This is a genomic window from Pseudoflavonifractor sp. 60, assembly GCF_009911645.1.
Taxonomy (GTDB): Bacteria; Bacillota; Clostridia; order Oscillospirales; family Oscillospiraceae; genus Lawsonibacter.
In genome coordinates, this window is sequence record NZ_QWKI01000033.1 from 1 (window position 1) to 57671 (window position 57671).

60 protein-coding genes, 1 tRNA gene and 1 pseudogene (1 of these 62 running past the window's edge) are annotated in these 57671 nt (G+C 58.5%); 56 read left to right on the forward strand and 6 right to left on the reverse strand.

Annotated elements, in window-relative coordinates; genetic code table 11:
* Window positions 1–135 precede the first annotated feature (135 nt).
* Together D1646_RS03760 and D1646_RS03765 are read left to right on the forward strand one after the other, a co-directional pair.
* On the forward strand, window positions 136–276 hold the full coding sequence (locus D1646_RS03760; RefSeq protein ID WP_160635165.1) for a hypothetical protein: 141 nt from the start codon (window positions 136–138) through the stop codon (window positions 274–276).
* A 66-nt stretch (window positions 277–342) separates the two neighbouring features.
* The gene (locus D1646_RS03765; RefSeq protein WP_160635166.1) at window positions 343–1680 is read left to right on the forward strand and encodes a butyryl-CoA:acetate CoA-transferase; all 1338 of its coding nucleotides are present in this window, start codon (window positions 343–345) and stop codon (window positions 1678–1680) included.
* Between the two features lie 99 nt (window positions 1681–1779).
* Here D1646_RS03765 and D1646_RS03770 read toward each other — a convergent pair whose 3' ends face one another.
* The gene (locus tag D1646_RS03770) at window positions 1780–2841 is read right to left on the reverse strand and encodes a branched-chain amino acid aminotransferase (RefSeq protein WP_160635167.1); all 1062 of its coding nucleotides are present in this window, start codon (window positions 2839–2841) and stop codon (window positions 1780–1782) included.
* A gap of 236 nt (window positions 2842–3077) precedes the next feature.
* Between D1646_RS03770 and D1646_RS03775 the strand changes: the two genes are divergently transcribed.
* The 37 genes and pseudogenes from D1646_RS03775 to D1646_RS22990 all read left to right on the forward strand — a co-directional run.
* Window positions 3078–5063: a DHH family phosphoesterase gene (locus tag D1646_RS03775; protein WP_160635168.1), complete on the forward strand. Its 1986-nt coding sequence runs from the start codon at window positions 3078–3080 to the stop codon at window positions 5061–5063.
* A gap of 54 nt (window positions 5064–5117) precedes the next feature.
* Entirely contained in the window at window positions 5118–5564 is a 447-nt protein-coding gene (gene rplI, locus D1646_RS03780) for a 50S ribosomal protein L9 (RefSeq protein WP_160635169.1), read from the forward strand.
* Window positions 5565–5567: 3 nt separating this feature from the next.
* Window positions 5568–6926, forward strand: coding sequence for a replicative DNA helicase (dnaB, locus tag D1646_RS03785; protein WP_160635170.1), 1359 nt, complete (start codon window positions 5568–5570; stop codon window positions 6924–6926).
* A complete protein-coding gene (locus D1646_RS03790) occupies window positions 6926–7675 on the forward strand; it encodes a hypothetical protein (RefSeq protein WP_160635171.1) in 750 nt (249 codons plus the stop codon). Before dnaB ends, D1646_RS03790 begins: the two co-directional genes overlap by 1 nt.
* A 16-nt stretch (window positions 7676–7691) precedes the next feature.
* The gene (locus tag D1646_RS03795) at window positions 7692–7919 is read left to right on the forward strand and encodes a hypothetical protein (RefSeq protein ID WP_160635172.1); all 228 of its coding nucleotides are present in this window, start codon (window positions 7692–7694) and stop codon (window positions 7917–7919) included.
* Window positions 7920–8392: 473 nt separating this feature from the next.
* On the forward strand, window positions 8393–9001 hold the full coding sequence (locus D1646_RS23640) for a cysteine peptidase family C39 domain-containing protein (protein ID WP_160635173.1): 609 nt from the start codon (window positions 8393–8395) through the stop codon (window positions 8999–9001).
* A 59-nt stretch (window positions 9002–9060) separates the two neighbouring features.
* Window positions 9061–9726, forward strand: coding sequence for a hypothetical protein (locus D1646_RS03805; RefSeq protein WP_160635174.1), 666 nt, complete (start codon window positions 9061–9063; stop codon window positions 9724–9726).
* A 50-nt stretch (window positions 9727–9776) separates the two neighbouring features.
* The gene (gene tilS / locus D1646_RS03810; RefSeq protein ID WP_160635175.1) at window positions 9777–11168 is read left to right on the forward strand and encodes a tRNA lysidine(34) synthetase TilS; all 1392 of its coding nucleotides are present in this window, start codon (window positions 9777–9779) and stop codon (window positions 11166–11168) included.
* 59 nt (window positions 11169–11227) lie between these two features.
* Window positions 11228–11770: a hypoxanthine phosphoribosyltransferase gene (gene hpt / locus D1646_RS03815; RefSeq protein WP_160635176.1), complete on the forward strand. Its 543-nt coding sequence runs from the start codon at window positions 11228–11230 to the stop codon at window positions 11768–11770.
* Between the two features lie 38 nt (window positions 11771–11808).
* On the forward strand, window positions 11809–13683 hold the full coding sequence (gene ftsH, locus D1646_RS03820; RefSeq protein WP_160635177.1) for an ATP-dependent zinc metalloprotease FtsH: 1875 nt from the start codon (window positions 11809–11811) through the stop codon (window positions 13681–13683).
* Window positions 13684–13773: 90 nt separating this feature from the next.
* Window positions 13774–13850: transfer RNA gene (locus D1646_RS03825), tRNA-Arg, on the forward strand.
* Between the two features lie 529 nt (window positions 13851–14379).
* Window positions 14380–15090, forward strand: coding sequence for a hypothetical protein (locus D1646_RS03830; RefSeq protein WP_201754540.1), 711 nt, complete (start codon window positions 14380–14382; stop codon window positions 15088–15090).
* A 110-nt stretch (window positions 15091–15200) separates the two neighbouring features.
* Window positions 15201–15383, forward strand: coding sequence for a hypothetical protein (locus D1646_RS03835; RefSeq protein ID WP_160635178.1), 183 nt, complete (start codon window positions 15201–15203; stop codon window positions 15381–15383).
* The gene (locus D1646_RS03840) at window positions 15380–16597 is read left to right on the forward strand and encodes a hypothetical protein (RefSeq protein ID WP_160635179.1); all 1218 of its coding nucleotides are present in this window, start codon (window positions 15380–15382) and stop codon (window positions 16595–16597) included. Before D1646_RS03835 ends, D1646_RS03840 begins: the two co-directional genes overlap by 4 nt.
* Window positions 16597–17703: a DUF6329 domain-containing protein gene (locus D1646_RS03845; RefSeq protein WP_160635180.1), complete on the forward strand. Its 1107-nt coding sequence runs from the start codon at window positions 16597–16599 to the stop codon at window positions 17701–17703. The genes D1646_RS03840 and D1646_RS03845 overlap by 1 nt, the downstream gene beginning before the upstream one ends.
* 75 nt (window positions 17704–17778) lie before the next feature.
* Entirely contained in the window at window positions 17779–18588 is an 810-nt protein-coding gene (locus D1646_RS03850; RefSeq protein WP_160635181.1) for an LPD28 domain-containing protein, read from the forward strand.
* Window positions 18588–19604 carry a hypothetical protein gene (locus D1646_RS03855; protein ID WP_160635182.1) on the forward strand — a complete coding sequence of 339 codons (1017 nt, stop codon included), beginning with the start codon at window positions 18588–18590 and terminating at the stop codon, window positions 19602–19604. Before D1646_RS03850 ends, D1646_RS03855 begins: the two co-directional genes overlap by 1 nt.
* Window positions 19597–20145: a hypothetical protein gene (locus D1646_RS03860; RefSeq protein WP_160635183.1), complete on the forward strand. Its 549-nt coding sequence runs from the start codon at window positions 19597–19599 to the stop codon at window positions 20143–20145. The genes D1646_RS03855 and D1646_RS03860 overlap by 8 nt, the downstream gene beginning before the upstream one ends.
* Before the next feature lie 3 nt (window positions 20146–20148).
* Entirely contained in the window at window positions 20149–21135 is a 987-nt protein-coding gene (locus D1646_RS03865) for a DUF4314 domain-containing protein (RefSeq protein WP_160635184.1), read from the forward strand.
* Entirely contained in the window at window positions 21128–21559 is a 432-nt protein-coding gene (locus tag D1646_RS03870) for a resolvase (RefSeq protein WP_160635185.1), read from the forward strand. The genes D1646_RS03865 and D1646_RS03870 overlap by 8 nt, the downstream gene beginning before the upstream one ends.
* A 74-nt stretch (window positions 21560–21633) precedes the next feature.
* A complete protein-coding gene (locus D1646_RS22615; RefSeq protein ID WP_201754541.1) occupies window positions 21634–22662 on the forward strand; it encodes a hypothetical protein in 1029 nt (342 codons plus the stop codon).
* Between the two features lies 1 nt (window position 22663).
* Complete coding sequence (locus tag D1646_RS03880; RefSeq protein ID WP_160635186.1) at window positions 22664–23680, forward strand: hypothetical protein; 1017 nt, start codon at window positions 22664–22666, stop codon at window positions 23678–23680.
* A 175-nt stretch (window positions 23681–23855) separates the two neighbouring features.
* Window positions 23856–24155 carry an HTH domain-containing protein gene (locus tag D1646_RS03885; protein WP_160635187.1) on the forward strand — a complete coding sequence of 100 codons (300 nt, stop codon included), beginning with the start codon at window positions 23856–23858 and terminating at the stop codon, window positions 24153–24155.
* Window positions 24152–25144, forward strand: a complete 993-nt coding sequence (locus D1646_RS03890; RefSeq protein ID WP_160635188.1) for a DNA adenine methylase — start codon at window positions 24152–24154, stop codon at window positions 25142–25144. Before D1646_RS03885 ends, D1646_RS03890 begins: the two co-directional genes overlap by 4 nt.
* Entirely contained in the window at window positions 25141–25542 is a 402-nt protein-coding gene (locus D1646_RS03895; protein ID WP_160635189.1) for a hypothetical protein, read from the forward strand. The genes D1646_RS03890 and D1646_RS03895 overlap by 4 nt, the downstream gene beginning before the upstream one ends.
* Window positions 25532–26290 carry a DUF3849 domain-containing protein gene (locus D1646_RS03900; protein WP_160635190.1) on the forward strand — a complete coding sequence of 253 codons (759 nt, stop codon included), beginning with the start codon at window positions 25532–25534 and terminating at the stop codon, window positions 26288–26290. The genes D1646_RS03895 and D1646_RS03900 overlap by 11 nt, the downstream gene beginning before the upstream one ends.
* Window positions 26291–26299: 9 nt before the next feature.
* Window positions 26300–26941, forward strand: a complete 642-nt coding sequence (locus tag D1646_RS03905) for a hypothetical protein (protein WP_160635191.1) — start codon at window positions 26300–26302, stop codon at window positions 26939–26941.
* Between the two features lie 16 nt (window positions 26942–26957).
* The gene (locus tag D1646_RS03910; RefSeq protein ID WP_160635192.1) at window positions 26958–27614 is read left to right on the forward strand and encodes a hypothetical protein; all 657 of its coding nucleotides are present in this window, start codon (window positions 26958–26960) and stop codon (window positions 27612–27614) included.
* Between the two features lie 3 nt (window positions 27615–27617).
* Window positions 27618–28016: a SpoVG family protein gene (locus D1646_RS03915; protein WP_160635193.1), complete on the forward strand. Its 399-nt coding sequence runs from the start codon at window positions 27618–27620 to the stop codon at window positions 28014–28016.
* A 23-nt stretch (window positions 28017–28039) separates the two neighbouring features.
* Window positions 28040–29041 carry a cell wall anchor protein gene (locus D1646_RS03920; protein WP_160635226.1) on the forward strand — a complete coding sequence of 334 codons (1002 nt, stop codon included), beginning with the start codon at window positions 28040–28042 and terminating at the stop codon, window positions 29039–29041.
* Complete coding sequence (locus D1646_RS03925) at window positions 29038–29886, forward strand: class D sortase (protein ID WP_160635194.1); 849 nt, start codon at window positions 29038–29040, stop codon at window positions 29884–29886. Before D1646_RS03920 ends, D1646_RS03925 begins: the two co-directional genes overlap by 4 nt.
* A gap of 124 nt (window positions 29887–30010) precedes the next feature.
* Entirely contained in the window at window positions 30011–30790 is a 780-nt protein-coding gene (locus tag D1646_RS03930; RefSeq protein WP_160635195.1) for a hypothetical protein, read from the forward strand.
* A gap of 93 nt (window positions 30791–30883) precedes the next feature.
* A complete protein-coding gene (locus D1646_RS03935) occupies window positions 30884–36970 on the forward strand; it encodes a SpaA isopeptide-forming pilin-related protein (protein ID WP_160635196.1) in 6087 nt (2028 codons plus the stop codon).
* A 68-nt stretch (window positions 36971–37038) separates the two neighbouring features.
* Window positions 37039–37377: a DUF3852 domain-containing protein gene (locus D1646_RS03940; RefSeq protein ID WP_160635197.1), complete on the forward strand. Its 339-nt coding sequence runs from the start codon at window positions 37039–37041 to the stop codon at window positions 37375–37377.
* A gap of 113 nt (window positions 37378–37490) precedes the next feature.
* Window positions 37491–37868 carry a hypothetical protein gene (locus D1646_RS03945; RefSeq protein ID WP_160635198.1) on the forward strand — a complete coding sequence of 126 codons (378 nt, stop codon included), beginning with the start codon at window positions 37491–37493 and terminating at the stop codon, window positions 37866–37868.
* A gap of 65 nt (window positions 37869–37933) precedes the next feature.
* A complete protein-coding gene (locus D1646_RS03950; RefSeq protein ID WP_160635227.1) occupies window positions 37934–38833 on the forward strand; it encodes a conjugal transfer protein TrbL family protein in 900 nt (299 codons plus the stop codon).
* 12 nt (window positions 38834–38845) lie between these two features.
* Window positions 38846–40337, forward strand: a pseudogene (locus D1646_RS22990) (DNA cytosine methyltransferase); the annotation flags it as partial.
* 11 nt (window positions 40338–40348) lie between these two features.
* Here the strand turns inward: D1646_RS22990 and D1646_RS03965 are convergent.
* Together D1646_RS03965 and D1646_RS03970 are read right to left on the reverse strand one after the other, a co-directional pair.
* Entirely contained in the window at window positions 40349–40903 is a 555-nt protein-coding gene (locus D1646_RS03965) for a DNA-3-methyladenine glycosylase I (RefSeq protein WP_160635199.1), read from the reverse strand.
* 30 nt (window positions 40904–40933) lie between these two features.
* Window positions 40934–41467, reverse strand: a complete 534-nt coding sequence (locus D1646_RS03970) for a hypothetical protein (RefSeq protein ID WP_160635200.1) — start codon at window positions 41465–41467, stop codon at window positions 40934–40936.
* A 175-nt stretch (window positions 41468–41642) separates the two neighbouring features.
* On the opposite strand from D1646_RS03970, the gene D1646_RS03975 reads away from it, so the two are divergent.
* Together D1646_RS03975 and D1646_RS03980 are read left to right on the forward strand one after the other, a co-directional pair.
* Window positions 41643–41969: a hypothetical protein gene (locus D1646_RS03975; protein ID WP_160635201.1), complete on the forward strand. Its 327-nt coding sequence runs from the start codon at window positions 41643–41645 to the stop codon at window positions 41967–41969.
* A complete protein-coding gene (locus tag D1646_RS03980) occupies window positions 41953–42243 on the forward strand; it encodes a hypothetical protein (protein WP_160635202.1) in 291 nt (96 codons plus the stop codon). Before D1646_RS03975 ends, D1646_RS03980 begins: the two co-directional genes overlap by 17 nt.
* A 35-nt stretch (window positions 42244–42278) precedes the next feature.
* On the opposite strand, the gene D1646_RS03985 is transcribed toward D1646_RS03980, so the two are convergent.
* On the reverse strand, window positions 42279–42482 hold the full coding sequence (locus D1646_RS03985) for an Arc family DNA-binding protein (protein WP_160635203.1): 204 nt from the start codon (window positions 42480–42482) through the stop codon (window positions 42279–42281).
* Window positions 42483–42589: 107 nt separating this feature from the next.
* Between D1646_RS03985 and D1646_RS03990 the strand changes: the two genes are divergently transcribed.
* Genes D1646_RS03990 through D1646_RS04005 form a run of 4 tightly spaced genes read left to right on the forward strand, consistent with a single transcriptional unit; the run spans window position 42590 to window position 45588 of the window.
* Window positions 42590–42919: an SLOG family protein gene (locus tag D1646_RS03990; RefSeq protein ID WP_160635204.1), complete on the forward strand. Its 330-nt coding sequence runs from the start codon at window positions 42590–42592 to the stop codon at window positions 42917–42919.
* Window positions 42919–43185 (forward strand): hypothetical protein, encoded by a 267-nt coding sequence (locus D1646_RS03995; RefSeq protein ID WP_160635205.1) that lies wholly within the window; start codon window positions 42919–42921, stop codon window positions 43183–43185. The genes D1646_RS03990 and D1646_RS03995 overlap by 1 nt, the downstream gene beginning before the upstream one ends.
* The gene (locus D1646_RS04000) at window positions 43182–43760 is read left to right on the forward strand and encodes a hypothetical protein (protein ID WP_160635206.1); all 579 of its coding nucleotides are present in this window, start codon (window positions 43182–43184) and stop codon (window positions 43758–43760) included. Before D1646_RS03995 ends, D1646_RS04000 begins: the two co-directional genes overlap by 4 nt.
* Window positions 43753–45588, forward strand: a complete 1836-nt coding sequence (locus D1646_RS04005) for a type VI secretion protein (RefSeq protein WP_160635207.1) — start codon at window positions 43753–43755, stop codon at window positions 45586–45588. The genes D1646_RS04000 and D1646_RS04005 overlap by 8 nt, the downstream gene beginning before the upstream one ends.
* 3 nt (window positions 45589–45591) lie before the next feature.
* Here the strand turns inward: D1646_RS04005 and D1646_RS04010 are convergent, their stop codons facing one another.
* Window positions 45592–45729, reverse strand: a complete 138-nt coding sequence (locus D1646_RS04010; RefSeq protein ID WP_201754543.1) for a hypothetical protein — start codon at window positions 45727–45729, stop codon at window positions 45592–45594.
* A gap of 52 nt (window positions 45730–45781) precedes the next feature.
* Window positions 45782–47290 carry a DNA methylase gene (locus tag D1646_RS04015; protein WP_160635209.1) on the reverse strand — a complete coding sequence of 503 codons (1509 nt, stop codon included), beginning with the start codon at window positions 47288–47290 and terminating at the stop codon, window positions 45782–45784.
* A gap of 102 nt (window positions 47291–47392) precedes the next feature.
* Between D1646_RS04015 and D1646_RS04020 the strand changes: the two genes are divergently transcribed.
* The 11 genes from D1646_RS04020 to D1646_RS04070 all read left to right on the forward strand — a co-directional run.
* Entirely contained in the window at window positions 47393–48796 is a 1404-nt protein-coding gene (locus D1646_RS04020; RefSeq protein WP_160635210.1) for an ankyrin repeat domain-containing protein, read from the forward strand.
* Complete coding sequence (locus tag D1646_RS04025) at window positions 48789–49811, forward strand: M23 family metallopeptidase (RefSeq protein WP_160635211.1); 1023 nt, start codon at window positions 48789–48791, stop codon at window positions 49809–49811. The genes D1646_RS04020 and D1646_RS04025 overlap by 8 nt, the downstream gene beginning before the upstream one ends.
* Before the next feature lie 67 nt (window positions 49812–49878).
* Window positions 49879–50676 carry a DUF6329 domain-containing protein gene (locus D1646_RS04030; protein ID WP_243154010.1) on the forward strand — a complete coding sequence of 266 codons (798 nt, stop codon included), beginning with the start codon at window positions 49879–49881 and terminating at the stop codon, window positions 50674–50676.
* 13 nt (window positions 50677–50689) lie between these two features.
* Window positions 50690–50968, forward strand: a complete 279-nt coding sequence (locus D1646_RS04035; protein WP_160635213.1) for a DUF6103 family protein — start codon at window positions 50690–50692, stop codon at window positions 50966–50968.
* The gene (locus tag D1646_RS04040; protein ID WP_160635214.1) at window positions 50965–51993 is read left to right on the forward strand and encodes a hypothetical protein; all 1029 of its coding nucleotides are present in this window, start codon (window positions 50965–50967) and stop codon (window positions 51991–51993) included. The genes D1646_RS04035 and D1646_RS04040 overlap by 4 nt, the downstream gene beginning before the upstream one ends.
* A gap of 14 nt (window positions 51994–52007) precedes the next feature.
* Window positions 52008–52742: a hypothetical protein gene (locus D1646_RS04045; RefSeq protein ID WP_160635215.1), complete on the forward strand. Its 735-nt coding sequence runs from the start codon at window positions 52008–52010 to the stop codon at window positions 52740–52742.
* 385 nt (window positions 52743–53127) lie between these two features.
* A complete protein-coding gene (locus D1646_RS04050) occupies window positions 53128–53535 on the forward strand; it encodes a hypothetical protein (protein ID WP_160635216.1) in 408 nt (135 codons plus the stop codon).
* A 20-nt stretch (window positions 53536–53555) separates the two neighbouring features.
* A complete protein-coding gene (gene mobP3 / locus D1646_RS04055) occupies window positions 53556–54956 on the forward strand; it encodes a MobP3 family relaxase (RefSeq protein WP_160635217.1) in 1401 nt (466 codons plus the stop codon).
* A 57-nt stretch (window positions 54957–55013) separates the two neighbouring features.
* Window positions 55014–55736, forward strand: a complete 723-nt coding sequence (locus D1646_RS04060; RefSeq protein WP_160635218.1) for a hypothetical protein — start codon at window positions 55014–55016, stop codon at window positions 55734–55736.
* 58 nt (window positions 55737–55794) lie between these two features.
* Window positions 55795–57231, forward strand: a complete 1437-nt coding sequence (locus tag D1646_RS04065) for a DUF3991 and toprim domain-containing protein (RefSeq protein ID WP_160635219.1) — start codon at window positions 55795–55797, stop codon at window positions 57229–57231.
* Between the two features lie 41 nt (window positions 57232–57272).
* Window positions 57273–57671, forward strand: the 5' end (the start) of a protein-coding gene (locus D1646_RS04070; RefSeq protein WP_160635230.1) for a type IV secretory system conjugative DNA transfer family protein. 1371 nt of this gene lie beyond the right edge of the window; 399 of the gene's 1770 nt are visible here — the first part of the coding sequence; its start codon is at window positions 57273–57275; its stop codon lies off the right edge, out of view.

Here is a 57671-nt window from a genome sequence, read left to right on the forward strand (position 1 = left end):
AGCCCAAGGACTCCACCGAGCAGGAGAGCCTGATGAAGCCCTACTATTTGGATATTGGACGGTAAGACTTTTCCTTTTGCAGGGGCGGCCTGCGGCCGCTCCTTGCACAATCATCAGGAAAGGAGGGCTAAGGCAATGACAGAAACTGAGAGACAGGACGCCAAGAAGTCAATGGCATATGATTTGAAACTTCTTTTTAAGGAGAAGCAGGACGAAGAAACCTACAAGGTAACCGAAGCAATTATTGACGCTTATATCGCAGGTATCCAGCAGTAAAGGAAACCGGCACCGCTCTCGAAAAGAGGGAAGTATCATAATACACATCAACAGGAGGAAACGATTATGGATTATCAGGCGCTTTACCAGCAGAAGCTGACCACTGCGGAACAGGCGGTACAGGCGGTGAAATCCGGCGACTGGGTTGACTACGGCTGGTGTACCAACCACCCCGTCGCCCTGGACCGGGCTCTGGCCGCCCGGAAGGACGAGCTCACCGACGTGAAGGTGCGGGGGGGCGTCACCATGTGGATGCCCGAGATCGCCAAGGCCGACGACGCCGGCGACCACTTCACCTGGAACTCCTGGCACTGCTCCGGCATTGACCGGAAGATCATCGGCAAGGGGATGGGCTTCTTCGCCCCCATGCGCTACTCCGAGCTGCCCCGCTTCTACCGGGAGAATGTGACAGTGGACGTGGCCATGATCCAGGTGACCCCCATGGACAGCCACGGCAATTTCAGCTATGCCCTGGCCGCCTCCCACCTGGCCGATATGCTGGACAAGGCCAAGACCATTATTGTAGAGGTCAACCAGAACCTGCCCTGGGTCTACGGCCTCACCGGCTGTGAAATCAACATCGCCGACGTGGATTACGTGGTGGAGGGAGACAACCCCGCCGTGGCTCAGCTGGGCAGCGGCGGCGAGCCCACCGACGTGGACCGGGCGGTGGCCAAGCTGATTGTGGAGCAGATCCCCAACGGGGCCTGCCTCCAGCTGGGGATCGGCGGGATGCCCAATACCGTGGGCTCTATGATCGCCCAGTCCGACCTGAAGGACCTGGGCGTCCACACCGAGATGTACGTGGACGGCTTTGTGGATATGGCGCTGGCGGGCAAGCTCACCGGACGGAACAAGGGGCTGGACAAGGGCCGGCAGGTGTACGCCTTTGCCGCCGGTACCCAGAAGCTGTACGACTACGTGGACCGCAATCCCGACGTAATGGCCGCCCCGGTGGACTACACCAACGACGTGCGGGTACTGGCCCAGCTGGACAACTTCATCTCCATCAACAACGCCATTGACATGGACCTGTTCGGCCAGGTCAACGCCGAGTCTGCCGGCCTCAAGCACATCTCGGGCACCGGCGGCCAGCTGGACTTTGTGATGGGGGCCTACCTGTCCAAAGGGGGCAAGAGCTTTATCTGTATGTCCTCCACCGTCACCGGCAAGGACGGCACAGTGAAGAGCCGGATCGTTCCCACCCTGACCCCCGGCTCCATCGCCACCGACCCCCGGTCCTGTGTGCAGTACATTGTCACCGAGCACGGCATGATTAACCTGAAGGGCCTGTCCACCTGGGAGCGGGCGGAGGCCATCATCTCCATTGCGGCCCCCCAGTTCCGGGAGCAGCTGATTCAGGACGCCGAGAAGATGCACATTTGGCGCCGCTCCAACAAGTAAATATCCAAAATCCCAGCCTTGCGGCTGGGATTTTTATGGAGTGGCGGAATATTCCTATCAAAAACACCTCAGAGGCTGACCCCTCTGAGGTGTTGGGTATTACAGCTTCATGATCCAGTTGTGGGGGTCGGCCACGTGGCCCCACTGGATGCCGGTGAGCTCATCGTAGAGCTTTTGGGTGATCTCGCCGATCTGGTTGTGAGAGACGGTGACCTTCTTCTCCCCCATAGCCAGCTCCCCGATGGGGGAGACCACGGCGGCGGTGCCGGTGCCCCAGGCCTCCTCCAGTTCCCCGCTCTCGGCGGCGGCGAAGAGCTCCTCGGCAGAGATGCGGCGCTCCTCCACCTGGTAGCCCCAGTCCTTCAGCAGCTGGATGCAGGAGCGGCGGGTGATGCCGTCCAGCACGGAGCCGTTCAGGTCGGGGGTGAGGATCTTGCCGTTTACCTTGAACATCACGTTCATGGCGCCCACCTCCTCAATATACTTGCGGTGGACGCCGTCCAGCCACAGCACCTGGCTGTAGCCCCGCTCCTCGGCCCGGTTGCCGGCGCGGAGGGAGGCGGCGTAGTTGCCTCCGGTCTTGGCCATACCCATGCCGCCCTTGACGGCGCGCACGTCCTCCTCCTCGATATAGATCTTCACCGGATTCAGCCCCTCGGGGTAGTAGGCGCCCACCGGGCACACCACCACAATATACTGCACATGGTGGGAGGAGTGGACCCCCAGGGCGGCGTCCAGGCCGATCATAAAGGGACGGATATACAGGGAGGTGCCCTCCTCGCTGGGGACCCAGTCCTGCTCCAGCTTCACCAGCTCAGTGATGCCGGCCAGAGCCAGCTCCTCGGGGATCTGGGGCAGGCACAGCCGGTCGGCGGACTTGTTCAGCCGGTCGATGTTGTCCCGGGGCCGGAAGAGCTGGATAGAGCCGTCGGCGGTGCGGTAGGCCTTCAGTCCCTCGAAGATCTCCTCACCGTAGTGGAGGACCTTGGCGGCGGGGTCGATCTGCAGGGGGCCGTAGGGGATGATGCGGGCATCGTGCCAGCCTTGGCCGGCATCGTAGTCCACAATAAACATATGGTCGGTCATGGCCTTGCCAAAGACCAGGGTGGAGGAGTCGGGCTTGTCCTTCAGCGCGGAGGCGCGGGTAATTTTGATATCCATTTGTTCATTCCCTCCTGATTTATTCAAGGGCCTGCATTCACAGCCTTGAAAGGCTTGATTTCACTGCTGTGGACGCAGGCCGTTTGGGTATTCTCTATTATAGCAGTATTTTTGTCCCGGTCAAGGGGAGATACGCTGTATTTTGTGCTTGTGCTTCCCTGTAAAATTTGATATAATGAACTACCTTTTGTTCCTTAGAACAGGGATTGAAGATTTACTGAGAGGGGGACTCCTCCTTGAACCGAAAACTGAACAAGCTGCTTCAGCCCAGCTTCCGCCTCTATTTCAGCTGCCTGCTCCTATTTGCTCTGCTGTCCGCCATCTTCTCCCTGCCTCTGGCCTGTCTGGAGCTGGCGGCGGTGGCCTGCCTGGGCCTGTACAGCCGGGAGGACGCCCGCCGGAGGCGCAGGGAGATCAACAAATATCTGGACAGCTACGCCGGCAACGTGGACTCGGCCACCAAGGACACCATGATTAATTCGCCGCTGCCCATGGTCCTCTTCCGGCCTGAGAGCGACGACATTATCTGGACCAACGACCGATTCCTCCGCCTCACCGAGGAGCGGGAGCACCTGTATGACAGCAAGCTGTCCGCGCTGATCCCCGACTTCGACACCCGGTGGCTGATGGAGGGCAAGAACCAGTGCCCCGGCGAGGTGAGCTACGGCGGGCGGCGCTTCCAGGTCTACGGCCATCTGGTGCGCTCCGGCGGGCGCAGCGGCGGATTTCTGGCCACCACCTACTGGGTCGACGTTACCGAGCTGGTGCAGGTTCGGGACCAGTATCAGGCCAGCCGTCCGGTGGCGGCGGTGCTGCTCATCGACAACTACGAGGACCTGCTGAAAAACGTCTCGGAAAACGAGCGGTCCATCATTATGGCGGACATTGACGGGCGCATTGAGAACTGGGTCGCTGAGACGGGGGGCATCCTGCGCCGCTACCAGCGGGAGCGCTACCTCTTTGTCTTTGAGGAGCGCCATCTGGCCAAGTTTGTGGAGGGTAAATTTGACATTCTGGACTCCATCCATCAGGTGGTCAATCCCAGCGGTATGAACGCCTCACTGTCTATCGGGGTGGGCACCGGCGGGGACAGCTACCGGGAGCTGCTGGACTTCGCCAACCTGTCGGTGGACATGGCCCTGTCCCGGGGAGGCGACCAGGCGGTCATCCGCAATAAGTTCACCTTCGAGTTTTACGGCGGCCGCTCCAAGGAGACCGAGAAGCGCACCAAGGTAAAGAGCCGGGTCATGGCCAACGCCCTGTCCTCCCTCATCTCCGACTCCTCCCAGGTGTTCATCATGGGCCACAAGGCCGCCGACAACGACGCGGTGGGGGCCGCGGCCGGGGTGTGCGCCCTGTGCCGGAAGAACGGCATTCCCGCCCACATTATTAAGGAGGCGGGCAATCCCCCCTCCCAGGAGCTCATTGACCGGCTGATTCAGCTGCCTGAGTACCACGACTGCTTCCTCTCCGCCCAGGAGGCCCTGGTCATTGCCGACGCCCGCTCTCTGGTGGTGGTGGTGGACACCAACCGCCCTGAGCAGGTCCAGGCCCTGGAGGTCCTCCAGAGCTGCAACAAGGTAGCTGTCATCGACCACCACCGCCGGGCGGCCACCTACATCGAGGGGGCGGCCCTGAACTACCACGAGCCCTACGCCTCCTCCGCCTCCGAACTGGTCACCGAGCTGCTCCAGTACATCATCGAGCCCAACCACCTCCTCCGGGCGGAGGCCGAGGCCCTTCTGGCCGGCATTGTGCTGGACACCAAGAACTTTACCATGCGCACCGGCGGGCGCACCTTCGAGGCCGCCGCTTTCCTGCGCCGCTCCGGAGCCGACACCGCCGAGGTGAAAAAGCTCTTCCAGAACGACCTGGAGGGCACCATCGCCAAGTACTCCATCATCCAGAACGCCAAGCTCTACCGGGACGGCATCGCGGTAGCTGTCTCCGAAAAGCCGGTGAACCGGGTCACCGCGGCCCAGGCGGCGGACGAGCTGCTGAATATTATCGGCATCGACGCCTCCTTCGTCATCTCCCCCGACGGGGAGCGGGTCAACATCTCGGGCCGGTCCATGGGCCAGACCAACGTGCAGCTCATTCTGGAAAAGCTGGGCGGTGGCGGCAACGCGGCGGCGGCGGGGTGCCAGCTCTCCGACAAATCGGTGGACCAGGTGGCCCAGGAGCTGGCCCAGGCTATCGACCAGTACCTGGCGGAGGAGTAGGAGCAGAGGTCTCCGCCATCCATATGTAATAACATCAGAAAGGACTTGATTTTTATGAAGGTAATTTTGCAGCAGGACGTAAAGGGCCAGGGCAAGAAGGGCCAGCTGGTGGAGGTCTCCGACGGGTACGCCCGCAACTTCCTCCTGCCCCGGAAGCTGGCGGTCATCGCCACCGCCGAGAATCTGAACACCATGAAGCAGCAGGAGAAGGCCAAGAAGGCCCAGGAGGCCGCCGAGAAGGCCGAGGCTGAGGCCACCGCCAAGAGGCTGGAGGGGCTGATGGTAAAGGTGGCCGCCAAGGCCGGAGAGGGCGGACGTCTGTTTGGCGCGGTCACCGGCAAGGAGATCTCCGACGCCCTGGCCGCCCAGCACGCCATTACCATCCCCAAGACCAAGCTGGTGCTGGACGAGCCCATCAAGTCCTGCGGCAGCTACCAGATCAAGGCGAAGCTGGGCTACGAGGTCAGCGGAACGGTGAACGTGCTGGTCACGGAGGGCTGACGTATGCCCACTGAAACGGACGAACTGCTGCTGCGCCAGATGCCCTACGCCATGGACGCGGAGCACGCGGTACTGGGCTCTATGCTGATCGACCCCCGGTGTGTACCGGAGGTGATCGAGAAGCTGCGCCCGGAGGACTTCTATCTGCGCCAGAATCAGGAGATTTTCGAGACCATTTACTCCATGTTCAACTACTCCCTCACCATCGACCCGGTCACCATACTGGAGCAGATGCGCCATAATGGGTACTACCATGAGGGCCAGTCCTGGGAGTATCTGTACCAGCTGATGGATACCACCCCCACCGCCGCCAACGTGGGGGACTACATTGAAATTCTCCAGGACAAGGCTCTGCTGCGCCGGGTTGCGGAGGTAGCGGGGGAGCTGCTGGTCAGCATCCAGCAGGGCACCGTCTCCGGCCAGGACATTTTGACAGTGGCGGAACAGCGCATTTACGCTCTGCGCCAGGGGCGGGCCTCCCGGGGACTGATCCCTATCTCCCAGGTCATCATCGACGTATACAGCCGCCTGGAGGAGCTGTCCGCCCAGGACAGTGCCATCCCCGGCCTGTCCACCGGTCTGCGGGACCTGGACCGGGCCATTTCCGGGCTGAACAACTCCGACCTGATCCTGCTGGCCGCCCGTCCCGGCATGGGCAAGACCTCTATGGCCCTGAATATTTTGTTGGACGCGGGCAAGAGGTCGGGCAAGAAGGTGGCCTTTTTCTCCCTGGAGATGAGCCGGGAGCAGCTGGCCCTCCGGCTGATCTCCAGCGAGTGCTATATTGACAACAAGAAGCTGGTGACAGGCAAGCTGTCCGACGACGACTGGGAGAGCGTGGCCGCCGCCGCCGACTCCCTCAACCGCTCCACCATTCTGGTGGACGACGACTCCTCCGTCACCGTGGCCGATATCAACGCCAAGTGCCGCCGGGTTGACAACCTGGGACTTGTGGTCATCGACTATCTCCAGCTGATGCAGTCCGCCGGGGGCAAGTCCGGCAGCCGGGGCGAAAACCGGCAGCAGATTGTATCGGACATCTCCCGCTCCCTGAAAATCATGGCCAAGGAGCTGAACGTGCCCGTGCTGTGTCTGAGCCAGCTCTCCCGGGCCAACGAGTCCCGCCAGGACAAGCGGCCCATGCTGTCCGACCTGCGGGAGTCGGGGGCCATCGAGCAGGATGCGGATATCGTCCTCTTCCTCTACCGGGAGGGCTACTACAACCGAGAGTCGGACAATCCCAACCTGGCCGAGTGCATCATCGCCAAGAACCGTCACGGGGAGACGGGCACCGTGGAGCTGCAATGGACCCCCGAGTTCACCACCTTCACCGATATGGAGCGGCGGCGGGAGGAGTACTGATGCCAGTCCACCCCTATATCGACCCGGACAAACTGAGCCCGGAGGTCCTGCCCCAGGAGTCGCTGCTGCTGATTATCGTGGCCCCCTTCGTCTCTTGCTTTGGGATTCTGGGCGCCTTTGTGTTCTCCAGCGGCCTGCCCAGCCTGTTTCTGCTGGCCATGTCCCAGGAAAACCCCGCCTTGGCGCTGCTGCGGGTCTACCGGGCCGGGTATATGATCTCCTGCGTCCTGGCGACAGCGGCTCCCTTTGTCTATGGGGCCCTGGTCCTCTGGCTGTTCCGCGTCTGGGGGCGGAAGATGGACCCCAAAACCGTCCTGCTGAGTCTCCCCGCCTTCATCGTACTGGCCGGGCTCCTCCTGATTGTGGTGACGGTCGGCGGCTGGGGGGTCATGTTGTGGCGGGCGGAGCTGCCCCAGCTCTGCGTCCAGTACAGCGCGGAGATCCGGCAGCTGGAGGCCGGCGAACTGGAGCATATGACGCTGCTGCTGGACGAGGGCTCCAGCCCGAAACCTATGCCCGGCGCACCCTCGGACGACCTGACCCTCCACTGCCGGGGGGCGCTGGGGCGAGACACCGGCTATGAGTGGATTACCCTCCATATTCCCGACGCACTGGAGTTCACACCCGTCCCGGACAGCTTTGTCACGCCCGGCCAGACCTACGGCTGGAACTGGGAGAACCAGCAAAAATATGAGGTGTACTACACCTCGGAATTTCATCTGGTGGAGACCATAACCCCTGTATCCTAGGAGGGGAGGGAGCGCCATGGGATTGTTCCTTTCTCCCGGAGAGCGGGAGTACGTCAGACAGGTCAACCGGACCCCCGGCATCCGAAGGGCCAACCGGCATATGCTGGCGATGTTTTTGTACATATTTGGCGTCCTGTCTCTGATGATCGCCTTTCACTCGCCCTCGTTCACCGGCTGGATTTGGCAGTCCGCCGCCGGGGAGGCCTCCCCCGCCCACGACCTGCTCACCGGCTATCTGCGGTGAGATGTAATGTATAAAGGGTGGTTTCACCAGACCACTACATTACATTGACTGCGGTTCATTTGTGGCAAAATGACACAGGCCGGAAAGGCGGTGATCAACCAGCAGGAGGGAACCAAAGGGGGAGCGTCCGGGGATGACCTGGGCGCTCCGTTCTCTTTGTCGGCCCTCTGCGAAGAGCGCACTTACTCACCACCCGCAAGCTGGTGGTGGTATGGCCTTCGGCCATCGTGCGCCCTACGGGGTTTGGCTCCGCCATCAGCTTTCCCCTGCCAATATATACAGCAGACGCCAACGGCGGCTTGTGCATCGGACGCAGCCGCGCCGATCACCGGGGGCTTGGGGGCCTTTGGCCACCAACAAGCGGCACAGGGTATATACCTGCGCATTGCTTGCTACTACTATCAGCGCCTATAAAAGAGGGTTGAAAGTCGTTTGCTGTCATGGTATACTCTATTTTAAGGACAGTGATGAAGGTGCGCGAAAAAAAGAGAAAAAATGTAGTCAATATTTTGACCTGTGTTCTCTCGGTGTTAGGGGCAATCGGGCTGCTCCTTTTCTATGGTAGTCTTCCATCAAAAGATAACATACAGATCGGGAATCTTCCGAAGGAATTTAACATTGATGTGGGCAATAATCACATTGATTTTCAGGTGGAAAATGAGTGTTCAGCATATGCGTCCGCCTACGTTATGCGGCACTTAGGTAGGCAGGTTGCAGGTTCTGAATTGTATAATGATATTCACCGTGTATTCGGCTTCGTTTCTGTCAATTCTGTTGTTAGCCTGTTGCAAAGTTATGGATATGCAGCAAAAGCCTATCATGGAGATCATAACACTCTAAAGCAACGTTTAATTTCAGGAGTGCCTATTATCGCATTTATACGCACGCCTGATGATACGCACTATGTTGTAGTTGTTGGATATGATGAGAATTTCATATATCTGGTAGATTCAATCTCTGATAACGTCAATGCAAATGGCGGCTGGTATAACAGAAAACTCAGCACAGAGGAATTTGATGAGATTTGGAGAACGAATATGTACCCTGTTGAGAATATCTATATTGTCATATCAGGATTATAAAAATATAATTTCCGGTTTATGGGGGGATTTCATCTTTTGGGTAAAATCCCCCTTGACAAATGTTCTCTTGGTACTGGCTGCTGCTGATCTTCAGCGGCGGCAGCTTCGGGCTGAGCGCCGTGCTGCTGGTTTTCTATCTGTGCCGGGCCATCCGGAATTGGGTTAAGGCCTGCGGTGTCTGGAGAGATGAGGTCCTGCCCAAGCTGGCGGAGATCGACAACTGGGACAGGGCGGGCCAGAAGGAAGAGGAATACAGCCGCGGCCGGGTTATGGCATATGGAAGCAGATACCATTCCGCCGCCCTGAGCTATTTCGTCTGCGGTTTTCTGTGTTTTCTCATCGTCCTGGGCAGCGGCGGGATGCTGGCACAGGAGGACCTGGCCAAGCTCCCCTTCCAGGCCCGGGAGGACCTGTCTCAGATCGAGGCCGGCTTTTTGCAGACTGCAGAGGTGTGGATCAGCCCCAACTGCCGTCCGGCCCGCCTGCCCGGTCCCTACGGGGAGGGCCAGCCGGAGCTGACGACCCTCTATGGGGTCATCAGCGAGGACACCGAGTTTCAGTGGGTCCGGATCTATGTCCCCCATGCGCTGGGCTTCTCTGTGGACCAGGGCCGCCTTTTCGACGAGGAGAAGACCCTTGGCTGGAACTGGGAACACGCCCGTCGCTACCAGGTGCGCTATACCTCCGGCCTCCACGTGGCCGTGGAGCTTGCGCCCATCCCCTGAATCCAACCCCACCAAATACCCCCATGTTTACTCTAAACGGAGGTCCTGCTATGCTGAACATTGTGGAAACCTTCATCCGGGCGCAGGACATGATCCCCACCGGGTCCACTGTACTGTGCGCAGTGTCGGGCGGGGCGGACTCCATCGCCATGCTCCATGTGCTGTACCGCCTGCGTCCCAAGCTGAATTTTAATCTGGCCGCCGCCCACTACAATCACCGGCTGCGGGGGCTGGAGTCGGACCGTGACGCCGTCTTTACCGCTCAGTTTGTCCAGCTCTGCTGCGGTCCACAGCGGCTGTCCCAGGGGGAGGTTCTGCCCGCCGTCCAGCTGTACAGCGGCTCAGGTGACGTGGCGGCCCAGGCGAAGCTCCGGAGGACCGGCATTGAGGAGACCGCCCGGGATATGCGCTATGCTTTCCTGCGTCAGGCTGCCCGGGAGGCGGGGGCCGATCTCATTGCCACCGCCCACACCGCCAACGACAATGTGGAGACCATCCTCTTTCATCTGGCCCGGGGCAGCGGCCTGCGGGGACTGGGAGGGATCCCACCCAAGCGGGACGGCGTGATCCGGCCTCTGCTTACTATAAGCCGCCAGCAGGTGGAGGAGTATCTGTTCCGCCTCTGCCTGCCCTACATGGAGGACAGCTCCAACCAGAACGACGACTATACCCGCAACCGCATCCGCCACCAGGTGCTGCCTGTGCTGGAGGATGTGGCCCCCGGATTTGCAGGCCGGCTGGTGGACACCGCCGCCCGGCTTCGGGAGGACGAGAATTGCCTTACGGAGCTGGCCCGGGCTCTGGCAGACCAGGCGGTCCCCTGGCGGGAGGGGCTGGCGGTGAATGTCCAGGCCATTGCCGCCGCCCCCGACCCCATTGCTGTCCGGGCACTGCGGCTGCTGCTGGGACAGCTGTGGGGGGGAGATCAGAACTGTTCCGCCGTCCATCTCAATTCTCTGCTCCGCCTGTGCCGGGGGACGGACCCCTCAGCGGAGCTCAGCTTACCCCACCGGACCAACGCCCGCCGCTGCTATGAAAAGCTGCTGCTGGTCCCCCGGCTGGGATACATACCGCTGAAGGAGTGCCTGGCGCCTCTGGCCGGTGAACTGGACTGCGGCCCCTGGCGCATCGCCTGCCAGGAGGAGCGTTATAACGGTCAGCTCCACTCCCCCTGGGAGTTCTGGCTGAGCAGGCAGGATGCCCCAGAGCTGGCAATCCGTCCCCGCCGTAGCGGAGACCGGCTGACGCCGCCGGGACGGCTGGGCAAAACGGTGAAAAAATGGATGATCGAGGAAAAGGTCCCCCGATTCCAGAGGGAGGTCCTTCCGGTCTTCACCTGCGGGGGACAGGTGGCCGCTGTGGCCGGACTGGGCCCTGACCGCCGATTTGCCGCACAAAACGGCCAGCCCGCCTGGCATATGACCATTGTGCCGGTTGAGTGAGCCGCCTGACGGGCTGTCTCAAAGTTTCACAGAAAAAGTTGGAAAGGAAGAAAATTTCTATGCTAGAGCAGGATATTCAGGAGATATTATTTAGTGAGGAGCAGCTCAAAGAGCGGGTACAGGCTATTGCCCGGCAGATTGAGGCGGACTATGAGGGCAGAGAGGTTATGCTGATTAGCGTACTGCGCGGGTCCTTTGTCTTTATGGCTGACCTGTGCCGGGCGCTGAAGCTTCCCTGCACTATGGATTTTATGTCGGTGTCCTCCTACGGCAGCGGCACCAGCTCCAGCGGCCAGGTCCAGATCACCAAGGACCTGTCCGAGGACATTACCGGTCGCCACGTCATTGTACTGGAGGATATTCTGGATTCGGGCAACACCCTGAGCTATCTGCTGAACATTTTGGAGCACCGCCATCCCGCCTCCGTCCGCCTGTGCGCCCTGCTGGACAAGCCGGACCGCCGGGTCAAGCCGGTGGAGCTGCACTACTGCGGCTTTACCATTCCCGACGCCTTTGTGGTGGGCTACGGTCTGGACTACGACCAGCACTACCGCAATCTCCCCTACATCGGCATTTTGAAGCCTGAGGTCTACGGCGGGTAACGCCCACAAGTCTGCGTTTTTTGGAAAGGATCATGCCTATGAGACGCTTTGGCCCACGGGATATCACCCTCTATTTTCTGCTGGCGCTGCTGCTTTGTGTGGCCGTTGTAACCCTCCAGGACGTAAATCGGGGTGAGACGCCCACCTACAGTCAGATCCGCACCTATTTTCTCCAGGAGCAGGTGGAGTTCTTTACCCTGGAGGACAACACTCTGACCCTGACCCTCCGGGGACAGGGCGGGGATGAGCCGGTCCGCATTACCTACCATGTGGCCAGCCCAACAGTGTTCTATGACGATATGCGGGAGCTGATTAACCAGCAGCTGGAGTCAGGGATTTTAAAGGGCTACGACTATCCGCCGGGAGTTGAGAGCTCCTGGTGGTTCAACCTGATCCCCTATCTGATTGCGGCGGCGGTGCTGTGCCTGTTCTGGTACCTGATGAATCGCCAGCGCAGTGCGGGAGCCGGCGGGGGAGCTGCTGGAGCCGCCCGGTTCAGCCACGCCCGCACCCGCACGCTGACCGATCAGGGGAAGAAAGTCACCTTTTTGGACGTGGCCGGCGCAGACGAGGAGAAGGAGGAGCTCCAGGAGATTGTAGAGTTCCTCCGAGACCCCCAGAAATTTACCAACCTGGGGGCCCGCATCCCCAAGGGCGTACTGCTGGTGGGCCCTCCGGGGACGGGTAAGACCCTCATCGCCAAGGCGGTGGCTGGGGAGGCCGGGGTGAAGTTCCTGTCCATCTCGGGGTCCGACTTTGTGGAGCTCTATGTGGGCGTGGGCGCCAGCCGGGTTCGGGACCTGTTCGACCAGGCCCAGCGAGAGGCCCCCGCCATTGTCTTCATCGACGAGATCGACGCGGTGGGCCGCCAGCGGGGCACCGGACTGGGGGGCGGCCACGACGAGCGGGAGCAGACCCTGAACCAGCTGCTGGTGGAGATGGACGGCTTTACCTCCAACGAAGGGGTCATTGTGTTGGCCGCCACAAACCGTCAGGACATTCTGGATCCCGCCCTCCTGCGGCCCGGTCGCTTTGACCGGCAAATTTACGTGGGTCTGCCCGATATCAAGGGGCGGGAGGAAATTTTGCAGGTCCACGCCCGGCAGAAGCCCCTGGCGGAGGACGTCTCCCTGCGGAATATCGCCCGGGCCACTGCCGGTTTCACCGGAGCCGACCTGGAAAATCTGCTGAACGAGGGGGCACTGCTGGCCGCCCGGGCGGACCGGCGGTTTATCCTGATGAGCGACCTCCACGACGCCATGCTCAAGGTGATTGCAGGGCCGGAAAAACGCAGCCGGGTTGTCACCGAGCGGGCCCGGAAGCTCACCGCCTACCACGAGGCAGGCCACGCTGTGGTCATCCATGAGCTGTCCACCGCCGACCCCGTCCATCAGATCACCATTATCCCCCGAGGCCAGGCCGGCGGTATGACTATCTCCCTGCCCCGGGAGGATGTGGCCTACCAGTCCAGGACCGAGTTGGAAGAGCAGATTGCCCGCTGCCTGGGAGGCCGGGCGGCAGAACAGCTGGTGCTGGGGGATATCTCCACCGGCGCAGGCAGCGATATCCAGCGGGCCTCCGCCATCGCCCGAAATATGGTGATGCGTTACGGTATGAGTGAAAAACTGGGCAGCGTCACCTTTGAAAGCGGCCACGACGAGGTGTTCATTGGCCGGTCCATGGCCCAGGCCAAAAGCTACTCCGAAGAGGTGGCTGCTGTCATCGACGGCGAGGTCCGCAGCCTCATCGACCAGGCCTACGCGAGGTGTGAGGAGATCCTGACCCGCCGCCGCAGAGAGCTGGAGATCACCGCCCGGTATCTGCTGGACCATGAGACCATGGACGCTGAGACCTTTGCCAGGGTGTTCGATGACCCTAAGGCGGAGGAGTTCGCTCCCTATCAAAACGCATAAAGTTTTTCGGATTTTTCTCCCCCAATTTCCATTTTTCCTCTTTACAAGGGCGCGCAAATCTGCTATAATAACTGAGTCCCCTGGAGATGTGCGTCCGTAGTTCAATTGGATAGAGCGTCAGATTCCGGTTCTGAATGTTGGGGGTTCGAGTCCCTTCGGGCGTGCCAAAAATGCAGAACGCTTTCGATGCCGTAGGCTGAACACCTACGGCATCAAGCGTTTCCGGACTTTTTGACCCCCGAATTTTCACAGGTCAAACAACAGATGCCAAAAGGCGATTTTGAGCAACTGGGGGGACTCGAACCCTCACGCTGCGTTCATTGGAATATAGTACAGCTGGAACAGCGTTTGGTTCACAACCGTGAGATGCGAGAGTTCAAATCTCTCTGCCTCCACCATCTATCCCGCCCACTTTGGATGCCGTAGGCTGAACGCCTACGGCATCAGGGCTTTCAGGGGTTTTTGAGCCCTGATTTTTTACCAGTAAAACAAAAGATGTAAATGAGGTTTTTTCAGTAGCTGGAGGGGATTGAACTCTTGTGGCTGGAAAATCCGCGGTGCCCTTTTTGAATGGCAAAAAGGGCGCTAAAATTCATCTGCAATCAAGCGCCAGTTTTATGGTCCCAAACGGGCCAAAAGACTGGCGCTTTTTTGCTGCTCCAAAAAGGGCGCTAAAATAAAAAAGGAGATGTTGAAATGGAAACAATAAATGCAGAGCAGAAGACCAACTACTTCAAGGAGCTGACCCTCAACCTTCAGCGAGGCGGTTTCACCGTTGGCTTGGAGTTGGACGGAATCCTGCCGGTGGAACTGGACGGCCAGCGCCTGTGCCAGATCACCGACAGCGGCGGAGTCCGGTACTGGAAAGAAGATGTGGCCAGCGATAAACTGGAGGCGGCGCTGGATAAGGCGACCGACATTGCCAAGGTCACCGCTGAATATATGCGCTTGGTGGAAGCAGCGCCCCGTTTGACAGTGGGCAGCCTCAAGGGCGACTACAGGACGCTGGCAGAGTTCAATGACACAGTTTTGGTGGGACACCCCACATCTCTTGGAATGCAATTTATCAGCTGGGAGCTGACGAACAACCGGTCCTCGCTGTATCAGGGGCACTACTTAGGCCCTGGTGCTGGGGTGGGCAGCTACACTGCCGCCAAGCAGGATTTTGCTGTCCGATCCGGCCTGATCCCCAAGAAAGCTCTGTTTACCCCGGAGCAGATGATGGAGATATACTACTGCTGCACCGATGTCCTGGCGGGGCTTTACTCCATCACAGACGAGCAGCAGGAATGCCTGAAGTCCATCCTGGAGCAGATAGAACACGGTGTCCCCGACTTTGATGAACGGCTCCAAAAGGAACTTAACGCTTCAGACGCCCCAGACAGCGACGGAATGCGGTTCTGCTAAAAATCAAATATTCATTACATTTTGGGCCGTTTCCCTTGAAAAAAGGGTAGGGCCCTTTTTCGTTTTGCTCTTTTTTCAGGAAATGCAAATATTGAAAAGGAGCGAAAACTATGCCTCGATACTTCATGAGCGATACCCGATTGGGCTGGCTGGAGAAAATGATGATGACCCCACCCAAACCAGCCCCCAGCCGCACACCGTCCCGGCAAAAAGGGCCCCAAAAGAAGCTGCCCTGCAGCCGGCCCGCCAAACCGAACTCCCGTGAGTGGGAGATCAAGGGGGACTGTGTATGAACTACACGATCAAAGCGACCCTGATCAATGCCCAGGACCCGGAACGCGGCCAAACGATCATCCACTTCCCCATCATGGATAGTCAGTATGATCAGGTGATCGAGATGCTTCGATCCGCGGAGCTTGGTTTTTCCGTGAATCGGGACTGCACCGTGGACGAGATCGACAGCCGGTACAGTGTGCTGAACACCCTGGAGGGCACACTGGTCAATGTGGATCAGCTGGACTACCTGGCGAAACGACTGGATAGTTTCCGCGACAGCGAGGCCCATCAGTTTGAGGCTATGGCCCACAAGCTGGGGATCAGCCATATCAAGGACTTCATCAATTTGACGTTCTGCTGCCAGCAGGCCACGGTCATCACCGACTTTTCCGATTTGGAGTCCATATGGCGCAGCCATTTTATGAATCTGAATGGCAGCCTTGCCAGGATGGAGGAGCTGGAAGACCTGGACGGTGCCGAAACCGCTCTGCTGCTGATCGATGGCGGCGGAGGGGTAATCACACCTTACGGCGTAGTCTACGACAACGGCATGGTGCTGGAACAGCACTACAACGGACATCAGTTCCCCTTCTACCCTTACAACAGCCGCTTGATGGTGCTGGAGATCACGCCGAAGCGGGGGCTCACGGAAGGGACGAACCCGGAATACCTATATCTCCCCGCCGCGGAGTACAAAATTGAGCGAGCCCTGCTCCGTGTTGGCGTCAGCGCATTGGCTGACGCGCGGGTACAGCTTAAATTCGATGAATTGCCGGACATCATAGCGGAGGCCCTGGATCTGGAGCATCTGAGCGGCGGCGATATCCCGGCCTTTAACCAGATGTGCCAAGCCATTGATCCTCTGGGAGAGGCGGATACGGAAAAGCTGAAGGCTGTGGTGCTGATGACGGAAACATCGGGCGCTGTGTCTGTCTGCCAGCTGGCGGAGGCTTTGGATCAGTTTGACTTCGTCCCCGGCATCCAGACCCCGGAGGAATATGGCCGATACATGATTCAGAAGTCCGGCCACTTCGAGTACGACGAGAATCTGGATGGCTTCTACGACTACCGGCGCTATGGAGAGCAGCGAATCCAGGAGGAAGGCGGACAGTTCAATGAATGCGGCTATGTGGCCTACCACGGAGAAATACCGCTGGAGGAGCTGATGCGGTCTGAATCTGCAGAACAGAGCCAGCAGTATCAAGGGTCTCAAATGGGAGGTTTGACATAATGGTTTTGTATTTGGATTGCCAGGGATACAGCATCGGGCTCAATCTTCCCACAACGCCCACCGCAGCAGCAGACAGGCTCTCGGCACTGAGGGAAGGACTGGAAACGACTGCACCCGTCCAAATCAGCAGCGTGGACAGTCCTGTCTCCAACCTCTATCCGTACATCCAGCACACTGATTTGGATAATGAAACTGACTTCCGGAAGCTGAATGTGCTTGCTGAACGGATTGACAGCATGCCCCAGGAGAAACAGCAACTTTTTTCTGGGGCACTGGAGCTGGAATGTACCGGCGATTTGGATCATGCTATCCACATTGCGGATAATATGGATCGCTTCGAACTGTTCCCTAAGATCACAACAGACGAGGAGCTGGGGCGTTTTCTGGTGGACACCTCATTTGTCACCGGAAAGTTCTCCTTCCCCGAGTCAGCCCGGCCCTATTTGGATTACGCTAAAATCGGCGCGGAACAGCGAGATTCCATCGGCGGTGTGTACACATCGTTTGGCCTTGTCAGGCGGCGTGAGGAATCTCCGGTTCAGACAGAAGGACCAAGGGAGATGCTCCTGACGCTCACGACCTCAGAACGAAACTATCCCCTTGTCCTCCCCGCCTCCGAGGAACGTCTGGAGCATGCAAAAAAGGCCCTGGGCGTGGACGATTTCTCTCAGGCGGTGATCGCCGGCGTGGAATATGTGGCGCCTTATTTGGACCAGCTGATCCCTGCGGATTCCATCACTGTAGAGAATGCCAATGAGATGGCTGAATGTCTCCAGGAGATCAAAGCAGACGGCGAAATGAAGAAATACTGCGCCGCGCTGGAAGTGGAGGAGCCGTCCACCTTTACCGAGGCCCTCGACATAGCCATTGATCTTGACGACTACGAGCTGATCTCCGACAACGAACGGGACTATGGGCGGGAGGCTCTGCGCCGGCTCGGTGCGGACGGTGAACTTCTCGATACGATAGACGGTTACACCGATTTTGACGCTCTGGGCCGGGCCATGATGGAGGAGGACAGAGTCCGGCAGACCGGCTTCGGCCTGGTGCGCCGTCTGAGCAAGCCGTTCCCTCCTGAACAGGAAACTGGTCAAACCATGATGTGAAAACTTCTGGTAGACTTTCGGGCAGAGTTGTGGTATTTGTATTTGCTGCAAAAAACTGAGAAAGAGGTGAAGTCATTGCAAATCAACATTTACAAGGACAAGCTGCTGGGGGCGCGCCTGTTCGGAGCATCCGTCCTCTACAGCGTCCAGCCTATCCCCCGCGAAGATGTTCCCAAGGGCTGGTACTGCTACGATCTGCGCGGTACCGCCCGACACCCGGATGAGCCTTACGCTCTGGTTGACCAGACTGAGGACTGTCACGCAGGCTCTGTCCTCTCCTACCTGCCGCTGAAAAGCGGACGCTCAGAAAAGCGATTGGTGAAGAACATGTTCCAGATGCTCGGAACCAATCCCACTCTGGCTGAGTTCTGCGCAGACGAAAGGATCACCGCTCCCGAAGTGCCCCTCCGCCATATGCTGTGCCCCGCGTCCCCCAAGGACGCGGGGCTTTTCTATGCCCAGACGCCTGAGAGGGATACGGAACTGGGAGCCATCGGCCATGTCCGCATCGACTTTGGAAGCGGCGGCAAGGGTTTCTGCCACAGCTGGTGGCCCAGAGGCCCCGAGGAGCTGAACACCCAGGAGTTCAAGGATGAACTGGGCAAGGTGGTGGATGACCTCCGAAAAAGTGTTCTGAAAGACCTCTCCTCCATGCGCCGGTACTGCTATGGCAGCAAGGGCGCTATTGAGGGCGGGTCCTGCTGTCAGAACTACGGCTTCACGCTGGAGACGGAGCGATTTCTCTACCGCCTGCGGTGCAACCCAATCGAGGGAGACTATCAGGCATACCTTAGCTGCTTTGATAAACAGGCACAGCAGATGCTAGATGAAGGACACGCTGTCGGGCAGGCCGCCTCCGGCATGACGATGGGGGGTATGGGCTGATGGAAGACCTGATCCAATGTCCCGCAGCCCGTGACGATTTCCAGCGGTGGCTGACCTGGGGACAGGAACCCATGACGTTTTACAACAGTGAGAAAGCCGACATGGTCCTGCTCAGGATGGAAAAGGACCCGTCTGTGGATTATCTGTACCGGATTGCTGTGGGACAGGACAGCACCATCTCCTGGAACAGCAGCCCGACGTTCTGCGGTGTGTACGATGTGGATTGCCAGACGCTGTACCTGACCGGGGATGCGCTGCACTCCTTTATGAGCGGTAAGATTCCGTTTATAGCGGAGACTGGTCCCTCCATGAGAGAGACGATCAGCGGCAGGATCAACCAGCGTGTGGAGGAGATCATCGCCGATGACCGGAACAACCTGACTGTGCGGGAAATCAGCGGCTGGCAGGCGTTGAAGAGCCTGCAATACTATCAGGAGTATGGCGCTGAGGAGGAGGCAATCCGGCAATTATTCGACGGCGAGAAGCCAGACAGCCGCTTCCATAGTGACTATACGCTGAACGAACTGCCGGAGGCCGCTTTCATAGCCTACATCCAAGATCCGGAGGGTTTCGTCCAGACCGAGGCAGAGCAGTATATCAGGATCAATCAGGAGAAATTTCTCCTGCAATTCCTGGAAAATGACGCTCTGCTGGCAGAGTATCAGGCATTGACACAGGACGCTGATAATCCTATCCACAAAATGAGAGCCATCACAGAGGCTGTGAAGGCCAGCGGGGCCAAAACAGTGACCGTCACTGTACGGAAGGGAGAGCGGGAACTGACCTTCAAAACGGCGGCAAGCGCCCTGAAGGGCCGCAAAAATTACTACAGCACCTATGATATCCCCGCCTCTGACCGCCGGGAGTTTGAAAGGGTGTTTGGCCGCCACTCGGATTACAAAGCGGAGGACATCACCAGGATCACCTATGGCAGAACTATCATCTACGAGGCTCCGTCGGTCCAGACGGAGGAACAGTCGGAACGTATGAGAATGGGAGGTATGCAGTTTGGATAACAGAGAAGAAATGACGCCGGTCCAGCCTGAGAGCGGCGTGCGTTACACGATAGACGAGTTCCTTACCCTGATGGAGCCGCAGCACCGGGAAGACCAGGAAACCACACGCCAGTGCATTGCCGGTCTGACAGGGTACGCCACCCAGCTTGCGGCGAAAGGTCAGGAGGAGCAGGTCCCCCGGCTCCGCGACCTCTGCATCGAAATGGCAGAGTTCTGGGGCTTGGCTGAGGATGACACGTGGGAAGGGTTTCGGAAGATGGAGGAGCAGTATGGCGGAGCCTTTGACAGCGCAGTATCCGCTGCCCGAGAATCCGGCCAAGCGCCTGACCTGAGCGAACAGGCCAGGCAGAATATTCTGGACGGCTTGGAGCTTTACGCCCAGGAAATGAGGCTCAATGAGGGCCTGGGGGCCTCCGGGCAGGAGGTGTCGCTGGAGGACGGCCTGGGGCAGTGGATCGTGGAGTGCGAGCTCCTCTCCGAGCAGCTCCAGGCGGAGTGGCAGGCGGAAGCTCAGGCCAATATGGAGATGGGGGGAATGTAAAATATGGAAAAAATGTCGAAGGGCTGGCTGAATTTCCTGCGGGAGCAGTTCCCGGCAGGCAGCCGGATCAAGCTCCAGGAGATGAAAGATCCCTACTGCCCGGCAGAGCCAGGGACTATGGGAACACTGGAGAGCATTGATGACATCGGGACATTCCACGTCAAGTGGGACAATGGCCGGGGGCTCGGTCTGGTGCTGGGCGAGGACAGGTTTTCTGTCCTGCCCCCGCTCCTCCAGACGCTGAAGCTGTATATGCCCTTGACAGCGGACCTCTATCAATACGGCGAGTACGGCGATCTGGAAAATGAGCCGGTTGAGCTGGGAGGCCAGTCATTGGTGGAATATGCGGACCAGATCAACGGCGCTCTGCTCCGCAACCGGATGGCCGAAGAGGCGGAGCGCGGCATTATGCACTGGTACGGCGAGGATGACACAGTGGGCACCAAGGTGCGTTCGGCGGTGTTTTCCGCGGAGTGCCGGGATGGCCAGCTCTGGGGTGTGGCGGAGTGTCAGGTCATGGGCAGCCTTACCCCGGAAGAGGCGGAGACGCTGAAAGAATTTATCTCTGGTCAGGCGGCAGACGGCTGGGGCGAGGGCTTCGAGCAGATGGAGATCCGGACAGAGCGGGGTGAGATGTATGTACACCTGTGGGGGTGTGACGATTGGAGCATCGTGACAGAGCAGGACCGCTTCGATCCCCACTTCGCGGAACGGCTGCCGGATATGTGCTGGTCCACCCTGCCCAGCGATGGTACGCTCATCTGTATCCAGCGGGGGCAGAACAGCTATCAGATATTGGCGGAGAGCAGCAAAGATCCTGACCAGAACCGGCATATGGCGAACTACCATAACAAAGCTCGGGGTGTCAGCAAGGCCCAGGAGCAGGCTATGCTCAACGGCAGTTTATTCGGCTGGAGCTGTCCCGCCGCCGACCCCAGAAACTACTCGGAGCAAGGAAGCCCGCAAATGGGGGGAATGACCCTTGGATAAGACATTCGATATCCAAAGGCAGGTGGAAATCGAAAAACTGCTGAGTACTGACGCACTGGCCTATGGTTATGTCTATCAAGATGGGCAGCGCACGGAGTACTTATTTCAAGGCACTCCGGAAAACATCGCGTACTTCATTGGCAGCCGTCCATATGTGGACGAGATGATCATAACCGATGCCGCGGACTGGCCTATCCTGAATACCATCGGGTACTTTATTGACAAATGCCCGGATCAGGGGTTACTGGATGAAATCAAAAAGACTCTGGTCCCTATCCAGAAGGGGGAGGCTCAGGCACAGCCGTTTTTCTGCCCGACCCTTGATGAAGTAGAAGACTATTGCGCACAGAGGGACCTTATGGATATGGACGAGGACAGAGAAATGGATACGGACACCAATATCGACCTGAATTTGGGGTTCTGAGAGGAGGCATACGATCCACATGATTCAGTCGATGAAAGATCAGCCCCGTCCGGGCGGAATGGAGATGGTTTAGTATGGATAAATTCAATTTCAATCATCTGCTCCAGCTTCGTGGGTCTCCCCAGGAGCAGGCGTGGATCAAAGAGCATCTGGAGACCCTGAGCGTCCGGGAGTGCCATGCGCTGGAGGCTCTCAACCAGTTCCAGCCCTGCGAGGATATGACCGACGCGATCAACCATCTCTGCGCTCTGAACAGCTGCGGTATCTGCTTTCCCGCCCGAAACTATGAGGAGCTGGGCCAGTTTTACCTGAGCCATGAGTCCCACATCCCAGAAGACGCGGTCCCCTATGTAAATCTGCGCAAATTAGGCGAGCTGTACGGGGAGGACCATCCGGGTACGTTTATCGGCGTCTGTTATGTCTGCCGTCCCAGCCGCCAGACTTATAGGACCTATTCTGGCTGGAATGAGTTCCCGTCGGAGGATGACAGCTGGAGCGTCAAGCTGAAGCTGGCCTCTCCCGCTGTGCCGGAGGGAGTGTGGCTGTATCTGCCGGGCGTCTTCGGCCTGGCCTTTGAGGATGCGGTGGAGCCAGCAATGGTCCTGGACGCGCTTCAGGTCCAGGAACTGGACGCCTGCACTCTGTTGGAAACGCGGTGCTGCTTCCCGGAGTTGAATGGTCTGGAGCGGCAGTATGACAGTATAAAGCAGATGGTCATAGACGGCGACACCCTGGGCTGCCATATGGGGAAGATGACACGGGAGGACATGGAGCTGTTCGCCGCGGCTCTGGAGTATGAGGACTGCCGCAGCCTACGCTTCGCTCTGGACATTATCCAGAACCTGCAATGCTACGACTATATCCCCAGTAAGTCGCTGAAGTCTTTTGCGGAGAAACATTTGCGGGAGGAAGATGTTCCGGAGGAACTCATCCAATCGGGATGTATCGGCCTGGAGGGCTATGCTGGGGAGCTGTTGGAGACCGCTGGGTACACGCAGGTCAGCGGTGATATTGGATATCTGCGCCGAAACGATCAGCGGTTTGAGTACAAATACAGCACCCCCGAGGACCAGCCCCACAAGGGCGGAATGGAGATGGTTTAGCATGGAGAAATTCAACTTCGACTATCTGCTCCGACTCCCTGGGTCTCCCCAGGAACAGGCGTGGATCAAGGAGCGGCTGGAGACGCTGAGTGTCCGGGAAAGCTGTGTGCTTGCCGCCGCCGCGATGAGAGCGTCACCTCAGACAGCCAGTGAAGCGGCAGATCAGCTCTGCACCCTAAGTAGATACATGGTGCGTTTCCCGATTGGAAGCTATGAGCAGCTGGGGGAATGGTATCTGCGGGATGCGTGCCAGCATGCAGACGAGCTCTTGCCTTATGTGGACCTCCAGAAGATGGGCGAGCTGTATGAGGAAGAGCATCCTGGACTGTTTATCGGGAACTGCTATGTGGAATATCCCACCCAGCCCATATCCCCCCGCCAGGAAACCGATCTGCCGCGTCAGGACAGCACCTGGAGCTTTAAGCTGAAGCTGGCCTCCCCCACTGTGCCAGAGGGAGTGTGGCTGCGTCTGCCGGATCTCTCCGGCCAGACCTTTGAAAAGTCAGTGGAACTGAGGATGGTCCTGAACGAACTTCAGGTCCAAAGGCTGGACGACTGCACCCTGTTGGAATCTCAGTGCTTCTTCCCGCAGCTGGAGGATCTTGCGTGGCAGTATGAGAGTGTAGAACAGCTGGTCAGGGACGGCGACACTCTGGGCTGTATTATGGACGAGCTGGGCGGGGGCGATATGGAGGACTTTGCCGCCGCGCTGGATTATGAGAACTGCCACAACCTCCGCTTCGCCATGGACATCATCCAGAATACGCAATGCTACAACTACATCCCCAGAAAAATGCTGAAAAACCATGCGGAGACACATCTTCGGGCAAAAAGCATCTCAGAGACACTGATACAGTCAGGGTGCATCGATCTGGAGCGATATGCTGAGGATCTGTTAGAAGCCTTCGGATATGTGCAGATCAGCGGCGATGTCGGGTATCTGCGGCGCACCAATCAGCAGTTTGTGTACGATCACAGTCCCCCTCCGCCAGAGCAGTCCGGCATGACCATGCAGTAAGGGCAGACGGGAAAGGCAGAGGAGGTGGTGTCAGATGGGCGGAGCCCAGACCAGATCCATGAGAAAATAATCATATCAACATCAACATGAAGGGGCCGTTTTACCGAAAGGGACAAGCGGCCCCTCTTTTTTTATGCCCTTTTTCGGGAAAACGGCCCGAAGAAAGGAGCAGAACATGCGAGAGGAACAGTTTTTTAGCTACTTGAAAGGGGCCTGTCCCGGCAGGAAGTACCGGGTGAGCGGCGCGGAGCTGGAGCGAGCCCTGAACCTGAGCGGCACCGACCTGCGCAGACTGGTCAACCGGCTGCGCCGCAAGGGTATCCCCATCGCCAGCGACCGGCATGGCTATTTCTACGCCGTCACCGCTGGGGAAGTCTACACCACCATCCGCCAGCTGAAGCAGATGGAGGCCGGACTGGAGAAGGCCATTGCCGGACTGGAGGCGTCGCTGGACAAGTTCGGCGAAGGAGAGTGATCTCCATCGCTGAAATTTTTATTCCGTGGGTCGGCAGCAAAGCGAGGCTGCTCGGCTACATCCTGCAGATCGTACCGCCCAACCTGAATCAATCCCTGGAGGCATTTGGCGGCAGCGGCGCGTTCACGCTGGCGCTCCGGACAGACCCCAAGCGCCTGGATATTTACAACGACGCAGATTCGGATTTGGTCAATCTCTTCTTCTGTGTCAAGGAACTGCTCAGTCCTCTTATGAAGGAGCTGGGCTTCCTGCCCATCCAATCCCGTGAGGCATTTGAAATTTACAAGGCTTTTCTGGAGCACCAGGACATTTCCATGCTTAACATTCAAGCGGAATTGGACTGCATAGAGGACCGGTCCTGCTTCACCGAGGAGCAGGCACGGGAATTGCGGCCCATCCTCCGGGGACGTGCGAAGCTGTACGATGTGCAGCGGGCGGCGGCCTTCGTGTTCAAAATCCGGGGCAGCTTCAGCAGCACCGGGGACTCCTTCGGCGTAAAGCCGCTGAATATACGCCGGTTTTTCAAGGGGTTCCAAGATGCGGAGCCCCGGCTGCAGAACGTCGTCATTGAGCACAAAAATGCCTTCCAGCTCATCCGGGAACGGAACCGCAACGGCGGACTGATCTATGCCGACCCGCCCTATGTGGATGCGGAGCACCTCTACCGGACCTCCCGAAATAACCGAGGCCGCCGTTTTCATATCCATCTCTGGAAGCTGCTCTCCGCCTGCAAGGGATACGTCATTGTTTCCTACAACGACTGTCCGTTTATCCGGCAGCTCTACAAGGATTTTTATATTTTGGCGTTCCAGCGGCCTAATCCGCTGTCCCAGAAGAAGGGGGCGAAGTACGATGAAGTGCTCATCACCAACTACGATCCCAGACCCTACATTGCCCAGATGACCCTCTTCGATATGGATGTCCACATCGGGGAGTACGACATGGAACTGGTCAATATCCCAAAATCGAAAAGGAGGCTTTTACCTTGAAGAAAACCGAGTATATGCAATGCACCGCCAATTTGGAGGGGGCGGCGCTCCTGATCCCGGATGCGGCCTTGAAGGTCAGTAACCTTGCGGGGCAGACGCAGCTGGAATACCGTCCTCTGGATCACGTGATCGTGGTGCTGAAGAAGCAGATGACCGCCATGGAGCTGGTCAACGCGATCCAGCATCTCACGGAGACCGCGGAGCAGCTGATGGCCAGCCTGGCCGTGGCCTGCGGCACCTGCGAGGAGTGCGCGGATGGCTGCCGCTGCGATGTTTCGAAGGACTCCGCCCTGGGGCACCTGCCCCTGAACCAACTCCTCACATTCGCCAAATCGGGCACCTGCCTGGGTGAGCTGGAGAAGCATCTGAGAACGGGGGACATCGTCTATGGCGGCTGACTTTCCCTACGTGTATCCCAACTCCTGCGCTGAGGCCCGCCGCCATAAGGAGACACAGATGCATGAGGACAGCTTCCGGCTGAACGTCAGCTGCGCGAGGGCCATCGAGCAGGCCATCCGTGACCATTTTGATGAGTCGGCAGAGGAGCTGACAGAGGGCTGTGCCCAGGCCGTCCTGGAGCAGTACGGCTTCAAGCGGGTCAATTTCGTCCTGGCCAATTCTCTGAAGGAGCTCCGGCAGTCCAGCTGTGAGCATCTGATCAGTGAGGAAGCCTACCAGTGGAGTCAGAGGACGTTCGTGTCCTCAGACGGCAAGTATAACCGCTATTACGCGGTGGACACCGCCGCCAAATCGCTGGAAGCGTTCGTCGGTCAGGCCAGAGAGGCGTATCAGGCCCTTGGACTGTTTGGCCTGGAGCACTGCGCCAGCAGCCGGCTCGAAGCGGAGTTCAAGGGAAAGGTCCTGGTGCTGAGTCCCAATACGCTCCGGGAGGGCTTCTGGGACCCCCGAAATCAGCTGTGGTATGGGGAGGGCGGCTTTGGCTGCTCTCCCACATCCAGCGGGCGGGCAGTCTTTGCCACCTGCCTGGGCGACGGCGAGAAGACCCGCTGGAACCGGGCGGATTTCATCGGCGTGCTGGATGAGCGGTACCTGCCCGACTGGGCCCAGGAAGAGCTGGCGGAGCTGCGCGGCCCCCAGCAGGAGAACACCGCCAGCCCCACCGTGGGCGGCATGACAATGACTTGAGGTGATACTGTGGAATTATCCTTTTACACGATCAATGACCTGCGTCTGGGCTTTAACCCTAACGGCGGGCCCAGCTGGCGGATGACCCAGTTTTTGGACCGGGCAGACGCTCTGGAGCACTACTGCTCCCTGCCGGAAACCGGGGTGAAGTCCCTGGGCGTGACCAACGGGGAGCAGGTGCTGGAGCTGGCGCGCTGCCTGCCGCTGTTCCCGGATGACCCCGCCGGCGAGGACATGCTGGTGCTGGACCTTCTCGACCTGCCCTTATGGAATAAGGACAAGCGCGTTGTATCCCTGGCCAGAGAGCTGACGGATATGCTGGATATTCGCCGCTGCCTCGCGGCGGACTGCGTCGTCCCCGCCCCCAGCGGTCAGGACCTTGTCCCCCCACCGGAGGACGAGCTCCTCTGGCCGGACGCCTCAAACGCGGTCCGACGGATCTACGCGGCGGGGACTGGCTGGCTGTCTCCCAAGGAGCTGAAGCGGCGGTTCCCTGATCCGGTCAAAACCTTCCGCTATCCTTACATCCTCAAGTACCAGGCGGACGTTATGACGCCGGACGGCGTCTGTGCCCCGATGGAACTCTCCTACTGGGACTACAGAACGCTGAAACACCGCACACAGGCGCGGCTGGCCTATAAGAAAACTTGAAGGAGGAAAAAACGCGATGAACTTATCCTGCTACACGATAGACGACCTGCGTCTGGGCTATGACCCCCAGGGCGAGAGCGGCTGGCGGCAGTCCCACTTCCTGGACTGGCGGGACGCCTTGGAACAGTACCTCTCCCTGCCGGACAGCGCGGTCAAGGCGCTGGGCGTCAGCAGCGGCGGCCAGGAGGTGGAGCTGATGCGCCGCCTGTCCATCTGCGGCATCCAGGAGAATGTGCTGGTGCTGGACTTCCTCGCCATCCCCCTCTGGGCGGAGGACGCGCACGTCCTCCAGCTGGCCAGGGACCTGGTCTCCGAGCTGGACATCCGCTACTGTCTGGCTGTGGACAGGCTGGTCCCCATCCTGACGGGAAACATCCCGTCCAAGCGGCTGGAGGGCAAGTACCTGTGGCCCAACATCCCCGGCGACCTGCCCACCGCCATCTGCTGGCTCTGCATGCCGGGGACCGGCTGGGTATCCCCCAAGGAGCTGAAGCGGCGGTTCCCCGCGCCGGAGAAGACCTTTCAGTACCCCCTCGTCACCCGGTACCGGGTGGACGGCGTGACCCCGGACGGGAACTATGTCCCGCTGGAGCTCACCTACTGGGAGTACAAAATGCTGGAACAGCGCACACAGCTGCGGCTGGACCATAAGAAAATTGAAGGAGGACAATGAATCATGAGCAGCAATACCCAGATCCCCATGCGGATGGACGTGAAGATCTATCCGCTGCACGACGGCGCGAATGTGCTGGCCAAGGCGTCGGTGACGCTGAACGGCTGCTTCGCCATCCGTGGCATACGGGTGGTCGACGGCAAGGACGGCGTCTTCGCCTCCATGCCCAGCTACAAGACGCGGGAGGGCTACAAGAACATCTGCTTCCCCTGCACGAAGGAGTTCCACCAGCAGTTCAACGAGGCGGTGGTGACGGCCTACCGGCAGGAGATGGCCCAGGCCCACCAGCAGAGGAGCGAGATTCCCCAGCAGCAGGGTGAGGTCCCCCAGCAGGGCGTGGCTCCCCAGGAGGAGCCCGCCTTGGAGCCGGAGGAGCCGCCCATGCCCCAGATGATGATGTAAAAAGGAGAATGATGAACATGAAAATGAAGCAGATTTCCGCCCTGTGCGCCATGGCCCTGGCGCTGGTCCTGACCATGGCCCCCGCCGCCCACGCGGCAAATCGGGACCCCAATGTGAGCCCAGCGCAGCGGGTCACATTGGGAAAGGAGGAGCAAGGGAATGGAGTGATTCCTCGCCGTCAGGCGGGGATGAACGAAATGGACTTTGCGACGACGTGCTATCCCACCTCCGTCACCCGGAGCGAGGACGGCACCGAGATCCGCAAGGTCTACGACCTGTCCGCCGCCGAGGACCCCGCGGGCATTGCCCGGTCCGACTTCGACCAGGAGGGCTTCCACTACACCCTGGTGGACCTGCTCCGGCAGGAGTCCCCGGAGTATGAGGAGCGCCTCCACACCGAGACAGTCTCCCTCCCCAGCAAGAGCAAGGACATGGCCTCCGTCCTGTCCCTGCTCCCCACCCAGCGGGAGTTCACCACCGAGGACGGCCTCTCCGGCACCCTGACCCTCCAGCTGGATACGGTCCAGGTAGAGGTGGCCGGGTACGGCAGCTCCACCAAGGAGGTCTCCGCCACCCGCAGCTACCCCAACCTGGCCAGCCAGGACACCGCCAACATCCCCAAGACCATCCAGGACGGCGGCAGAACGATGAGCCTCCAGGATATCCGCTGGCAGACCGACAACACCGACGGCCTGGACGGCTATTCTGTGGGCGACCGCTACACCGCCGTGGCCACCTACACCGGCAGCGCCACCAGCAGCTATGTCAAAGGCTACACCGTCATTGCGGACTACAGCGGGACAGTCAGCCGCATCGCCCTGAACAAAACCCGGTATGTGGCCATCTTTGAGGGCACTCCCATCCAGCCGGTGGAGCTGCTCCCCGACATTGATATCCAGGCCCCTGTTGGCTTCAATTGGGCCTGCCTGCTGGTCCCCCTGGGCGTCATCGCCGCGGCGGGCGCTGGCGTGGGTACCGCCCTGTTCCTGAAACACAGAAAAGAAAATGAGGAGGAGCCTGAATGAAGAGAATGAATGTTTTCCTGTCTGCCCTGTGCCTGACCGCCGCCCTGGTCATCCCCGCAAGCGCCGCCGCACCGATGGAGTACAGCTTTTCCGGCACCGGCGACCCGGAGTACGGCAGAGCCACCTCCATTGAGGTAGTCCACACCCCGGACGGCGGCGCCATGAAAAACGAAGATGTCAGCAAGAACGCCGCGCTGGCCCCGCCCGCCTTCGGCAGCCTCAGCGCCGACACTCTGAACACCGGCACGCCCCTCACCCCCAACCTGGCCCCCGGCTATCAGGCCGCTTTCGGGGCTTCGGTCAACGGCAGCTCCGCCGCCATCCAGCCGCCCAGTATGACTGGAGCCGCCATTGCTGACAACAGCAGTGGTGTGGTCTATGTCCCCGGAGCATCCACGCTGACCGTGACCACCTCCCCCATCTCCACCGGGTACACAGAAGTCACCAACGACCTCTACTACAGCGGCGGCCACCTGGGGACCCTGAAGATCCCCGCCATCAGCGTCAATGTCAAGGTCTATGAGGGCACCGACACCAAGGCGCTGGCCAAGGGTGCCGGTCACTTCACCGAGACCAGCATCTGGGACGGCAACGTCGCTCTCGCCGGGCACAACCGGGGGGCGCACGGAATTTTTGACGACATCCACACCTTGAATCTGGGGGACAAGATCACCCTGACCACCAGGCTGGGCACCCGCACCTACGCCGTGACCTCTGTGTCCAAGGTCAGCGAGACAGACCGGAGCGCCCTCGCCGCCTCCACCCAGAACATGCTTACCATCTACACCTGCGTCCGGGACCAGAGCGCCTACCGCTGGTGTGTCCGGGCTGTTGAGGTTGTGTAATTCGCTTCGTTTGTACCCGCTTCTTTCTCCGTTTTGTGCTTTGATTTTGCTGGACTTGTGCCGTTGACTTCGGTATTGTTGTGGTTGTAAAAAGCCCAAAAACATACCGAAGGAGGAGCAAAACATGAGCAGAAAGAGAGAAATGGCCCTTATCGCCGCCGGCATCCTGGCAGGAGCCGCCCTGGTCCCCACCGCCCACGCGGCGGCCCAGTACCTCACCGCAGCGCCCAGCGCCCGCACCATCTGCCTGGAGGGTCGGAGGCTGGAAAGCTACACCATCCAAGACCGGGACTACATCCCGGTGGACAGCCTGGAGGGTCTGCTCCAGGTCACCTACCAGCCCGGCAGCAACACGGTGCAGATCAGCAGAAGCACAGCGCCGCAGGAGGTCACCCGGTACGTCCCCAAGGCGGGCGACAAGATCACCTGCGACGACGGGACGATCTACACCATCACGGACGTCAGCCGCTGGGACAAGAGCGCGTTCTCCAGCGGCCCGCTGGGGGACCTGCCCACCCCCACCTGCGACTGGTCCAAGCTCCCTCAGTCGGAGCTCCCGAAGGCCGAGGCCCGGCACTTCACGGTAGGCAACCAGGAGTACCTGTTCCTGCGAAATCTCTATGAAACCAAGCGAATGCTCTATACCTTATATAATGCAATCGGGAGCAACCCGGAAACCTGGAAGGACGGAGCGCCGGTCCTCTTCCCCAGCGGGAACGAAAAGGTGAAAATCAAGCTGAGTGTAGACTCCGGCGACAAAGCCCAGTCCTTCTGGCCCTGGCGGGAAAGCGAAATTGTAAACAACTTCAACTCCTGCCCGCCGGGCACCTACTCCCTGGAAGCCTGGGACGTCTACAAGGACGACGTCTTCCAGCGCACCGAGTACAGCATCCACGTCAAGTAAACCCACACCAAGTAAATCACAGAGCAAAAGAGGCAGTATGCGAAAGCGTACTGCCTCTTTCTGCCCCAAAATTAAATTAGGAGGAACTTTTTTATGAGAAAACGGATCATTTCCCTTTTCCTGGCCCTGGTGACCATCCTGGGCCTGCTCCCCACAATTTCCTTCGCCGCCGCCACGGAAGCGGAAGCCCTGGGCGAGGTGGACATCTACCACAGCGGCGAGGAGCTGTCCTACCTGTCCGTCAACGGCAGCGTCCGGACGCAGACTTACACCTATTACAACTATGTCAGCCCCACCGGCGAGGTCAAGGAGATCCCCGCCTACTGCGTCAACCCCACCACACGGGGCGTTCCCAAGGTGGTAGCCCCCGGTGAGGGCGTCAAGTACCTGGCCAACGAGCGCACCAGTGACGCCAAGGTCATGGGCATCATCGCCAACGGCTACCCCACCACGCCCCTGAGCACCTTGAAGCTCCAGAGTAAACAGGAGGCCTACTACGCCACCAAGATGGCTCTGTGGACCTACCTTCTGCCCGGCTGGGACATCAACAAGCTCAAGGTCAACCCCAACTGCGGCGACGTCGCCGCCGCCCAGCGGGTCCTGGCAGCCGCCAAGTGGATCTACAGCCGGGGCACCGCCTGGACCAAGGTTCAGACCCCTGAGCTGACGGTCTCTGCGGACAAGGATGAGGCGTACCCTGTTACCGTGAACGGCAGAGCTTACAAGCAGCAGGTCTTCACTGTCATGTCCGGGACCTGGGTGTGCGGCCTGGCTGTCCAGGTCTCTTTCTCTGACCCCGCCTCTGTCCCCACCGGCACCCGCATTGTAGACATGGACAACAAGGATATCACCGCCGTCACCATGGACGCCATGAACGGGATCTTGGGCGGCAAGTTCAAGGTGCTGTATCCCGCTGACGCCGTGGAGGGTCAGACCGGCAGTGTTCAGCTGTCCTTCCTGGCGGATGTCTACAAGTACGCCGTCTTTTACGCCACCTGCATGGAGACGGACAAGTATGGGACCCTGCAGAACTACATGTGCGACACTGACCCCACTATGCCCCTGCGACAGTCCATCTACAGCGCCTACTCCGACGAGGCCGAGGCGGACAGCCCCACTGAGGACGAGGAGACCATGCTGAAGATCATCAAGCTGGAGACTGGGACCGAGACCCCTCTGAGCGGGGCCCGCTTTGAGATCATCAACCCGGAGGGTGCCACCCTGGGCACCTTCGTTTCCAACGGCAGAGGGGAGATCAAGATCCCTGTCACCCTCTGCGGCAACTACACTGTCATTGAACGTGACCCGCCCGCCTATCACCTGCTGAGTGCTGATAATGCCCAGAATGTAAATGTGGAGTATGGTAAAGTTGCCACCCTTACCTTCTACAATGATGTCTATGGAGCATTGCGTGTCGAAAAGTACAGCGACACCGGCGACAGGCTTCCCGGCGCGGTGGTGCGCATCAAGCATATTGAGAGCGGCCAGACCTACACCCAGGCGACTGGAGCCACAGGCGTGGCTCTCTTCGATAAACTGCTGCCCGGAGCCTACGAGATCATTGAGACCACCGCTCCCATCGGCTGGCTGCTGGACAGCTCCACCTACAACACCAACGTGATTGCCGGGGAGACCGCTGTGTTTCCCCTGGTCAACAAGGAGCTTCCCGGCCTGCGGATCGTCAAATACGACCGCAAAAACATGGAGCTCCTGCCCGGCGTTACCTTCGCCGTTTACCGGGACGGTGAGTTCCTGGGCAACTTCCAGACAGACGAGCTGGGCGAGATCCTGCTGACCAACGTGGAGCCCGGCACCTATCGGGCATTTGAGGCGGACACCGGCAACGACGGCCTTATCCTGGACACCACGCCCCAGGAGGTGGAGCTCCACGCAGGGGACGGGATCAAAGAGCTGCTCTTTTTCAACGACACCAAGCCCGGCATGAAGCTGGTGAAGGTGGACAGCGCCGACCCCTCCAAGGTTATCCCCAACGCTGTGTTCGAGATCAAGTCCGTGGCGGGCGACTACGGCCCCGAGGAGTTCCGCACCAATCAGGACGGCGAGATCGACCTGTCCAAGCTCCCCACAGGCGCTTATGTCGTAACGGAAAAGTCCTGCGAGGGCTATATCATCGACGAGGAGCAGCGCATCATTCAACTGGACGGCAATGAGGATGTTCAGTTCGTATTCACCAACACCATCAAGCCCTCCCTCCGGATCGTCAAGTACAGCTCGGACGGGTCTCTGCTGCCCGGTGTCATGTTCCGCATCGCCAAGATTGAGGATGGCAGCCGGTATCTGGACCGGGTCACCGACCAGAACGGAGAGATCAACATCAGCGATCTGGAGCCCGGTGTCTACTCCGTATGTGAAACCGCCACAGTCTCCGACCATATCCTGGATCTCCGGGAGTACCATGTGGAGCTGTTCCCTGGCAAGACCTCCACGCTGACCGTTGAGAACCAGAAGCGGCCCAACCTGGTTGTCTATAAAAATGACGCTGACACCGGCGAGCCTGTTCCCAACACTGTATTCTCGGTGAGAGCGGCGGACGGCCACAGTGTGGACGAAATCAAGACAGACAGTGAGGGCAAGGCTACCCTGTCCAATCTTCTCCCCGGCGTCTATGAAATCTCTGAGAAGTCCGTTCCAGCCCCTTGGCTGAACGACGCTGACTCCCAGCTGGTGACCCTCTACGCCAACCGGGACCACACCGTCTACTTCCAAAATCATAAAAAGCCCACCCTGACGGTGCACAAGGTGGACAGTATCACCGGCAGTCCCATCAAGGGGGCCAAATTCGAGGTCTGGTACGGTTCCAACAACACCACCACTGGCGAACTGAACAGCCTGGGCACCTTCTTCTCTGACGAAAACGGCCAGTTCACCTTGGACCTGCTGCGGGACGGCTGGTACAAGGTGCGTGAGCTGGAACCCGCCGCTGGGTATACCATCAAGGAGCCTGTTATGCAGGAGTTCTATGTCAAGGGCGGCGAGAGCAAGTCTATTACGTTCGAAAACGTACCGAAGAACGCTATCATAATCGAAAAATATGACAGCGTGACCGGCGAAGCTCTGCCTGGCTGTACCTTCCAGCTGAAGTATTTGGGTGGCACCTCCGGCACAGGCGGCACTGTCATCGGCACAAAGGTGACTGGCATCAACGGCACCGCCATATGGACAGGTCTGAACCCCGGCGCCTATGTGCTGGAGGAAGTGGACCCTGCCAACGGATATAACATTATCCAGTCCTCCGAGACCGTCATGCTGGCGGACAACGGGGAGCAGAGCGTGGTCACCGTCCGGTTCACCAACGCCCCGGACGGCCAGCTTCTGATCCGGAAGGTGTGTTCTGTCAATCCTTCGGTGACCCTCCAGAATGCGGAATTTAAGGTCACCTATGCGGACGGCACTCTGATTGGCGACTCCAACGGCGTCTATAGGACAGACGAGAACGGCGAGATCCTCATCACCGGTCTGAAACCGGGCAAAAGCGTGGTGGTCACCGAGACCCGTGCCCCTGCTGGATTCATTATGGACACCCAGCCGCAGACGGTTCAAATCAAGGAGGGCCGCACGGTCTCTCTGACGTTCAAAAATCAGCCCAAGGGCGCTATCATTATCCAGAAACGTGACAGCGCCACCGGCCAGCCCCTCCCCGGTGCGGAGTTCCGTGTGACTACCGCCGCTGGCTGCGAAGTCGGCCTGGATGGTGTAATTGGGACCAGTACCTTGACCCAGAACGGCGTATTTGTGACCGACGCCCAAGGCGAGATCCATATTTCCAACCTCGCTCCTGGCGCATATGTGCTAACAGAAATCAAGGCCCCGGACGGCTACGTTATGGACACCCCCTCAACCAACGTGGTGATCGGTCAGGGCGGCGACACGCAGACCGTCCTGATCAAAAATTCTAAAGCTGGCACTCTGGTGATTGATAAACGGGATTCCCTCACCGGCAAGCCGCTGCAGGGCGTTACATTTAAGGTCACGACCTCCACCGGTGAGTATGTTCCCGACGCCAGCGGCCACATCAGCAGCAACGGCCTATATTTCACAGACAAGGATGGCAAGATCACCATCAACGGCGTGGTTGGCACGCTGGTGGTAACGGAGACAGCCACTATTCCCGGCTATACCATCGACGAGGCCACCCGGACACAGACGGTAGTGGTGAATCCCAACGACACGCAAATGCTACATTTCACCAACACCCCCAGCACCACCCTTGTGATCGAGAAGTATATCGAGGGCACCACGACCCCGCTCAAGGGCGTGACCTTCTTGATCACTGACAGCTCCGGCGCGGTGGTGGGAAATTCCAATGGCGAGTTTATAACTGACGAGAATGGCCGCATTGTGCTGAACGACCTCACCCCCGGCACCACCGTCACCGCTCGGGAGGTCAAAACGCTGGAGGGGTATGTTCTTGACACCACGCCCAAGTCCATCCTCATTAAGACCGGCGAGGTTCAGACCCTCCGTTTCTATAACCAGAAACAAGGGACCATTGTGGTGAAAAAACTGGATAAGCAGACCGGCGAACCGCTGGCTGGAGTGGAGTTCCAGATCACCTACTCGGACGGCAGCTACCTGGACGACGACTACGGCCACCTGTCCAGCAAGGGCCTTTACAAGACAGACGCCAATGGCGAGATCCGTATCTCTGGTGTGGTAGGTACCCTGGTCATCACAGAGACCAAGCCCCTGCTCGGCTATGTGGTGGACGAGGGCACCAAGACCCAGACCGTCAAGGTAAACCCCTCTGACACCCAGACGATTACCGTGTATAACACCAAGATTGGGGGCCTCACCATCATCAAGAAGGACGAGGAAACCGGCAAGCGCATCAAGGACGCAGAGTTTGAGGTCCGCAAGCTGAATGGGGAGATTATTGGCACCTACACCACCGACACCAACGGCGTTATTAGCCTGCCTGAAGCGGAAAAGGGCTGGTATCAGGTAGTGGAGCTGAAGGCCGCCAAGGGTTATCAGCTGGACAATACCCCTCACCAGATTGAGGTGAAGGACGGCGGTACCGCCACCCTGGAGATCACCAACCGGGCGTGCAGCGCCATCCTGATCCACAAAATCGACGCCGCCACGAAGGAAGGGATCTATGGCGCTTCCTTCCTGCTCTACGACGCCAACAAGAATCCTATTGGGCAGTACAGCAGCGATGACAGAGGATTTGTCTACATTGAGGACCTCCCCAGCGGCGGGCGCTATTACCTGCGGGAGCTGGAGAATGAGGGTTATATTGTGGACACCCAGCTGAAGACCGTCTACGTAACCCCCGGCACCACCACCGAGATCACCTGGGAGAACACCGCCATCACAGGACAGATCCAGATCACCAAGACCAGCGCCGACTACAACAGCATGAACGGCTGGCCTGCCGGCACCCCCATCCCCAACACCGAGTTTGAGATTTACCACTGCCGCACCGGCAATCTGGTGGATACGGTCAAGACGGACAAGAACGGCGTCGCCGTCTCCAGACCTCTGCCTCTGGGCCGCTACAAGGTGGTGGAGTCCAAGGCTGCGGACTTCTACGGTCTGGACAAGACCCCCATTGAGGTGGAGATCGAGCACGCCGGTCAGATCGTCAAGACGGCCATGACCAACAAGGCGCTGTACACCAACGTCAGCATCAAGAAGACCGGCTTTGTGGAGGTCATGCCCGGCCAGCAGATCCGCTACGATTTCAGCGGCATCGCCAACAACTCCACCACGGCGCTCACCAGCTTCTACTGGCGGGACACTCTGCCCGTCCAGGCGGTGCGGCTGGATAAGATCGTCACTGGCACCTACAACGTGCAGGGGAATTACAAGATCGTGTTCAAGACCAACCTGAACGGCGAGTACCGCACCATGTATGACAACCTGAGCACCATGCAGAACTATGTGCTGGACGCCTCTCCCGTCGCCCTTGGCCTGGCCTCCAATGAGTATGTCACCGAGTTCATGGTATCCTTCGGCATTGTCCCCGCCAATTTCCGGCAGGTGGAGGCCCCCAAGGTGTACTGCAATGTGGTGTCCTGGCTCACCGGAGGGTTCCAGTTCGTCAACCAGGCGGACATCGGCGGCGTGTACAACGGCCAGTGGATCATGGCCACCTCCCGCTGGGTGACCAAGGTCTACGCGCCCGTCAAACCCCTGCCCCGCACCGGTTATTGATTTCAGAACAACAGACATGGAGGACCGTCCAGGTGGGCGGTCCTCCCAACATTATGGAGGTGTATCCCTTGAAAAAGAAGAAATTGACAAAGCTCCTGCTGACCGCGCTGATGCTGTCCGCCCTGTGCTGTCCCGCCGCCTTCGCCGCAGGTAGCGGCAATGTGGCGGCTGTGGTGGAGGAGACCTGGAAGGCCGCCGCCAGCCAGATCAAGACGGTGGTGGACAGCGTGGTGTTCCCTGCCTTGGACATGATCCTGACCATCGCCTTCTTCGGCAAGATCGCTTTAAGTTATTTTGACTACAAGAAGCATGGCCAGTTTGAGTGGACCGGTCCGGTGATCCTCTTCGCCTGCCTGGTGTTCACCCTCACCGCCCCGCTCTATATCTGGAAGATCGTGGGGCTTTGAGTGATATGGATGTGAACACAGAGAAGAAAAACGTAGGATCGTCAGATCAGCGACCAAAACAGACAGCCAGGAGGCCAATAGCCAACTTTTTTGTGCGGGAACTGCAAAAGATTGTGGGAGAAGTGCATCCTGACGTCACCTTTGCGGGGCGGGCCTGTTATGTGCGGCTGGATGAGCTGATCCGGGCCAAGATCCAGTTTGTATCCTGCGGCACTGCGGAGGAGTACCCCGCTCTGGGCGTGACCATCCTTAACCGTCAGGCGGGCGAGGTGGATCAGATCACGCTGCGCTTTGGAGATATTCTGGGCTCGCATGCAGATCCCACCGCCAACGCCCCCTTTGCCTGGGAGTACGAGGGCGTCGCGGAGTGGTACGGCTTCCAGCCCTCCCAGGAGGACTACCAGGCGATGTCCGGCGCACTGGAAGGGTATCTGGAGATTTTTCAGGAGCAAACTCCGTCCGCCGCTCCCCAGTGGCAGCAAACGATGTAATGATATCATATGGGGCCGCGCTGGAATATGACCGGCGCGGCCCTGTGGGATCGGGGTGATAAACTATCTTTATTTTTGACTTCGTAGCCTCCACCATCATGGACAACCTCATCGACTGGTTCTACGGCCAGATGGTGGGATTCCTGGGCAACTTCTTCGCCATCATGGGCGACATGGGCGTGGAGCTCTTTGAGCTGGACTGGGTCCAGGCCATCGTGCTCTTTTTCTCCCAGCTGGGCTGGGCGCTGTTCGGTGTGAGCCTGGTGGTCTCCGGATTTGAGTTCGGCATTGAGTATTCCACCGGACGGGGAAACCTCCAGCAGACCGCCCTCAATGCCGTCAAGGGCTTCCTGGCGGTCAGCCTGTTTACGACGGTGCCGGTGCGGCTCTACTCGCTGTCCGTTTCTCTGCAGGGGATGTTTTCCAGAGGGCTGACTGGCTATGGGACCAGCGTTGGAACGATAGGCGAGCGGATCATCGAGGATCTGAACAGCGTGGAGAGCCTGACTGACATGATGGGCGCTCCCAACTTCGGACTTGATGTCCTCACCAGCTCCATTATGCTGCTGTTCTGTATCATCATGATGGCCTATGCGGTGGTGAAGATCTTCTTTGCCAATTTGAAGCGGGGCGGCATTCTGCTCATCCAGATCGCCGTAGGTTCCCTTTATATGTTCAGCGTCCCCAGAGGGTATGTGGATGGTTTTGTCCAATGGATCAAGCAGGTAATCGGCCTGTGCCTGACGGCATTCCTGCAGTCCACTATCCTGGTGGCGGGGCTGATGGCCTTCCGCCAGCACGCCCTGCTGGGGCTGGGGCTCATGCTCTCCGCGGGCGAGGTGCCCAGGATCGCCGGGACCTTCGGCCTGGATACCACCACCAGGGCCAACATCATGAGCGCCGTCTACACCGCCCAGGCTGCCGTCAATACCACCAAGACTGTCGCTGCGGCGGTGAAAAAGTGAGGGCAGAGAATGATGAACAATGTCCTCACCATGGGGAGTTTATTTGATGGGATCGGCGGCTTCCCTCTGGCAGCGGTCCGCAATGGGATCGTCCCGGTCTGGGCCAGTGAGATCGAGCCTTTCCCTATCCAAGTCACAAAGCGGCACTTCCCCGATATGCTCCATGTAGGGGACATCACCAAGCTGGACGGGGCGAAGCTGCCGCCTGTGGATATCATTTGCGGGGGCAGCCCGTGCCAGGATCTCTCAGTGGCATCCGGGACCCGTGCCGGACTTTCCGGCGCGCGTTCCGGCCTTTTTATGGACCAGATCAGGATCGTAAAGGAGATGAGAACGGCAGATGAACTTAGAGGACGGACAGGTATCGCTGTTCGGCCACGATGGATGTGCTGGGAAAATGTGCCCGGCGCGTTCAGCTCAGGAGACCCCAAGGGTGAGGACTTCCGTATTGTCCTCGAAGAAATTGTCCGAATTAAAAGCGATACCCTTCATGTCCCTGGACCTCACCCCTGGACATGGCAACCTGCTGGGCGAATCATTCTGGGAGATGGTTTCTCCCTCGCCTGGCGGGTCCTCGATACTCAATACTGGCCCCGCACCCCTCAGCGAAGAAGACGTATTTTCCTTATCGCAGATTTTGCAGGACGATCCGCCCCGCAAATATTATTTGAGCAGGAAAGCCTGCCTGGGTATCCTGCGCAGATCGGAAGAGCGTGGGAAGGAACTGCCGGAGAAGCTCAAACTCGCACTGATGGCACAGGCGGGGCTGACCAGATTTGATGTGGAAAAGGATATGGAGATCCAAGCATATCATATCAACCAGCGTAATGAGGGGATCGACCTGGGCGGCGTGTCCGGGGCGCTGATGCGGACGCAGAACATGCAGATGCAGACCTCCGTCACACAGTTCGCGGCGGGCTTCAACGCCGGAGCCGGAGCGACTGCCGGGAGCATCGGCTATCAGGAGGAAATTTCACCCACCTTGAAATCATCCTCCAGCGGAAACATGATGCCCACGGTCCTCTGTCTTAACGACCAGGGCGGCAGCGTTATGGAGTGCTCCCGGGATGTGACGGGCACCCTTCGGGCTCAGGAGCACGGCCACCAGCCGCTGGTCCTCTATGAGAATCATGGAAAGGACGCTCGCTACAAGGGTCCGCTGCAGATCGCCCCCACCGTTGTGACGACCTATGGAACTGGCGGGAACAATCTGCCGCTGGTGTCTCCATCCGCGTTTACCCGTCAATGGGTGGATAAATTTCAGGATGACGGCATCGCTTCCACGGAAAGCGCGAGACAGCACAAGGACGCCACTGACTTGATCTGTCAGACAGCGGAGTGGCCTCTGCTGATCCGGAGGCTCACCCCTCGGGAATGTGAGAGGCTCCAGGGCTACCCGGACGACTTCACCAACATCCCCGGAGCCTCCGACTCCGCCCGTTACCGGGCTTTAGGAAACTCAGTCGCCATTCCTTGCGTGGAGTACATCATGCGGGGACTTGCTATGGCGGCGGGTCACCGGGGATAGCGCCAGCAGCAGGTCTCATGGTCATTGACCATGCCCACCGCCTGGAGGAAGGAGTAGATGATGACCGTGCCCACGAACTTCATCCCCCGGCGCTTCAAGTCCGCCGAGACGCGGTCTGACAGCTCCGAGCTTGCCCGCACCTGATCGTCTGTGTTTAGAATGACCTGACCATCGGTGAAACCCCAGAGGTAGCGGTCAAAGGAGCCGAACTCCTTCTGGATCTCCAGAAAGGCGGCGGCATTGGTGACAGACGCCTCAATTTTTCTTCGGTTGCGCACAATGCCAGGATCGGCCATCAGCTCCGCCAGTTTCTCCGAGCCGTACTGAGCGACAACAGAGGGATCAAAGTTGTCAAATGCCTTGCGGAACGCCTCCCGCTTTTTCAGGATGGTGATCCAGGACAGGCCCGCTTGGAACCCCTCCAGGATCAGCATCTCAAAGAGTTTCCGGTCGTCGTGCTCCGGCACACCCCACTCCTGGTCGTGGTAGGCGATGTATAATTCTGATGCTGGATCAGCCCAGCGGCAGCGTGTCAATTCCATGCGCGGCCTCCATTGTTGCTTCGATTTTTCTTACAGTTTGCGCTTTTTGCGGTACAGCCTGGAAAAGTTGGCGAACACCCGGTCATAGAGCAGGAAAGTCAAATTTCCAAGGCCCAGCATGAGGATGACCATGATGAAGGAATATTCAGCAAATTCCTCCACCACTGCTTCCAGCCGGAATAGATACAAAATAAGGCTGTACATTATGATCATCGCCGCGCTGAACAGGATACACTTGACTGCTAGGCTCACAAAACGAGGCAGGCTGTTCACTTTGGCCTGAGTGCCGGGATACCAGCCCAGGAACGTATAGAGCAGAGCGATCTCCTTGTCTGGGCACAGCAGCAGTCCCAGAACAGCAACCGCGGTGTACATCAGCAATGCCGTGCCGGGTCCATAATCGCAGACGGCGGGGATCAGGCACAGCATTGCCAGCATGGGACAGGCGAACGTGGAAAACGGGGGCAGACTTCCCCAGGTCAGGACTACGACCGACAACGCGGCCATCATGCCGCACAGGGCCATCTTTCGGCTCTGACGCTGAAGCTGTCCGTGTTTTCCCATGGTTCTCACCTCACCAATCATTTTCCCTATTGTAGCAAAGCTCACTGTCAAAAGCAAGGAGACCCATTGTTGCTTCTGCTTCCTTTCAGAAGATTTCTTTGTTGGTATGTGTGAATAGCTTTTGACCATGTGTTTCGGTATACTTGGCGTTACAAATCAGGAGGAGCGTGCTGATATGGCAGAGAGTACAAGAAATTTATGTGCCCAGATCCCTGAGTCCCTGCACAGCAAGGTGCGGGAGCGGCAGGAGGCGTCCGGTCAGACCCTGGGTCAGTACATGACTTGGCTCATTACAAAATTTTATGAAGAACAGGAGATGAAACCTATGGCGAAAGAGAATCAGAGGACTGTGGCCTTCCAGGTGCCCGCAGAGCTGTTTGAGCAGTTCAAGGAGTACCTCAAGCGGCAGGGTGTCAAGCAGAACGCATTCTTCCTCAACTGCATCCGGCAGGTGCTGGAGGAGGAACATCGGGAGGGAAATGACTGTGCTGACCTGGAATGATACACCTCAGAAGGACCAGACGGGAAAGGTCATCAGCGTAAGCTATACGGCCAGCATCCCCCACTGGGGCGAGGCCAGGATACATCCGCACATCCGCCACCCCGGTGAAATGTTCCTGGACTGCCCCAGCCTGGGTATCGAAATGCAGCCCTTGGGGCGAGTCTTTGCGGAGGATGCGATAACTCCCGCCGAGAGGGCGTTGATGACATCCCTGGAACAGCATGGCATCTGGTGCCTGGAGGCCATGGCTGCCATCGGTACTCCAGAGTATTAATGTGAAAGGGACGGCACCGCCGTCCCTCTTTATGTTCAGCTTTTTCGGGGAGGTTTCACATTGACGTCTGGCTTGATTGTTCCCTCAATCACACCATGTTCCGTCTCAAACCGCTTTATGTTTTCCCTGACCAGCACCAGAACATGGCTGTTCACAGAACGACCCTCATAATCAGCCACATAGGCCAGCTTTTCCAGCATCTCTTCCTCAATTCGGATCGAAACACTCTTCACGGCCATAGTATCACCTCTGCATGGATATATTGTGTATTTATTCTATATCCAAACCGTGGTATAATTCGGAGTATAGCTATACGGTATATCCGCTAAAATAGAGGAGGACAACTATGAGAGTGGCAGTGATCGGTTCAAGAGGGCTGCAAGTAAATGATTTGGAAAAGTATCTTCCGAAAGAAACGACAGAGATCGTCTCAGGCGGAGCACGAGGCGTGGACTCCAGCGCAAGGGAATACGCTGTACAGCATGGGCTGAGGCTGACAGAGTATCTGCCGGAGTACGATAAATATGGACGAGGCGCTCCGCTGAAACGGAACAGCACCATCATTGAAAATGCCGACCTCGTCCTGGCCTTCTGGGATGGAAGTTCCAGAGGAACCAAGTTTGTAATCGACAACTGCAAAAAACGAAATATTCCTGTGGAGGTAATAACACTATAATGTATATCTACCCTGAAAATCTGAGAGCAAAAGCCAAGCTGTGGCTGTGGGAGTTGCGGGACGTGGCAGTCATTGGGATTGGCGGTCTGCTCTCTGTCTTGGCGTTGGCTCAGGGATTTGGAATGCTCCTGCTGATCCTGACGGTACTCTACGCATTCCTCTCCATCCGCATGGAGGGGGCCAGCATCCTGGATTTCCTGCGGTGCGCCGTGTTTTTCCTGTTCCTGCACCAGCAGTACTACGAATGGAAGGAGAGAAAACCTTGAACCGAAAACAGAAAAAAGAGCTGCGGCAGCACCAGTCCACCCGGCAGCTCATGGGGATCGACCAGCTCACCGACCACGGCCTGAAAACGGCCAAAGGTGAGCTGGTTTTTTATCTCATCAGCCCGGACAACCTGTCGGTGCTGTCGGCGGAGGGCGTCCGGGGCCGGGTCCGTGCCTTAACCGACCTCTTGCGGGGGCTGGACGCAGTGGAGCTGCTGGCTCTGGACTCCCGTGAGTCTTTCCAGAGCAACAAGCTCTACTACCAGGAACGGCTGGAGAAGGAGACGATTCCCGCCATCCGGGACATGCTCCGAAAGAATATGGAGCACCTGGACAAGATCCAGTCCACCACCGCCTCGGCCAGAGAGTTTGCCTTGGTCCACCGGATTGGGCTCAAGTCCAGTGAGGACCACAGCAGCCTGAAGCAATTGGAGAAGCGCATCCGGGACTGCGGTTTTCACGTCCGGCTGGCGGAGGAACAGGACATCAAGCGGCTCCTGGCAGTTTACTACCAGCAGGACGTGACCACCGAGCACTTCGACAGCTTTGATGGAGAAGGGAGTATGAATGGCTAAAAAGCAGAAGAAAAAGAAGAAAGCGCCGGCAAGCGTGGAGATCGTCCAGCCCAAAGATTTCCTGGACATGATCGCCCCCGCCGCCGTGAAGTTCAACACGGATTCCTATATCCTGGGCAGCTCCTGCCGCTGCGTCCTAGCCCTGCGGGGGTATCCCGCCAGCACCGAGGAGCTGGCATTACTGTGCCACTTGGGTGAGAAAAGCGGCACCCTCCTCCATATCTTTGTCCGGCAGGTCCCCGCCGCTGAGGAAGACGCCATCCTCCACAACGCCCAGAACAAGAACCGGATGGACCGGAACAGCACCAGCAGCATGAAGCAGAGCATCACGGCGGAGGCCAACCTCCAGGATGTGGAGGTGCTCATCACCACCATGCGCCGCAACCGGGAGCCCCTGGTCCACTGCGCTGTGTTTATCGAGCTGTGCGCCAGGGACGCGGATAGCCTCCGAGCCCTCCGGGACGATGTGACGGCTATGCTCACACGCTCCAAGCTCAGTGCCGACCGGATCTTCCTGCGACAGCTGGAGGGCTTCTGCTCTGTCAACCCCGCGGGCAGCAATGGCTTCGGTTCCCTCTATGAGCGGGTCCTGCCCGCCTCGTCGGCGGCGAACCTGTTCCCCTTCAACTATTCCGGCAAGAACGACCCCCACGGCTTTTACATCGGGAAGGACCGCTATGGCTCCAACATCATCCTGGACCTGGACCGCCGGGCGGAGGACAAGACCAACGCCAATGTCCTCATCCTGGGCAACTCCGGCCAGGGCAAGAGCTTCCTGATGAAGCTCCTGCTGTGCAATATCCTGGCCTCCGGCAAGGCTGTGATCTGCCTGGACGCAGAGCATGAGATGGACTGCCTCTGCGGCGAACTGGGCGGCTGTTTTGTGGATGTCATGAGCGGGCAGTACATTATCAACGCCCTGGAGCCCAAGCTCTGGAATGCTGAGGGAGAAGATGATCCGGAGGCCCCTGCCGCGTTTCGCCGGCGTACCCGGCTCAGTCAGCACATCTCATTCCTCAAGGATTTCTTCCGGGCCTACAAAGACTTCTCGGACCGCCACATCGATACCATCGAGCTGATGCTGGAGCGTCTGTACAAAAAGTGGGGTCTGAACGACCACACAGACTTCCGGTCCATGCGGCCCGAGGATTATCCCATCCTCTCCGACCTCTACGATGTGATCGAGGACGCCTACCAGCATTATGACAGAGAGGAAAATCCCTTATATCCCCGAGAGCTGCTCCAGGAGGTCCTGCTGGGCCTCCACTCCATGTGCCAGGGCGCGGAGAGCAAGTTTTTCAACGGACACACCAACGTCACCTCCAGCCGCTTCCTGATCTTCGGCGTGAAGGGACTGCTGAACGCCAGCGTCAACGTCAAGAACGCTATGCTGTTCAATCTGCTCTCCTACCTCAGCGACAAGCTGCTAACGGAGGGGAACACGACGGCGGCCCTGGACGAGCTGTACATCTGGCTCTCCAATCCCACCGCTGTGGAGTACATCCGCAACAGCCTGAAGCGGGTGCGGAAGAAGGAGTCCTCCCTGATCATGGCCTCGCAGAATCTGGAGGACTTTGACGCACCCGGCGTCCGGGAGATGACACGGCCCCTCTTCGCCATCCCCACCCACCAGTTCCTTTTCAACGCCGGCAGCGTAGACAGGCGGTTTTACATGGACAACCTCCAGCTGGAGGAGTCCGAGTTTGAGCTGATCCAGCGTCCGCAGAATGGCGTCTGCCTGTTCAAGTGCGGCAATGAGCGGTATCTGCTGGAGGTCCACGCCCCGGAGCATATTAAGGAGCTGTTTGGAGAGGGCGGCGGACGGTAGGGTTTATATATCCGGAAATTCCTCGGTCTCGACCATGCTGGCTTTTTCAGCCGTTGACTTGGCCGTCTCCTGAACGGCATCCTCATAGCCGGTCAGCGCCCGGAAAGGCATAAACTGAGCGGCCCGGTCATGCATGGGCATGTGGGAGTGCGTCGTAGAAACGTGGTGCGGCAAGGTGATGATATCGTCATATCTACCCACTGCGGTGCCCCCCAATCATGTTGTTGCGGTCCTTGGCCGTCGCTCCTTCCTCCAGATTCATGCCTTTCAGAATGGCGTTTTTGCCGTACCGCTTCTTGATATCCAGCATAGCCTGCTGAAGCTTTTTCTCCCTTGCCAGCTCTGTAGCTTTTTGAGCTTCCTGTTCCTGCTTGGCGGCATAGTCCGTGAACAGGTCGATCTGCTCAAACGCCTTCTTGTCCGGTGCGGACGCCTCATCCGCCACACGGGTGGCAGTGAGGTAGAAGCGGCGGATCAGCAGACCACGGTCAATAATGCGGTCGAACAGCTCCAGTGCGGCGGCTGTGATCCGTTTGGTGGAGGCGGTGTACTCCTCCAGATTGGCGGACCCGTGGGCGTGCTTGGGGACCTCCCGGCCATAGCGATCCTTGGTGACCTCCCCATGGTACTTTTTGCGCCGCTCCGGGTCGTTGAGGTTGTCCCGGTCATAGCCTATCGTCAGCACAAGCTGGTCGGTGACCAGCACCTTGTCCACCAGATCTAGTGCCAGCTGGTCCGCCATTTCCTTCACCACCAGCCGGGCCTTGTCATAGTCGTAGCCGCATTGCAGGACTTGGCCGGAACCGACGCTCTTGGACTCCGGCTTGTATGCCTTGATATCCGAGATCATGACAGGCTCCCAGCCCCAGGCGTGGTCGATGAGCAGCTCCGCGTTGATCCCGAACAGCTTGTAAAGCAGCTCCTCATTTTCCAGGGAGCAGCGGGCAATATCGCCCATGGTGTACAGACCGCACCACTCCAGCTTTCTGGCGTAGCCGGAACCCACCCGCCAGAAGTCTGTGAGCGGACGGTGATCCCACAGCAGGCGGCGGTAACTGTCCTCGGTCAGCTTGGCGATGCGGACGCCGTACTGGTCCGGCTTGATACGCTTGGCCATGATATCCATGGCGACCTTGCAGAGATACAGATTAGGACCTATCCCCGCCGTGGCGGTGATCCCTGTGGTCTCCAGTACATCCAGGATAATTTTTCTGGCCAGCTCTCGGGCGGTGAGCTTGTAGGTATCCAGGTAATTGGTGACATCCATCAGCACCTCGTCGATGCTGTAGTTGTGGATATCTTCGGGAGCAATGTATTTCAGGTAGACACCGTAAACCCTGGTGCTCCAGTCAATATAGTGAGCCATCCGGGGCGGGGCCACGATGTAGTCTACCGCCAGGCCGGGATCAGCTTTCAGTTTTGTATCGTCGGAGGAGGAGCCGCTGAACTGCCGTCCAGGAGCAGCCCATAGCCGCTTGGCGTTGACCTCTTTGACCCGCTGTACCACTTCAAACAGCCGGGCACGGCCTGAGATCCCATAGGCTTTCAGGCTGGGAGTGACCGCGAGGCAGATGGTCTTTTCTGTACGGCTCAGGTCTGCCACCACAAGGTTGGTGGTCAGCGGGTCAAGGCCACGCTCGACGCATTCCACGGACGCGTAAAAGCTCTTCAAATCTATGGCCAGATAGGTGCGTTCGCCCACAGCAGATCTCCTCCCCTCTGAAACATTTGTTTCTTTATTATAGCATACCCAGACGAGCTAAAACAAGTCCAATTACACTGTTAATTAAGGAGGACAGAGAAAATGAGTATTATTGAACTGGAGCGGTGGAAACCCTCCGAAGCAGATCCCAGCAAGCGGGAATACGCCGGCCAGCGGACAGCGGCAGAGGTGTTTGAAGAGCTGAAATACCGGCTGGAGAGTATGGGATACCTCCCGGATGAGTATTTCCTTATGGATCACCACTGGGAAAATGGCCGTGAGATCCCCAAGGACGCGGACATTTTCTGCACCACAGACTACGGCGGCAGCGAGGGAGTCTATCTGGACGTGTATCTCAAATGGCATGAGGACGGCAAGCCCATCACCAGGAGCTTCATCACCGGGAAAACGCTGGGCGAGAATGGGAACGACCTGGACAAGATGTTTCTCATTTCTTCCGCCATCACCAAAGCGTTCCACGGCGACCATGCCACCCACGCCAGATATATGAAAATCGGAGGTGTAGAGGACGACACTGGCGGCAGAGTGGTCCACCTGAGCCAGCAGGAGGAGAAGATCATCATTGAGGCTCTGGTGGAACAGCGGGAGCGCCAGGAGAAGGCTATGTCTCAGACCGAACAGCTCCTGCGCCGCATGACCGGAAGCATCACCGCCTATATGGACACAGTAGGCCAGCGCCCTATGAAAATCAGCGACTACGACAAGGCAGTCCTCGCCATTCGGGACGGAGAGCTGTCCGCTTTCAAGGATCAGTATCCCAAGGCACTGAAGAATCATGCGGATGAGCTGCTCATTGCCGCGGCGGAGCGGCCTGGCAGCGTTGGCCGGAAAATGACGCTCCAGCTTCTGCTGGATTGGAAACAGTTCACGGAGTCTGCGTACCGGACAGCCTGCCAGAAAGCGGTCGACATCGATGACCCGGAAAAGGTGTATCTTCTGTTATCGGACGCGGAGTGCTATGTGGAAAATCTGCCCCGGTCCTTCTACGGCGAGATAGCCAGCTACGCCTGTCTGGACCACCGATTCATAGCGCGGGAGCTGGTCCAACGGGGCGTCCCTGAGCGGATCGCCGCCGCGCCGCCCTTCCTCCTGGAGCAGTTCGCTATGGATGGCGACTACCGGACCCTGTCCACCTTGGTGGAGAAGGGTATCTCCGGCGGAGACAGTTCGGCAAGGGCCCTGCATATGCTGACCTGCCAGAAACGGGACCAGTGGATGGCGGAATCCCTTCTGCGAAAGCGGATGTGGGTGGACGTGAACAGCTACAGCGCCCTCTATGCCTGCATCCAAAACAAGGCTGTGAACACGGCCAAGCTGCTCCTGGATGGCGGCATGGACTTCGACCAGTACCTGAAGTGGGCGCAGGCGCGGCAGTACGGCGCTCCCAAAGAAATATACGACGCCCTGGTGGAGCACTGGTCGGAGCTGAAGGCAGAGATGGAAGAAGCGCCAGCCCAGGAAACCGGAGGGATGACCTTTGGCTGACCCCATTCTGCTGGCCAAAGCCGCTGCCGTTCTGACTACCAGTGAAAGTGCCAGAAAGACTGTGGGCTGGATCATCGTGGCGGTCCTGTCGCCGCTCATCGTCGTCCTCGCCTTCCTGATCTCCTATGGAGCCGGTTCCGCCAGCAGCAATATCTCCACTGTGGAACTGTGCTTCTATGGCGGGCCCATCCCGGACAACCTGCCCGAAGAGTATCGGGCCCGCCTGGAGCAGACCCAGAACAGCCTGTCCGAGCTGGACAATATTGTGGCTGAAATCAATGCGCAGACAGAGAACAGCGAGAGCCTCGACGCAATCAGAGTCAAGGCTCTTTTTTATGCTCTGTACTTCGGCGCTGGGAGTCAGCCGGACCCCCGGCAGTTCGCGGACTGCTTCGTCACATACGAAGAGCGTACTGGAACAGAGGAGGATGAGGATTACACCGTGGCGGTCCCAATCGAAAATATGGAGCAGGTCTATCAGAATATCCGCTCTGTACTGGGCGTTGAACCTGCCGCCGAACAGATGGAGAACGCGGACAGCATCTACGATCTGATCCGGTACGGCTACACAGGCGGCAGCACGGACTTCACTGGGGCCGCGGCTCCCTTCATCGGCGCGGACGGCTTCTGCTCCCCCATCGGAGCGAACTGGCGGAATGTTGTCACCTCTGAATTCGGAAACCGCAGGGACCCCATCACCGGAGAGCGGCGGGGACACAACGGGATGGATCTGGCAGTGCCCACCGGCACGCCGGTCCGGGCGGCGCTGGCGGGAAAGGTCACAGCGGCCAAGTATGATTCCAGCTACGGCAGCTATGTCATGATCGACCACGGCAATGGGCTGGCCACCCTATACGCCCACAACTCCAAACTGGTGGTCAAAGTTGGGCAGACCGTTCAGGCAGGCGATGTGGTTTCCCTGTCCGGGTCCACCGGACGCTCCACCGGACCTCATCTCCATTTCGAGGTGCGGATCAATGGGGAGCGGACCAACCCGCGCAGCTATTTGCCGTAGGTCAGAATAGGAGTGATTCGAGTTGAAGTTCAAAGCAAATTTTTTATACAAACCAGGCAATTTCCTAATGGACGACTGCCAGATCGAGAAGGTGGTGGAACTGTCCCATGAGGACTTCTGCCACTTGAAGATCGTTCCCTCGGACAGTCAGCCGTTTATCGTGGAGAACAGAAGCTGTATGTACAGCGAGGACGGTGTGATGCACTGCCTGCTGGCGCTGGGCCAGGGCAGCAACGACGGCGTACTGATTGAGGCGGAGGGATATCGCTATCCCCGCTACGCCGCCTACATTCCGGGAATGCGGGACATCGTCAACGCGGAGATAAATCGGGCGGCGGAGTTTATTGTCCGGCAGGGCACCGCGGAGTCCGCAAGTGTATGCTGGAGCGTTCGCTTTGAGGAACTGGAGAAGTCCCTGGGTCTGACGATCCGGGAAAGCTCCGGTCTGGACTCCATGCTCCGGGCCGCTCTGAAACAGCGGCCCGAGGTGGCGGCGGTGGATATGCACGACGGCTGCATTGAGATGGAGTACCACCCGGAATACTGCCAGCGGCTGAAGAAGGATGACCAGCCTGGACTCCGACTGAAAGAGCTCCTCCCTCTGCTGAAAGGGAGCGGCCTGATATTCCTGTGCCATGAGGAGGCGGAGCGGTCTGTGCTGATGGAGAACCTGCGGCTGCTGACTGATGCTGGACAGGGAGATCACGCCGCCCTGCTCAATGCCAGGGTGGCGGAGATCTGTGAGACACCGGAGGGAACGGAGATCGTACTCACTGATGTGGAACCGGAGGAGCTGGCACGATTCAACGAAGCTGTCGAGACCTTCATGGCTGCGGAGGAATCCATGGGCCCCACAATGGGATAGAAAGGAAAATGCTATGGAAAAAACCGAAATCACGCTGTCCCTTGACAGCGAACGGATGGATGCGCTGTCGTTCTATCTGGCGAAGGAGAACGCCACAGTGCAGAAGAAAATGGAGGAAGCTCTGCGGCAGCTGTATGAGACTGCCGTGCCGGAGCCGGTGCGGGAGTACCTGGACGCCAAGACTGCCGCTGCCGCCCGGCCCAAACGCCCGGCTCGTCCGAACCGGGCTAAAACGGTCCCGCAGCAAACAGCAGAAGCCTCCCTGAATGAGCAAAAGGAGGAAAGCACATGAGCAGATCTGTTGAGTTAGTGCTGTGGATCGATGAGTACGAGATGGAAGCCCTTTCCGCTGTGCTGGCAGAGCAAGGCACTACCGTAGAGAAGCGGATGCGGAAGGCGCTGGATGAGCTTTGTGTGGAGCTGGTCCCGGTAAACGTGCTGCAGGAGATCCGCATCCGCAGGGATGAGGAGGATGCCGCGGCGAAAGCGGAGGAGGAAGCGACCCGGAAGTACACCGCCTTCTGTGTGCGGGAGAATGAGATGGAGTCGTTTTTTCAGATGGACAGCAAAGAGGATATTCTGGAGGTCGCCAAGTTCCTGCGCCGGTATCTGCGTGAGGAGCAGGGACAGGGTGCCGCCGCGCTCCAGACAAGCGCCTTCGCCAGAATGAAGCCGATCACCGCTGAACAGTACGACCAGCTGCTGGCGCTGCGGATGGAGGAGCCTGGCAAAGTTACCGGAGTGTTTGATCTGGACTTTGACAAACAGGAGGTCTCCACAGTGGACGCCGCCAACGGCTGGAAAACCTGGTCCATGCAGGACGTCTCCACCGCTGTCTACCACGCCTACCGGAAGAGCTATCTCAGCGCGGAGCAGTACATGACCCGATTCCTGGACAGGCTGAACGGAAAGGCGCTCACCTCAGCAGGTCACCTCTCCGCATGGAATATCTCCTTTGCGGAGGAGATCAGTGAGATAGGCACTCTGCTGAATTTCTATCTGCCCACCTACTTCAACGTGGATGCGGTGTTCGGCACTCACGTCCGCACTGGCGAGAACGATGACACTCTGAACGTCTACGCCAACTACGATATGGCTACCGGACAGGTCTGCGATGAGCTGGAGGTCGATATGCACTGGGCAGATGGCCGGGAGGAATCGGTGGAGTATCGGCTCAACGCTGTTGAGAAAGCGACCCTGCTGCGCAAGATGGATGACTACTGCCAGCAACAGACCGGACAAACCTTGGCGGAGTACAGTGCCCAGCGAATGGCAGAGATGCGGGAAACGTCCGGACCAATGATCCCGCAGATGTGAAGGAGGTACTGATAATGGAAAGAACCGATTTTGAGCAACAGATCAGTGCGCTGGTCCCTCGACCTGACCCGGAAGCCACCGCCGCTCTGTTTGCGTTGGGACAGGCGCTGGAAGATGAGTCCGAACTCGACGGCACACGGGACCTGTTCAACAGCCTGAGTTTTATCTCCCGGCACTTCAACGCGGAGATCACGCAGGAAGCCTATGAGATCATCCGGTACGGCGAGGCGCTCCCCGGCGAGATGCTGGCGGCGGCGTTCCACATGGCGGCCTGTCCTGACTGCACTCCCCAGCAGATGGCAAAGGCGGCGGAGCATGGAAAGCTTATGTGCTTCCACTGGCCGAAGGACGCGGCAGAACTCAGCCCGCTGGCGGTCTGCACAGTAAAGGAAAAGGGCAAGTCCCTCACCTGCCACACGATGGAGTTCGGCAGCTTCGACCCTGACACCGCCCTGCAATCGGCGCTGCGGTATGCCCACGACCGGCAGATCTCCGTGACAGACGCCCTGCTGTCGATGACCACGGCAATGAAGCCGGACCCTGACGGCAGGTCCAGAAAGCTCCTGGTGGACAGCAATGAGAAGATGACACAGGTGCTGAATGCCTGCTTCGGTCACTACCCTGCGGTGGCCGCACGGCTCACCTTCGACGCTGACCGGAGCCAGGTGTCGGTGGAGTACAATCCGCTGTGGCTGGAGCTCAGTCAGCGGCAGGAGCCCGCCCAGGGCGGGATAGCGCAGACGATGTAGCATAGTGCGGACGAGGGCTGTTCCTGATGCGGAGCGGCCCTCGCTCCCGTTCCCCCGCTGTCCGCCACAGCAGCGCCCCGTGTGCCGTTTCACCTGACAGAGAGGCATCCGTGCCCCTCCCAACTGTCACGCCGCCCTGCGAGGCTTTGTGGCAGAAGGGACAAGGAATGCAGAGGGTCGAAAATCTTGCGGGATAAATGCCGGGGGTCGCGAGCGACCCTCCAGCCAGGAAACACCGCCCCGCAGAGCGGGTCGGGGACATTTCGGCGGGGGTCATTTTTTACCCCCTGGGGTCAACTCGGGGGTCAGCAATCAAAGAATCCCCGCCATTTCCCGCTTTTTGCGGGTTCCAGGCGGGGATATCAGCATTTTAAGGAGGAGAATTATGCCAAGAGAGAAAATCAAGTTCGCCCTGCGGATGTCACCAGAGACACAGCAGCTGGTCAAGGAGATGTGTCCACGGGACAACTGCCAAACGCAAAACGAGTTCATTGAAAAAGCCATCCGCTTCTACGCCGGGTACGTTTCCGGCCAGGAAGCCGCCGCCTATCTGCCGCCCGCGCTGATGAGTGTCCTGCGCAGTACGGTCAAAGCGTCGGAGGACCGCATCTGCCGTCTGCTGTTCAAGCTGGCGGTGGAGATGGATATGATGATGAACGTGCTGGCCTACGGCATGGAGATCAGCGACGATACGCTGCGAGATCTCCGTGGCCACTGCGTCCAGAACGTGAAAAAGACAAACGGAAGTGTCACCTTGGACAAGGCGGTAGAGTTCCAGAAGGTCGGTGTATAGCGAGAAGGCGGTGAGGCTCTGTGCCCAGGATCATATTCAAGTGTCCCTACATCAAACCGGGAACACAGAAGACTGCCGCGTACCGGAAGCACTATGTGCGCTACGCCGCCACCAGGGATGGCGTACAGCGGATCACGCCGGAGCGTTCTGGTCTTCCCGCTACAAAGAAACAGCGGGAGATGGTAGAGAAACTTTTGCGTGAGTTCCCGTTGAGTCGCGGCCTGTTTGAGTATGAGGACTATAAAGCATCTCCTACTCAGGGAAACGCCTCGGAGTTTATCACCCGAGCCATTGAGGACAACTACGATGAAATCGCAAAGCGGGAAAACTACATCGGCTATATCGCCCAGCGGCCTCGGGTGGAGCATGTCGGCGCTCACGGACTGTTCGGTGAGAGCGATGACCCGCTGGTGCTGTCCAAAATTGCGGAGGAGATAGCAAACCACCCCGGCAACGTATGGCTGCCTATCATCTCCCTGCGCCGGGAAGACGCCGCCCGGCTGGGGTATGACAACGCCGAGCGGTGGCGGACACTCCTACGCTCCCACGCCATGGAGATGGCGGAGGCGATGAAGATTCCCTGGGACCAGTTCCGCTGGTACGCCGCCTTCCATGATGAGGGGCACCACCCCCATGTGCATATGGTCTGCTACAGTGCAGATGGCAAGTCCGGCTTTCTGAATAAAGAGGGAATCGCAAAAATCAAGTCCGGTTTGGCGAAGGAGATCTTCCAGCAGGAACTGACAGAGATCTACCAGCGTCAGACCCAGCGGCGGGATGATCTGGTGAGAGAGGCGAGTGAGGTTATGAATGAGCTGATCCAACAAATGCACTCTGGCAGTCTGGAGAATCCTCACATCGAACAGCTCATGGAGCATTTGGCCGGTCGGCTGAAGCGCACCAGTGGTAAAAAACAGTACGGCTATCTCAAAGCGCCGCTGAAGGCTGTGGTGGATGAGATTGTGGACGAGCTGGCGAAGGACTTCCGCGTCGCTGCCGCCTACGATTTGTGGTATCAGCAGAGAGAAGAAGTGTTGCGGACGTACAAGGATGATCTGCCGCCACACCTGCCGCTCTCCCGACAGAAGGAGTTCAAGCGGATCAAGAATCTGGTGATTGAGGAGGCGGTGCGGTTGGGTGAGTTCATGGAGGAATCTGCTCCCGAAAATAAATCAGCAGCCAGTGACCAGCAACCTTCTGCGAAGAAAAACGATCACAGCAGTCTACAAAACTCATCTGTGCTGACCAGCGCCACCCGGCTCCTCCACCATGCGGGCCGTATCTTCCAAGAACAAGCCCCACCACCGACCGGCGGAATCTCCTTCGTAGACAGTAAGCTGAGGCGGAAAATCAGAGAAAAGAAAATCGCCATGGGCCATAAGCCGGACGACCATGAGGAGCAAACGCAAACGCTTACTTGAAGTCAACCGCCTCCTGCCGTATAATACAAACGATACACAGCAAGGAGGCGGCTCAAGATGGCAAATGAGAGCGGCGTTTGGATTATGCACGGTATGGCCTGGGATGACCCCAACCGTATTCGGACATGGGAACAGCTGATTGACCTGATCGAGCAAATCGGATTCCTACCCCTGTTCAAAAATGAGATCACTGGGTTCTCCGCCGAGGAGCATACCTCCGACCTGTTCTGGTGGACGGGCGACCCAGCCCAAGACCCCTGGGAGTGGCGGGAGCTGACTGCACGCAGCGGACGGGTGGCCTATGGTAAGTTTTTTTATAAGAAAGCTGGATTTATTTCCAAGGAGTGGTTTTCTCGGTTCGCCAACTACCGCCGGGACGGCTATGACTTTGACAGCCGCTGGGAGGATGAGTTGGCCAGTCTGCGCTGTAAGAAGATCATGGACCGGTTCGGCGAAAAGGATGAGTGGTTCTCATTTGAGCTGAAGCGGAGCGCCGGCTTTGGCAAGGGCGGCGAAAAGAATTTTGAGGGTACCGTGACGGACCTCCAGATGCAGACCTATCTGGTCATCCGGGATTTTCGCCAGCGGGTTAATAAGAAGGGGGTGCCCTACGGCTGGCCTATTTCGGTTTACACCACCCCAGAGGCGCTCTGGGGATACGAGCACATTGCGTTCGCATATTCGGAAGTGCCCGCCGACTCCTGGAAGCGGATAGCAGATCGCATTCATGAAATCTTTCCGAACGCGGATGAAAATCAAATCAGAAAGGTCATGTCGTGACCTGAACAGACTGCTCACTCAACGGTGGGCAGTCTTATTTTTTAATAGGAGGCTGAATATGCCCTACATCCATTTTACTGCCGAACAAAAGCTCCGGGCCTCCGAGGTGGACCTGGAGCTTTTTCTGCGCAGTCAGGGAGAGAAGCTGATCCGCTCCGGCCCGGAGTTCCGACTGGCCAGTGACCACAGTATCACTGTCCAAGGCAACGAGTGGTACGATCACGCCGCGGAGAAAGGCGGCGGGCCTATCTCCTTCGTGCGGAATTTCTACAACCTATCCTATCCGGAAGCCGTTACCCTTTTACTGGGCGGCGAACAGGGAACAGTCTATGAACCAGCGCAGAAGCAGAAAGAGAAGCCCCAAAAAGAGTTCGCCCTGCCGCCTGCCAACCGGGAGATGCGGCGTGTGTACGCCTACCTGCTGAAACGGCGGTTTCTGGACCGTGAGGTGGTCAACGCTTTTGTCAAGGCTGGCCTGCTCTATGAGAGCTGTGAGAAATTCAAAGGCCGGGAGTATCACAACGCCGTTTTCGTTGGGAAGGACGAGAACGGCGCTGCCCGTCATGCCCACAAACGCAGTGTCAACAGCGAAGGTAAAACCTTTCGCATCAATGTGGAGGGCTGCGAGCCCCGGTTCAGCTTTCACTACACCGGCACCAGTGACCGGCTCTATGTGTTTGAGGCTCCAATCGATCTGCTGTCCTTTGTCACCCGCTATCCCAAGGGCTGGCAGGAGCACAGCTATGTGGCTCTCTGCGGGACCAGCGGCCATGCCATGCTCTGGATGCTGGAGCAGAATCCCAATCTTCGCAGTGTCGTCCTCTGCCTGGATCATGATCCGGCAGGCATCGAGGCCAGCGGACGGCTGGCGGAATCCCTGCACGAACGGGGATACGACAGTGTAGGCGTGCTCCAGCCGGAGTATAAAGATTGGAATGAGGATCTGAAAGCACGTCTGGGATTGCCCGCCCAAGAGGCAGAGGAACATCCGCAGCTCGTCGCCGCCGGTCCTATCTGTCACCGCATCGCACTGCTTATGGAAAATGCCAGACCGGACAGGCTGGGCAAAGAGCTGATTGACGCCCTCAAGGGCTACCGCACAAATTTCCAGGCCAAACGCATGGATGCGGCGATGGCCTGCATGGAACAGGCAGCGGCATTTGCCCTGTTCGCCTACAGCCGGGAGATGCGTCAGATGGGACAGCTGTTGGATGATACCGAGCTGGAGGATCGGCTCCGAAGCCGTATTCTTCCACATCAGAATCGTGGGAGTATCCAGAACAGGCACAGTGAGGTCGCCGCTCAGACGCAGAACGTCCTGGCACGGTATACGGCTCCAGGCATTCGGACTGCGGAAGATAAGGAGCAGCTTGCGTCAGCGTGGCTGGACCTGGCGGTCTCCCTCGCAAAGATACCGGTCAAGTATGACGCAGATATGTTGAAGGAGGAACAAAAGTTGGAACGATCCAATGAGTTAAAAATGGAGGCGATGTAGTGGACCTGCAAGCAATTCTGCTGATCATCCTGACAGGCGGGATGCTCCTGTTTCTCGCCGCTGTCACGCATTTTTCGGGAAACGGAAATCTGGACAACATCAAGTCCAAAACAGTAGGCGACGGCCAGCATGGAACCGCCCGCTGGGCAAATAAAAAAGAAATACAAACCACATACCGACATGTCCCGTTCAAAACCAGCCAATGGCGGGCGGGAAAAAATCGCCCCAAAGACCAAGGGCTGGTGCTGGGATGCGTGGGTAAAAAGAACGCAGTTACTGCATTGGTAGATGTGGATGACATCCACTGCCTGATGATTGGCGCCTCTGGTGTTGGTAAGACAGCGTTCTTTTTATATCCCAATCTCGAATTTGCCTGTGCCAGCGGAATGAGTTTTCTGGCGCTTGACACCAAGGGCGATTTGGCCCGGAACTATGGCACC

Bases quoted from the DNA above. Each gene is read 5' to 3' on its own strand.
- D1646_RS03760 (WP_160635165.1), top strand. From the start codon at position 136: ATGACAGAAACTGAGAGACAGGACGCCAAGAAGTCAATGGCATATGAT.
- D1646_RS03765 (WP_160635166.1), top strand. From the start codon at position 343: ATGGATTATCAGGCGCTTTACCAGCAGAAGCTGACCACTGCGGAACAG.
- D1646_RS03770 (WP_160635167.1), bottom strand. From the start codon at position 2,841: ATGGATATCAAAATTACCCGCGCCTCCGCGCTGAAGGACAAGCCCGAC.
- rplI (WP_160635169.1), top strand. From the start codon at position 5,118: ATGAAGGTAATTTTGCAGCAGGACGTAAAGGGCCAGGGCAAGAAGGGC.
- dnaB (WP_160635170.1), top strand. From the start codon at position 5,568: ATGCCCACTGAAACGGACGAACTGCTGCTGCGCCAGATGCCCTACGCC.
- D1646_RS03790 (WP_160635171.1), top strand. From the start codon at position 6,926: ATGCCAGTCCACCCCTATATCGACCCGGACAAACTGAGCCCGGAGGTC.
- D1646_RS03795 (WP_160635172.1), top strand. From the start codon at position 7,692: ATGGGATTGTTCCTTTCTCCCGGAGAGCGGGAGTACGTCAGACAGGTC.
- D1646_RS03805 (WP_160635174.1), top strand. From the start codon at position 9,061: ATGTTCTCTTGGTACTGGCTGCTGCTGATCTTCAGCGGCGGCAGCTTC.
- tilS (WP_160635175.1), top strand. From the start codon at position 9,777: ATGCTGAACATTGTGGAAACCTTCATCCGGGCGCAGGACATGATCCCC.
- hpt (WP_160635176.1), top strand. From the start codon at position 11,228: ATGCTAGAGCAGGATATTCAGGAGATATTATTTAGTGAGGAGCAGCTC.
- ftsH (WP_160635177.1), top strand. From the start codon at position 11,809: ATGAGACGCTTTGGCCCACGGGATATCACCCTCTATTTTCTGCTGGCG.
- D1646_RS03830 (WP_201754540.1), top strand. From the start codon at position 14,380: ATGGAAACAATAAATGCAGAGCAGAAGACCAACTACTTCAAGGAGCTG.
- D1646_RS03835 (WP_160635178.1), top strand. From the start codon at position 15,201: ATGCCTCGATACTTCATGAGCGATACCCGATTGGGCTGGCTGGAGAAA.
- D1646_RS03840 (WP_160635179.1), top strand. From the start codon at position 15,380: ATGAACTACACGATCAAAGCGACCCTGATCAATGCCCAGGACCCGGAA.
- D1646_RS03845 (WP_160635180.1), top strand. From the start codon at position 16,597: ATGGTTTTGTATTTGGATTGCCAGGGATACAGCATCGGGCTCAATCTT.
- D1646_RS03855 (WP_160635182.1), top strand. From the start codon at position 18,588: ATGGAAGACCTGATCCAATGTCCCGCAGCCCGTGACGATTTCCAGCGG.
- D1646_RS03865 (WP_160635184.1), top strand. From the start codon at position 20,149: ATGGAAAAAATGTCGAAGGGCTGGCTGAATTTCCTGCGGGAGCAGTTC.
- D1646_RS22615 (WP_201754541.1), top strand. From the start codon at position 21,634: ATGGATAAATTCAATTTCAATCATCTGCTCCAGCTTCGTGGGTCTCCC.
- D1646_RS03880 (WP_160635186.1), top strand. From the start codon at position 22,664: ATGGAGAAATTCAACTTCGACTATCTGCTCCGACTCCCTGGGTCTCCC.
- D1646_RS03885 (WP_160635187.1), top strand. From the start codon at position 23,856: ATGCGAGAGGAACAGTTTTTTAGCTACTTGAAAGGGGCCTGTCCCGGC.
- D1646_RS03900 (WP_160635190.1), top strand. From the start codon at position 25,532: ATGGCGGCTGACTTTCCCTACGTGTATCCCAACTCCTGCGCTGAGGCC.
- D1646_RS03910 (WP_160635192.1), top strand. From the start codon at position 26,958: ATGAACTTATCCTGCTACACGATAGACGACCTGCGTCTGGGCTATGAC.
- D1646_RS03915 (WP_160635193.1), top strand. From the start codon at position 27,618: ATGAGCAGCAATACCCAGATCCCCATGCGGATGGACGTGAAGATCTAT.
- D1646_RS03920 (WP_160635226.1), top strand. From the start codon at position 28,040: ATGAAGCAGATTTCCGCCCTGTGCGCCATGGCCCTGGCGCTGGTCCTG.
- D1646_RS03925 (WP_160635194.1), top strand. From the start codon at position 29,038: ATGAAGAGAATGAATGTTTTCCTGTCTGCCCTGTGCCTGACCGCCGCC.
- D1646_RS03930 (WP_160635195.1), top strand. From the start codon at position 30,011: ATGAGCAGAAAGAGAGAAATGGCCCTTATCGCCGCCGGCATCCTGGCA.
- D1646_RS03935 (WP_160635196.1), top strand. From the start codon at position 30,884: ATGAGAAAACGGATCATTTCCCTTTTCCTGGCCCTGGTGACCATCCTG.
- D1646_RS03965 (WP_160635199.1), bottom strand. From the start codon at position 40,903: ATGGAATTGACACGCTGCCGCTGGGCTGATCCAGCATCAGAATTATAC.
- D1646_RS03970 (WP_160635200.1), bottom strand. From the start codon at position 41,467: ATGGGAAAACACGGACAGCTTCAGCGTCAGAGCCGAAAGATGGCCCTG.
- D1646_RS03975 (WP_160635201.1), top strand. From the start codon at position 41,643: ATGGCAGAGAGTACAAGAAATTTATGTGCCCAGATCCCTGAGTCCCTG.
- D1646_RS03985 (WP_160635203.1), bottom strand. From the start codon at position 42,482: ATGGCCGTGAAGAGTGTTTCGATCCGAATTGAGGAAGAGATGCTGGAA.
- D1646_RS03990 (WP_160635204.1), top strand. From the start codon at position 42,590: ATGAGAGTGGCAGTGATCGGTTCAAGAGGGCTGCAAGTAAATGATTTG.
- D1646_RS03995 (WP_160635205.1), top strand. From the start codon at position 42,919: ATGTATATCTACCCTGAAAATCTGAGAGCAAAAGCCAAGCTGTGGCTG.
- D1646_RS04005 (WP_160635207.1), top strand. From the start codon at position 43,753: ATGGCTAAAAAGCAGAAGAAAAAGAAGAAAGCGCCGGCAAGCGTGGAG.
- D1646_RS04010 (WP_201754543.1), bottom strand. From the start codon at position 45,729: ATGCCCATGCATGACCGGGCCGCTCAGTTTATGCCTTTCCGGGCGCTG.
- D1646_RS04020 (WP_160635210.1), top strand. From the start codon at position 47,393: ATGAGTATTATTGAACTGGAGCGGTGGAAACCCTCCGAAGCAGATCCC.
- D1646_RS04030 (WP_243154010.1), top strand. From the start codon at position 49,879: ATGGACGACTGCCAGATCGAGAAGGTGGTGGAACTGTCCCATGAGGAC.
- D1646_RS04035 (WP_160635213.1), top strand. From the start codon at position 50,690: ATGGAAAAAACCGAAATCACGCTGTCCCTTGACAGCGAACGGATGGAT.
- D1646_RS04040 (WP_160635214.1), top strand. From the start codon at position 50,965: ATGAGCAGATCTGTTGAGTTAGTGCTGTGGATCGATGAGTACGAGATG.
- D1646_RS04045 (WP_160635215.1), top strand. From the start codon at position 52,008: ATGGAAAGAACCGATTTTGAGCAACAGATCAGTGCGCTGGTCCCTCGA.
- D1646_RS04050 (WP_160635216.1), top strand. From the start codon at position 53,128: ATGCCAAGAGAGAAAATCAAGTTCGCCCTGCGGATGTCACCAGAGACA.
- D1646_RS04060 (WP_160635218.1), top strand. From the start codon at position 55,014: ATGGCAAATGAGAGCGGCGTTTGGATTATGCACGGTATGGCCTGGGAT.
- D1646_RS04065 (WP_160635219.1), top strand. From the start codon at position 55,795: ATGCCCTACATCCATTTTACTGCCGAACAAAAGCTCCGGGCCTCCGAG.